This is a genomic window from Pseudomonas sp. LB-090624 (genome assembly GCF_003205205.1).
Classification (GTDB): domain Bacteria; phylum Pseudomonadota; class Gammaproteobacteria; order Pseudomonadales; family Pseudomonadaceae; genus Aquipseudomonas.
Genome location: NZ_QJRL01000032.1, coordinates 1 through 48,198, shown reverse-complemented (window position 1 = coordinate 48,198; position 48,198 = coordinate 1). Strand labels below are relative to the sequence as shown.

The 48,198-nt window shown below is 59.3% G+C and carries 39 protein-coding genes; 19 read left to right on the top strand and 20 right to left on the bottom strand.

All coding sequences use genetic code 11. The features are described from left to right. The first annotated feature begins 247 nt into the window (after window positions 1–247). The 3 genes from mksB to mksF are packed head-to-tail and all read left to right on the top strand — an operon-like array spanning window position 248 to window position 5,062. On the top strand, window positions 248–1,537 hold the full coding sequence (gene mksB / locus DMX11_RS22210; protein ID WP_110746880.1) for an Mks condensin complex protein MksB: 1,290 nt from the start codon (window positions 248–250) through the stop codon (window positions 1,535–1,537). Further along, a complete protein-coding gene (gene mksE / locus DMX11_RS22205) occupies window positions 1,527–2,234 on the top strand; it encodes an Mks condensin complex protein MksE (RefSeq protein ID WP_110746878.1) in 708 nt (235 codons plus the stop codon). Before mksB ends, mksE begins: the two co-directional genes overlap by 11 nt. Next, a complete protein-coding gene (mksF, locus tag DMX11_RS22200; RefSeq protein ID WP_110746876.1) occupies window positions 2,231–5,062 on the top strand; it encodes an Mks condensin complex protein MksF in 2,832 nt (943 codons plus the stop codon). Before mksE ends, mksF begins: the two co-directional genes overlap by 4 nt. A 150-nt stretch (window positions 5,063–5,212) precedes the next feature. Here mksF and DMX11_RS22195 read toward each other — a convergent pair whose 3' ends face one another. The 5 genes from DMX11_RS22195 to rplU all read right to left on the bottom strand — a co-directional run bounded on the left by DMX11_RS22195 (window position 5,213) and on the right by rplU (window position 8,900). Then, window positions 5,213–5,674, bottom strand: a complete 462-nt coding sequence (locus tag DMX11_RS22195; protein WP_110746874.1) for a CreA family protein — start codon at window positions 5,672–5,674, stop codon at window positions 5,213–5,215. Next, the gene (proB, locus tag DMX11_RS22190) at window positions 5,671–6,789 is read right to left on the bottom strand and encodes a glutamate 5-kinase (RefSeq protein ID WP_110746871.1); all 1,119 of its coding nucleotides are present in this window, start codon (window positions 6,787–6,789) and stop codon (window positions 5,671–5,673) included. Before proB ends, DMX11_RS22195 begins: the two co-directional genes overlap by 4 nt. Before the next feature lie 85 nt (window positions 6,790–6,874). Next, complete coding sequence (gene cgtA, locus DMX11_RS22185; protein WP_110746869.1) at window positions 6,875–8,101, bottom strand: Obg family GTPase CgtA; 1,227 nt, start codon at window positions 8,099–8,101, stop codon at window positions 6,875–6,877. Between the two features lie 188 nt (window positions 8,102–8,289). Continuing rightward, entirely contained in the window at window positions 8,290–8,547 is a 258-nt protein-coding gene (gene rpmA / locus DMX11_RS22180; protein ID WP_003247464.1) for a 50S ribosomal protein L27, read from the bottom strand. Between the two features lie 38 nt (window positions 8,548–8,585). Continuing rightward, complete coding sequence (rplU, locus tag DMX11_RS22175; RefSeq protein ID WP_003247466.1) at window positions 8,586–8,900, bottom strand: 50S ribosomal protein L21; 315 nt, start codon at window positions 8,898–8,900, stop codon at window positions 8,586–8,588. A gap of 244 nt (window positions 8,901–9,144) precedes the next feature. On the opposite strand from rplU, the gene DMX11_RS22170 reads away from it, so the two are divergent. From DMX11_RS22170 to DMX11_RS22160, 3 genes are all read left to right on the top strand, one after another. After that, the gene (locus DMX11_RS22170; protein ID WP_010951940.1) at window positions 9,145–10,113 is read left to right on the top strand and encodes a polyprenyl synthetase family protein; all 969 of its coding nucleotides are present in this window, start codon (window positions 9,145–9,147) and stop codon (window positions 10,111–10,113) included. A 159-nt stretch (window positions 10,114–10,272) separates the two neighbouring features. Further along, window positions 10,273–10,614 (top strand): zinc ribbon domain-containing protein YjdM, encoded by a 342-nt coding sequence (locus DMX11_RS22165; RefSeq protein WP_010951939.1) that lies wholly within the window; start codon window positions 10,273–10,275, stop codon window positions 10,612–10,614. 84 nt (window positions 10,615–10,698) lie between these two features. After that, window positions 10,699–10,944 carry a hypothetical protein gene (locus DMX11_RS22160; RefSeq protein WP_003256316.1) on the top strand — a complete coding sequence of 82 codons (246 nt, stop codon included), beginning with the start codon at window positions 10,699–10,701 and terminating at the stop codon, window positions 10,942–10,944. Window positions 10,945–10,970: 26 nt separating this feature from the next. Here DMX11_RS22160 and DMX11_RS22155 read toward each other — a convergent pair whose 3' ends face one another. The 5 genes from DMX11_RS22155 to DMX11_RS22135 all read right to left on the bottom strand — a co-directional run bounded on the left by DMX11_RS22155 (window position 10,971) and on the right by DMX11_RS22135 (window position 15,671). Then, the gene (locus tag DMX11_RS22155) at window positions 10,971–11,588 is read right to left on the bottom strand and encodes an FKBP-type peptidyl-prolyl cis-trans isomerase (RefSeq protein WP_110746867.1); all 618 of its coding nucleotides are present in this window, start codon (window positions 11,586–11,588) and stop codon (window positions 10,971–10,973) included. Between the two features lie 85 nt (window positions 11,589–11,673). After that, a complete protein-coding gene (locus DMX11_RS22150; protein ID WP_110746864.1) occupies window positions 11,674–11,979 on the bottom strand; it encodes a DUF6482 family protein in 306 nt (101 codons plus the stop codon). A gap of 160 nt (window positions 11,980–12,139) precedes the next feature. Beyond that, a complete protein-coding gene (locus tag DMX11_RS22145; RefSeq protein WP_003247486.1) occupies window positions 12,140–12,628 on the bottom strand; it encodes a TIGR00645 family protein in 489 nt (162 codons plus the stop codon). A gap of 103 nt (window positions 12,629–12,731) precedes the next feature. Continuing rightward, the gene (locus DMX11_RS22140; protein ID WP_003247487.1) at window positions 12,732–13,070 is read right to left on the bottom strand and encodes a hypothetical protein; all 339 of its coding nucleotides are present in this window, start codon (window positions 13,068–13,070) and stop codon (window positions 12,732–12,734) included. 162 nt (window positions 13,071–13,232) lie between these two features. Then, entirely contained in the window at window positions 13,233–15,671 is a 2,439-nt protein-coding gene (locus DMX11_RS22135; protein WP_110746862.1) for a Lon protease family protein, read from the bottom strand. Between the two features lie 261 nt (window positions 15,672–15,932). Here DMX11_RS22135 and DMX11_RS22130 point away from each other — a divergent pair, with 261 nt between their 5' ends. The 4 genes from DMX11_RS22130 (at window position 15,933) to DMX11_RS22115 (ending at window position 19,422) form a co-directional block, all read left to right on the top strand. Continuing rightward, window positions 15,933–16,421 carry a DUF3015 domain-containing protein gene (locus DMX11_RS22130; RefSeq protein ID WP_012270426.1) on the top strand — a complete coding sequence of 163 codons (489 nt, stop codon included), beginning with the start codon at window positions 15,933–15,935 and terminating at the stop codon, window positions 16,419–16,421. Between the two features lie 72 nt (window positions 16,422–16,493). After that, window positions 16,494–18,347, top strand: coding sequence for a DUF4105 domain-containing protein (locus DMX11_RS22125; protein ID WP_110746860.1), 1,854 nt, complete (start codon window positions 16,494–16,496; stop codon window positions 18,345–18,347). A 153-nt stretch (window positions 18,348–18,500) separates the two neighbouring features. Then, the gene (locus DMX11_RS22120) at window positions 18,501–18,857 is read left to right on the top strand and encodes a hypothetical protein (RefSeq protein ID WP_110746858.1); all 357 of its coding nucleotides are present in this window, start codon (window positions 18,501–18,503) and stop codon (window positions 18,855–18,857) included. 67 nt (window positions 18,858–18,924) lie between these two features. After that, the gene (locus DMX11_RS22115) at window positions 18,925–19,422 is read left to right on the top strand and encodes a GreA/GreB family elongation factor (RefSeq protein ID WP_110746856.1); all 498 of its coding nucleotides are present in this window, start codon (window positions 18,925–18,927) and stop codon (window positions 19,420–19,422) included. Window positions 19,423–19,452: 30 nt separating this feature from the next. Here DMX11_RS22115 and gdhA read toward each other — a convergent pair whose 3' ends face one another. From gdhA to DMX11_RS22100, 3 genes are all read right to left on the bottom strand, one after another. Beyond that, window positions 19,453–20,793: an NADP-specific glutamate dehydrogenase gene (gene gdhA, locus DMX11_RS22110; protein WP_110746854.1), complete on the bottom strand. Its 1,341-nt coding sequence runs from the start codon at window positions 20,791–20,793 to the stop codon at window positions 19,453–19,455. Window positions 20,794–21,014: 221 nt separating this feature from the next. Beyond that, on the bottom strand, window positions 21,015–22,682 hold the full coding sequence (gene ettA, locus DMX11_RS22105) for an energy-dependent translational throttle protein EttA (protein WP_110746852.1): 1,668 nt from the start codon (window positions 22,680–22,682) through the stop codon (window positions 21,015–21,017). Between the two features lie 238 nt (window positions 22,683–22,920). Continuing rightward, window positions 22,921–23,337 carry a hypothetical protein gene (locus tag DMX11_RS22100; RefSeq protein ID WP_110746850.1) on the bottom strand — a complete coding sequence of 139 codons (417 nt, stop codon included), beginning with the start codon at window positions 23,335–23,337 and terminating at the stop codon, window positions 22,921–22,923. A 248-nt stretch (window positions 23,338–23,585) separates the two neighbouring features. Between DMX11_RS22100 and DMX11_RS22095 the strand changes: the two genes are divergently transcribed. The 3 genes from DMX11_RS22095 to DMX11_RS22085 all read left to right on the top strand — a co-directional run bounded on the left by DMX11_RS22095 (window position 23,586) and on the right by DMX11_RS22085 (window position 29,996). Beyond that, complete coding sequence (locus DMX11_RS22095) at window positions 23,586–27,416, top strand: bifunctional diguanylate cyclase/phosphodiesterase (RefSeq protein WP_110746848.1); 3,831 nt, start codon at window positions 23,586–23,588, stop codon at window positions 27,414–27,416. Window positions 27,417–27,667: 251 nt separating this feature from the next. Continuing rightward, window positions 27,668–28,921 carry a serine hydroxymethyltransferase gene (glyA, locus tag DMX11_RS22090; protein WP_003247505.1) on the top strand — a complete coding sequence of 418 codons (1,254 nt, stop codon included), beginning with the start codon at window positions 27,668–27,670 and terminating at the stop codon, window positions 28,919–28,921. 121 nt (window positions 28,922–29,042) lie between these two features. Then, on the top strand, window positions 29,043–29,996 hold the full coding sequence (locus DMX11_RS22085; protein WP_110746846.1) for an arsenic resistance protein: 954 nt from the start codon (window positions 29,043–29,045) through the stop codon (window positions 29,994–29,996). Between the two features lie 16 nt (window positions 29,997–30,012). On the opposite strand, the gene DMX11_RS22080 is transcribed toward DMX11_RS22085, so the two are convergent. Then, window positions 30,013–30,897 (bottom strand): homocysteine S-methyltransferase family protein, encoded by an 885-nt coding sequence (locus tag DMX11_RS22080; protein ID WP_177410779.1) that lies wholly within the window; start codon window positions 30,895–30,897, stop codon window positions 30,013–30,015. A 118-nt stretch (window positions 30,898–31,015) separates the two neighbouring features. Here DMX11_RS22080 and DMX11_RS22075 point away from each other — a divergent pair, with 118 nt between their 5' ends. Then, complete coding sequence (locus DMX11_RS22075; RefSeq protein WP_110746841.1) at window positions 31,016–31,837, top strand: ABC transporter substrate-binding protein; 822 nt, start codon at window positions 31,016–31,018, stop codon at window positions 31,835–31,837. Then, window positions 31,834–32,655, top strand: coding sequence for an amino acid ABC transporter permease (locus DMX11_RS22070; RefSeq protein ID WP_003247513.1), 822 nt, complete (start codon window positions 31,834–31,836; stop codon window positions 32,653–32,655). The genes DMX11_RS22075 and DMX11_RS22070 overlap by 4 nt, the downstream gene beginning before the upstream one ends. A gap of 105 nt (window positions 32,656–32,760) precedes the next feature. On the opposite strand, the gene DMX11_RS22065 is transcribed toward DMX11_RS22070, so the two are convergent. Continuing rightward, a complete protein-coding gene (locus DMX11_RS22065; RefSeq protein WP_110746838.1) occupies window positions 32,761–33,690 on the bottom strand; it encodes a malate dehydrogenase in 930 nt (309 codons plus the stop codon). Between the two features lie 430 nt (window positions 33,691–34,120). Here DMX11_RS22065 and DMX11_RS22055 point away from each other — a divergent pair, with 430 nt between their 5' ends. Beyond that, the gene (locus tag DMX11_RS22055; protein ID WP_110746835.1) at window positions 34,121–35,506 is read left to right on the top strand and encodes a GntP family permease; all 1,386 of its coding nucleotides are present in this window, start codon (window positions 34,121–34,123) and stop codon (window positions 35,504–35,506) included. A 96-nt stretch (window positions 35,507–35,602) separates the two neighbouring features. Here DMX11_RS22055 and DMX11_RS22050 read toward each other — a convergent pair whose 3' ends face one another. From DMX11_RS22050 to DMX11_RS22040, 3 genes are all read right to left on the bottom strand, one after another. Beyond that, window positions 35,603–36,301, bottom strand: coding sequence for a hypothetical protein (locus DMX11_RS22050; protein WP_110746832.1), 699 nt, complete (start codon window positions 36,299–36,301; stop codon window positions 35,603–35,605). A gap of 228 nt (window positions 36,302–36,529) precedes the next feature. Further along, window positions 36,530–36,742 (bottom strand): hypothetical protein, encoded by a 213-nt coding sequence (locus DMX11_RS22045; RefSeq protein ID WP_014589611.1) that lies wholly within the window; start codon window positions 36,740–36,742, stop codon window positions 36,530–36,532. Window positions 36,743–37,334: 592 nt separating this feature from the next. Then, entirely contained in the window at window positions 37,335–38,183 is an 849-nt protein-coding gene (locus DMX11_RS22040; RefSeq protein WP_110746830.1) for a LysR family transcriptional regulator, read from the bottom strand. Between the two features lie 103 nt (window positions 38,184–38,286). Between DMX11_RS22040 and DMX11_RS22035 the strand changes: the two genes are divergently transcribed. Next, window positions 38,287–38,676, top strand: coding sequence for a tautomerase family protein (locus DMX11_RS22035; RefSeq protein WP_110746827.1), 390 nt, complete (start codon window positions 38,287–38,289; stop codon window positions 38,674–38,676). Between the two features lie 2,672 nt (window positions 38,677–41,348). Here the strand turns inward: DMX11_RS22035 and DMX11_RS25910 are convergent. Both DMX11_RS25910 and DMX11_RS22010 read right to left on the bottom strand, forming a co-directional pair. Continuing rightward, window positions 41,349–42,095: a hypothetical protein gene (locus tag DMX11_RS25910; protein ID WP_146230376.1), complete on the bottom strand. Its 747-nt coding sequence runs from the start codon at window positions 42,093–42,095 to the stop codon at window positions 41,349–41,351. A gap of 522 nt (window positions 42,096–42,617) precedes the next feature. Further along, window positions 42,618–43,892, bottom strand: a complete 1,275-nt coding sequence (locus DMX11_RS22010; RefSeq protein WP_110746821.1) for a PIN-like domain-containing protein — start codon at window positions 43,890–43,892, stop codon at window positions 42,618–42,620. Window positions 43,893–45,301: 1,409 nt separating this feature from the next. Here DMX11_RS22010 and DMX11_RS21995 point away from each other — a divergent pair. Both DMX11_RS21995 and DMX11_RS26275 read left to right on the top strand, forming a co-directional pair. Next, complete coding sequence (locus DMX11_RS21995) at window positions 45,302–46,729, top strand: P-loop NTPase fold protein (protein ID WP_110746884.1); 1,428 nt, start codon at window positions 45,302–45,304, stop codon at window positions 46,727–46,729. A 1,089-nt stretch (window positions 46,730–47,818) separates the two neighbouring features. Further along, a partial coding sequence (locus DMX11_RS26275; RefSeq protein ID WP_256590657.1) for a toll/interleukin-1 receptor domain-containing protein occupies window positions 47,819–48,198 on the top strand: 380 nt, incomplete at its 3' end.

Sequence of the window (48,198 nt, the reverse complement as noted above, 5' to 3'; positions counted from 1 at the left end):
GGTCAGCAAGGGGCGGGGTTCCGAGGGGGTGGAGGCAAATGGGCATTCTAACGTGGACGCCTTGGTTTTTGCATCGCCGATCAGACCGAGCGCCGCGCGGGCGCCGTTCGGTCTCACACCCACCATCTGGACAACGCCCTGCACCTGCACAACCCATGGTTATTTCTCATTACAGACCAAGGGGTGAAAACCTCCCCCCCGGATGCAGTACAATCGCCCCCTTTTTCTTGGCAACGAGTCGAAGCCAATGATCGAACCCAAGCGCGTCCTGCGCGCCCTAGCCGAACACTGGGCCCTGATCGAGCCGCTGTGCGAGCGTTTCGACCAGGGCACCCTGAGCCTGGTCGAACTGCGCCAGCATGTGGCCCGTCAGCAGGTCGAGAGTACCCCGCAGGACATCACCCAGCTGCTCGACGTGTGGATCCGCCTGGATATCCTGGTCCCGGTGGCAAAGAGCCCGAACCGTTTCGAGCTCAACGCGCAGATCCACGACTTCCTCGCCTACCTGCGCCGCGAACACCGCCTGGGCCTGTGCCTGGAGATCGAGGCCTACCTGCGCCACCTGGAGCGCCTTGCCGGGCACATCCAGGATGCCTTCGACAACCGTGACAGTGACGACCTGGCACGCCAGCTGCGCCTGCTCGACATGCGCGTGCGCGATGTGCTGAAAAAGCTCGACAATGACGAACAGGCGCTGGTGGCCGTAGCCGAACGGGCCAAGACCAGCAACCGGCAGATTCCCCTGCGCCAGCGTTATGCCGAAGTACTGGCGACCTGGGACGAATATGTCGAGCCGATGATCCAGCTGGTCAACGCCGACGGGGCCTTCGAGCAAGGCGTGCGCAAGGTCGAGACCGTGCTGCTGAAACTGCTGGGTGAACAGGCGCGCCTGGGCCACCTGGTCGACGACGACATGCTGCTCCGCACCCATGCGCGCATCCTGGAAATGCAGACCAGCGCCCAGCTGACCTTGCGCCACGCCCGCGAACTGCTGCTGCCGCTACGCGAAGAAGCGCGCCGGCACAACGCCGTCACCCGTGGCGCCGCCTTGGCCCTGTCGGTGATCCGGCGCAAGGGCATCGATGCCGTGCCTCAAGCGGCCATGCCGATGTTTACCCGCCCGCAAAGCACTTTCCTCGGCAGCGCCAGCCAGGTCGAAGCCTATGTGTACGCCCTGGCCCGTTTCGAGCCCAAGCCGGCGCGCTTCCCCAAGGCCCACAAGACCCAGTCCGGCGCCCTGCCCCGCGCCCCACGCACCGTCAAGGAAATGGCCGAACGCTGCGAGCAGGCCTTGCCGCTGCCCGACCTGATGGTCTGGCTGCTGGAGCAGGAGCCCGACGGTGCCACCGACGAACTGCTGTACTGGTTCTCGCGCCTGTCGCGAGAAAAGCGCTTCAAGCGCGAACGCCTCGACCGTCGCGAATACACCACCCAGGAACACCTGGTCAGCCTGCGTTCGTTCGCCCTGACCTCCAGCCGCGAAGACGCCGCCAGCGCGCCTACCGAACCCAACGCGAGCCCAGCCCATGCATCTTGATCTTTCCGAACTGTCCCAGCTCGCGCCGATCTTCCGCGAGCTGTTCAAAGGCTTCCACGTCAGCCGCCGCGACCCCGAGCTGTACGCCCAGCTGTCGAACTTCCAGGACCAGTACCGCACCCTGTTCAAGGCCCTGGGCTTCGAACTGGTGTGCGATACCCGTGGCTTCTACTACTTCGTCCCGGACATGACCGCCGCGCAGGTCAACAAGACCGCGCAGCGCCTGTCGCTGTTCACCTTCATCCTGGTCGAGCACCTGGCTGACCAGGGCCGCGACCCGATGGCCGTGCTCGACGGCGGCAGCATCGGCCGCGACGAACTGCCCTCGCTGCTGGACAAGTACCGCGACCTGTTCCTGCAGGCTGAAGTGCAGACCGTGGACGAGCTGGAAGAGAAAATCCTGCGCCGCATGACTCAACTTGGCTTCGCCCATGAAGAAGGCGGCATCTACCGGTTCCTGCCGCCGATGCACCGCTTCCTGGATGTGTGCCTGTCGGTACAGCAGGACCGCGACCTGGCCGCCACCCTGCACAGCGCCTTGCCGCTGCCGACGCCGGTACTGGTCGAGGAAGAAAGCCCCGAAGAACTCAACCGCACCGAAGACCCGCTCGACCTCACGCCTTTCGAGGGCGAGGAAAGCGAAGAGGACGCCCTGGCCCGGGCCATCCGCGAAGAGCAACAGGAGATTGACGCATGAGCCAGGAACGCTACGGCATCCGCCGCTTTGCATTGCTCAACACCGCCGGCTACAGCCTTGGCCTGTTCCCGCTGGAGCACCCGTTGTCAGTGTACGGCGCCAACAACCTGGGTAAATCTGCGTCGATCAACGCGCTACAGTTCCCGATCCTGGCGCGCATGTCGGACATGAGCTTCGGCAAGTACAGCCTCGAGCAGTCGCGCCGCTTCTACTTCGCCAGCGACACCTCTTACATTCTCTGCGAGCTGAGCCTACCCCACGGCCCGCACGTAATCGGCGTGGTCGGCCGCGGGCCGGGCGGTGGTTTCGGCCACCAGTTCTTCGCCTACAAGGGCGAGCTGGACCTGGCCCATTACCAGAAGAACGACACCTGCCTGCGCCAGAAAGAGCTGTTCACCAACCTCGAGCGCCTCGGTATCAAGGCCTATGAGCTGAAGCCGGACGAGCTGCGCCGGTTGCTGGTGGGCGGCCACACTTCGGTGCCGCTGGACCTGACCATGATTCCGCTGCGCTCCACCAGCGAGCAAAGCCTGAAAACCTTCCGCGCGCTGTTCATCAACCTGCTGCACATGCGCGAAATCACCGCGGCCAAGCTGAAGCAGCTGTTCCTCGACGCCTTCGAGCACAGCCTGCGCTCTGGCAGCGTCGACTACATCGCTGCCTGCGAAGAGGCCTTCCGCGACGTGCGCCGCATGGAGCAGGACTACAACGCCCTGGTTGCTGCCGGCCCGCTGGTCGAGGCCCTGGCGGGCGGTGTGGCCCAGCGCGATATCCTGCGCGGCAAGCTGCACCGCATTTCTCCGGTGCTCGACACCCTGCTGGGCACCTGGCAGGAATACGCCATGGCGCGCAAGGAGGAGCTGGTAATCCAGTCCGAGCACTACCGTGGCGAGCAGGACCGGCTGCAGAACGATCAGCGCGGTGGCACTCAGGAGCTGATGCGCCTGGAACGCGAAATCACCGGTATCCAGCGCTGGCTGGGGGAGCTGTCGGTGCTCAAGCACCGCTTTGCCCTGGTCGATGACGTCAAGGTCCTGGAGCAGCAACTGCTGGCCGCCAAGGACGCCCACGACGAACTGGCCGGCGCCCTGGCCCAGTCGCGGCAGTTCAGCGCCGAAGACCTCGACGAGCGCGTGCGCGACCTGGAAAAGCGCCTGAAGCAGGTCAGGCAACAACTCGACCACGCCGACAACAACAGCTACGCCCGTCTGCGCGAAGAGTTCTCCCAACAGGACGTCGACCGCCTGATGCGCCTGTTCAACGGCGCGCTGTTCAGCCTGCCGCTGGGCGATCGTGGCATAGAACTGGACGATAGCGACCTGTGGGTCAAGTCGTTGGAAGCGGTACTGGACGGTTTCAAGGGCGAGCGCTTCGAAGCCCCGGGCCTGGCCATCGACCTGACCAACATCGACCCGCCGGCACTGCAGGCGCTGGCCGACCGCGCGGCCCTGCGCGACCAGAAAGAGCGCCTGGAAAAAGAGCTGAAACAGCTCAAGACCCAGCAGGCCGTAGCCGCTGACCGCTCCGCCTCCAAGGCGCAAACCGAAACCCTGTACCAAGAAGTGCTGGACGCGCAGAAGGCGCTGGAAGACTTCCGCCGCAGCGAAACCCTCGCTGCCGAAGAACCAGAGAAGCTGGAACAGCTGTCGCAGCTGGAGGCCGCCCAGGACGAACTCAAGCGCTCCAGCGATGCCTTCACCGAGCGCGTCCAGCAACTGTCGGCCAAGCTGCAGCTGGTCGGCCGCCAGATCGGCGATCTCGAATCCAAGCAGCGCACCCTGGAAGACGCCCTGCGCCGTCGCCAGCTGCTGCCGGCCGACCTGCCCTACGGTACGCCGTTCATGGAAGCCATCGACGACTCGATGGACAACCTGCTGCCGCTGCTCAACGACTATCAGGACAGCTGGCAGGGCCTGCAACGCGTCGACAACCAGATCGAAGCGCTCTACGCGCAGGTGCGCCTGAAAGGCGTTGCCAAGTTCGACAGCGAAGACGACATGGAGCGCCGCCTGCAACTGCTGGTGAACGCCTATGCCCACCGTACCGACGAAGCCCTGACCCTGGCCAAGGCCCGCCGCGCGGCGGTTACCGACATTGCCCGGACCCTGCGCAACATCCGCAGCGACTACGACAGCCTCGAGCACCAGTTGGCCCTGTTCAACCGCGAGATCAACAAGCGCCAAGTGTCCAACCTGGAAAGCTTCCGCGTGGTGCTGGCGCCGAACAAGGAAGCGCTCAAGCACATCGACCAGATCATCCACAGTGCGGGCCAGTACGAAGAAGGCGAAACCCTGTCGGTGTTCGACCTGACCCAAAGCGCCGAGCAGGACAACAAGAACGAAGAGGCCAAGGAGTACCTGGCGCGGCTGGTGGCGGCCAACCACAACCAGCTGGGCTTGAAGGATCTGTTCGAGTTGGCGTTCGAGATCACCAAGGTCAACGGCCAGCCGATCATCCACGCCGACATCGACGGTGCAGCCTCCAACGGCACCACCATGACCATCAAGGCGCTGACCAACATGTACTTGTTGCTGCACCTGATGGACCGCGATCTGGCTGGGCGCATCCGCCTGCCGTACTACCTGGACGAAGCGGCAGACATTGACGAACGCAACCAGGCGGCACTGCTGGAAACCAGCCTGCAACTGGGCTTCGTGCCGATTCTGGCGAGTGTGAAGCCGCAGGTATCGGCGCGCGTTGCGATCGACCTGGAAGGTGGCAGCGGGCCGAATGGCATCTACATCGACGAGGCGGACTGGAAGTTCATCAGCCGTCTGGATGAGGTCAAGGCGGTTGTACGCGAGGACCAGGCCGAGGAACTGGCCTAATATTGGGTATTGGGGCCGCTTGGCGGCCCATTCGCGGGACAAGCCCGCTCCCACAGGCTCCTCGCAGACCTTGAAGCCTGCATGGTACTTGTGGGCGCGGGCTTGCCCCGCGAATGGAAGCCGCAGGCCTCCCGGCAACCTACCAGGCTATCAATGAGCCCAAGGCAGTATCGGAATTGCGGTTACCGCGTTCTGCGGGCTGCCCTCGATCATGCGGTCGCTGTACACCAGGTACACCAGCGTATTGCGTTTCTTGTCCAGAAAGCGCACCACCTGCATGGTCTTGAACACCAGCGAGGTGCGCTCCTTGAACACCTCCTCGCCATCTTTCAACTCACCCTTGAAATTGATCGGCCCGACCTGACGGCAGGCGATCGAAGCCTCCGCGCGGTCTTCCGCCAAGCCCAAGCCCCCCTTCACGCCGCCGGTCTTGGCACGCGACAGGTAGCAGGTCACGCCCTCGACCTTGGGGTCGTCAAAGGCCTCGACCACAATCCGGTCGTTCGGCCCAAGAAACTTGAACACGGTGGACACCTGGCCGATCTCCTCAGCCCCGGCCAGCATAGGCAGCGCCAACGCCACCACGGCGATCGCGCGCGTGAAGAGGCTCATACCAGCACCAGGTTGTCGCGGTGGACCAGTTCAGGCTCGGCGATATAGCCCAGGGCAGCTTCGATAGCATCCGACGGCTGGCCAATGATCTTCTGCGCCTCCAGGGCGCTGTAGTTAGCCAGCCCACGAGCCACCTCGACACCGTCCGGGCCGACGCACACCACCATCTCGCCACGGCGGAAGCTGCCTTGCACGGTCTTGACGCCAACCGGCAACAGGCTCTTGTTGGCCTGGCGCAGCGCCTGCACGGCACCAGCATCCAGCACCAGGGTGCCACGGGTTTGCAGGTGGCCGGCCAGCCACTGTTTGCGTGCAGCGAGCATGCCGCGCTCGGGCGATAGCAAGGTACCCAGCCGCTCGCCAGCCTTGAGGCGGTCGAGCACGCGCTCGATGCGGCCACCAATGATGATGGTATGGGCACCGGAACGGGCGGCCAGGCGGGCGGCTCGCAGCTTGGTCTGCATGCCGCCACGGCCCAGGGCACCACCGGTACCACCGGCCACGGCATCCAGCGTCGGGTCGTCGGCACGGGCTTCGTAGATCAGCTGGGCTTCGGGGTTGTTGCGCGGGTCGGCGTCGAACATGCCGTCACGGTCGGTAAGGATCACCAGCAAGTCAGCCTCGACCAGGTTGGCCACCAGCGCCGCGAGGGTGTCGTTGTCGCCGAAGCGGATCTCGTCGGTGACCACGGTGTCGTTTTCGTTGATCACCGGCACCACACCCAGGTCGACCAGGGTCCGCAGCGTGCTGCGGGCGTTCAGGTAACGCTTGCGGTCGGACAAGTCGTCATGGGTCAGCAGGATCTGCGCGGTGTGCTTGCCGTGTTCGCCGAAGCTCGATTCCCAGGCCTGTACCAGACGCATCTGGCCGATCGAGGCAGCCGCCTGCAGCTCGTTCATCGCGCTCGGTCGCGAGGTCCAGCCCAGCTGGCTCATGCCGGCAGCCACGGCCCCGGAGGAGACCAGTACCAACTCCACGCCTGCCTCACGCAGCGCGACCATCTGCTCGACCCAAACGGCCATGGCACCGCGGTCGAGGCCCTTGCCATCGGCGGTCAGCAGAGCACTGCCAATCTTCACGACCCAGCGCTTGGCGCCCGTCACCTTGCTTCGCATCTTCTTCCAACCTATGTCGAATCTGTAGATACCGTGGACACAAAAACGCCGCTCCAGAGAGCGGCGTTTAGTGTACTGCAACCGGTCAGTCGCGCACGTAAATGATTTCCGGGCCGTCTTCGTCGTCCTCGAAATCATCGTCCCAACCGTCATCGTCGCCAATGTCGTGCACGCTCTTGACGCCGGTACGGCGCAGGGTACGGGCGTCGTCCAGGGCCTGCAGCTGGGCACGGGCTTCGTCTTCGATACGCTGGTCGAGGTCGGCCAGCTCTTCGGCGTAGGCCGGGTCGTTGGCCAGGCGGTCGGCGCGGTCTTCAAGGTAGCGCATCAGGTCGTGGCTGAGCTTGTCGGTGCCCTGCTTGGAAATAGCCGAGATCACGTAGACCGGGCCTTCCCACTCCAGACGATCGATCACTTCCTGCACACGCTCGTCACGCTCGTCGTCCATGACCATATCGGCCTTGTTCAGCACCAGCCAGCGCTCACGCTCGGCCAGCGACGGGCTGAAGCGGGTCAGCTCGTTGACGATGACTTCGGCGGCATCGGCCGGGCTGCTTTCGTCCAGCGGCGCGATGTCCACCAGGTGCAGCAGCACGCGCGTACGCGCCAGGTGCTTGAGGAAGCGAATACCCAGACCGGCACCTTCAGAGGCGCCTTCGATCAGGCCGGGGATGTCGGCGATGACGAAGCTCTTCCAGCGGTCGACGCTGACCACGCCCAGGTTTGGCACCAGGGTAGTGAACGGGTAGTCGGCGACTTTCGGCTTGGCGGCCGAGACCGAACGGATGAAGGTACTCTTGCCAGCGTTCGGCAAGCCCAGCAGGCCGACGTCGGCCAACACCTTCATTTCCATCTTCAGGTCACGCTGCTCACCCGGTTTGCCTGGGGTGGTCTGGCGCGGTGCACGGTTGGTGCTCGACTTGAAACGGGTGTTGCCCAGCCCGTGCCAGCCACCTTGCGCGACCATCAGCTTCTGGCCGGGGGTAACCAGGTCACCGATCACTTCCTGTGTGGAAGCATCGATCACGGTGGTGCCGACCGGCACGCGCAGGAACAGGTCTTCACCCTTCTTGCCGGTGCAGTCGGTGCTACCGCCGTTGGAGCCGCGCTGGGCTTCGTGGTGACGGGTGTAGCGGTAGTCGACCAGGGTGTTCAGGTTCTCGTCAGCAACCATGTACACCGAGCCGCCGTCACCGCCGTCACCACCGTTAGGGCCACCGTTCTCGATGAACTTCTCGCGACGGAAGCTCATGCAACCGTTGCCGCCGTCACCGGCTTTGACCCGAATCGAAACTTCGTCAACAAACTTCATTAAAACCGCCTCTCGTCGGCAGACGAGCTGAATGACTCAAAAACATGAGGCTCTTGCAAAAATGAGCGCGGCGGCCCCGTACGACCGTAGAAACCAACGCCGGCAACCCAGACAAACAGCTTTGCAAGAGGCTCACCACAAACGAAAAAGCCCCGTCGCATGACGGGGCTTCTGGAGCGACGTCGCGATTAAGCGGCGACGATGCTCACGTAACGGCGCATGAACTCGCCTTTCTTCTCGAACTTGATCACGCCTTCGATCTTGGCGAACAAGGTGTGGTCCTTGCCCATGCCAACGCCGTAGCCAGCGTGGAATTCGGTGCCGCGCTGACGGACGATGATGTTGCCTGGCTTGATAACCTGGCCGCCATACATCTTCACGCCAAGGCGTTTAGATTCTGAGTCGCGACCGTTACGAGTACTACCACCAGCCTTCTTGTGAGCCATGGTTCAATTCTCCAAATAAATTCAGGGGATCTAGGGGATTAAGCCTGGATGCCGGTGATTTTGATCTCGGTGAACCACTGGCGGTGGCCCATACGCTTCATGTGGTGCTTACGACGACGGAACTTGATGATGCGAACCTTGTCGTGGCGGCCTTGCGAAACGACTTCGGCCACTACTTTAGCGCCAGCAACAACTGGAGCACCGATGGTGACTTCTTCACCGTTGGCGACCAGCAGAACGCGATCGAAGGTCACGGATTCGCCAGTGGCGACTTCCAGTTTTTCGATCTTGAGGAATTCACCTTCAGCGACTTTGTACTGCTTGCCGCCGGTAACGATTACTGCGTAAGACATGGTATTTCTCCGATAATCCTGCTCACCCAGCGCTTTATATGATGAGTATTGGCTGGCATGGCTGCACAGGGCTGGAACGGCCCGGTGCAATTGCGTAAGGCAGGTGCTGCCCAGGAAGTTAGGGTGCGCGATTGTACGCAACCGCGGTTTTGCTTGCAAGTACCGCCCCCGGCCAGCTGGCACCGCGCCTTGACACACCGGGACCTGCGACCTAGCATGCCGCGCAACCTCACTGGAGCAGCCGATGCAACCCCAAACCTTCTACCGTGCGGTGGCTGATGATTTCAGCGCCGTCGACGAGATCATCAAGAAGCAGCTGACCTCGCGCGTGCCGCTGGTATCGAAGATCGGCGACTATATCACGTCTGCCGGTGGCAAGCGCCTGCGTCCCCTGCTGGTACTGCTGTGTGGCAAGGCCCTGGGCCGCGAAGGCGACGACCTGCGCCTGCTGGCCGCCACCATCGAATTCCTGCACACCGCCACCCTGCTGCACGATGACGTGGTCGACATGTCCGGCATGCGCCGTGGCCGCTCCACCGCCAATGCCTTGTGGGGCAACGCGCCAAGCGTACTGGTGGGCGACTTCCTTTATTCGCGCTCGTTCGAAATGATGGTCGAACTGGGCTCGATGCCGGTCATGCAGATCCTGTCAAAGGCCACCCGGGTGATTGCCGAAGGTGAAGTGCTGCAGCTGTCGCGGGTACGCGACGCCAGCACCACCGAGGAAGTCTACATGGAGGTCATTCGCGGCAAGACCGCCATGCTGTTCGAGGCCTCCACCCACAGCGCCGCGGCGCTGGCCCAAGCCACCGACGAGCAGCGCGAAGCCCTGCGTACCTTCGGCGACCACCTGGGCGTGGCTTTCCAGCTGGTGGACGACCTGCTGGACTACAAGGGCGACTCGCAGACCCTGGGCAAGAACGTCGGTGACGACCTGGCCGAGGGCAAGCCTACCCTGCCGCTGATCTACACCATGCGCGAAGGCACTGCCGAGCAGGCTGCACTGGTGCGCCAGGCAATCCAGAAGGGTGGCCTGGAAGACCTGGAGCAGATTCGTGTAGCGGTCGAGGAATCAGGTGCGCTGAAGTACACCGCTGAACTGGCGCGCGACTACGTGAAACGTGCCATTGCCTGCCTCGAAGTGCTGCCCGCCAGTGAATACCGGGATGCGCTGGTTGAACTGAGCGAGTTCGCGGTCGCACGCACTCACTGACAGACTGGGCCATCTTCCTTCGCGGGCAAGCCCGCTCCTGCGCCATCGGCGGGGAGCAGGCTTGCCCGCGATGTTTTTGTCCGGACATAATCCCTTCCAGAAAAATACCTTTTACAATGCAGGCCTTTAACCGCCCGTCTGTTTGTTTGAGGAACCGAAGTGAGCACTCTGCCACCCTGCCCGAAATGCAACTCCGAATACACCTATGAGGATGGCACTCAGCTGATCTGCCCTGAATGTGCCCACGAGTGGTCGGCCAGCGGCGACGCCGAGGCGGCCAGCGACGATGTGGTGAAGAAAGATTCGGTCGGCAACATCCTGCAGGACGGCGATACCGTCACCGTGATCAAGGACCTGAAGGTCAAGGGTTCGTCCCTGGTGGTCAAGGTCGGCACCAAGGTCAAGAACATCCGCCTGTGCGACGGCGACCACGATATCGACTGCAAGATCGATGGCATCGGCGCCATGAAGCTGAAGTCCGAGTTCGTCCGCAAAGTCTGATCAGGCAAAAAACCGCCAATTGGCGCTTGCTATTTTGATAATAAGAATTATTCTCATTGGAACTGCTATCCAAGGAGAATAGCCATGACTTATCTGATCGACGCCTGGCTGGACCGCCCTCACCCCTACCTGCGCATTCTTCATCGAGAAACCGGCGAAGTGTGCGCGGTGCTTGAAGAAGAAGCCCTCGACGAACTGCGTGACCAGGGAGACCTGGACATGAGCGGGCTGAATTCGAGCGAACCGGGGGTGCTCAAGGAACTGGTGCGGAATCTGTTTCTGTTCTGCTATGCGCGGGCATTGCGCCCGGGGGGGACAGACTGGAATTGAGGCCGGCACTGCCGGCCTCAAGGCGCTTACAGAACGTCGAGCAGCTCGACGTCGAACACCAGTACGCTGTGCGGCGGGATGCTGCCAACGCCTTGGGCGCCGTAAGCCAGCTCGCTCGGCACATACAGGCGCCATTTGCTGCCAGCGTTCATCAGCTGCAAGGCTTCGGTCCAGCCAGCGATCACGCCGCCTACCGGGAATTCAGCCGGTTGGCCACGCTCGTAGGAGCTGTCGAACACGGTGCCGTCGATCAGGGTGCCGTGATAGTGCGTGCGCACGTTGTCTTCACGGCTTGGCTTGGCGCCTTCACCTGCGGTCAGTACTTCGAACTGCAGGCCCGAAGCCAGGGTAGTGATGCCGTCACGCTTGGCGTTCTCGACCAAAAATTCTTTGCCAGCGGCAGCAGCGGCTTCGGCCTTGGCAGCAGCCTCGGCTTGCATCACCTCGCGGATGACCTTGAAGCTGGCCGACAGGTCGGCTTCGCTGACGCGGCTGTCAGCGCCATTGAAGGCGTCGGTCAGGCCGGCCAGGATGGCTTCCAGGCTAACGCCTGGTGGCGGGTTGTCGCGCAGCTGGCCGCCCAGCTGACGGCCGATGCCGTAGCTAACGCGGGTTTCGTCGGTGGACAGGTTGAGTTCGGACATTGTCGTGCTCCACTGCAGGGCGCAGTGCAGCCGCGCCCTTGATGAAAAGGGCGAGCAGCCTAGCACACTGGGGCCCGGCGAGCAGCTACCAGGCCGAACGCTGGGAAATCGGTACCTTCAGGTCTTCTTGCGGGTGGGTGCCCATGCCGCACATCTCATCCTGCACCGACCAGTGCACCAGGTTCATCGAGACCATGGGAACGGTTTGCAGCAATTGACGGGCGTCCTCCACCGAGCGCACGCGCAAGCGTTCACCACGAGAGTCGGACAAAGGATGGGCACGACCTTTAACGCGCGCTTCGAGCAGGTAGTCACCGCCCTCGATGGCGATCAGGTTCAGTTCGTCGACATGGCCAGCCCTGGCCTCGGTATTGAGCTGATGCAGGTTCATGAAAGCACCTCGCTGGTGGAACCACGCATGAGTGCTCATTTTTTGTACAGGAAAGAAGAATACACAAGTCAAGACTGACGCCGCTCGTCAGTTGGGCCTCGATCTCTGAGGGAGCGGGCATGCCCGCCCCCACAGAAATTGCAGTGAGGCCTGGCAGGACTCAGTGCTTGGTCAGCTTGTCCAGGTAGCCCATGCAGAATGCCGAGACTACGAAGGTCATGTGGATGATCACGTACCACATCAGGTAGTCAGTGGAGATGTTCTGCGCATCCATGAATACCCGCAGCAGGTGGATGGAGGAAATTGCCACGATCGACGCGGCCACCTTCATCTTCAGCGACGAAGAGTCCATCTTGCCCAGCCAGTTGAGCTTTTCCTTGCTTTCGTCGATGTCCAGTTGCGAGACGAAGTTCTCGTAGCCGGAAATCATCACCATCACCAGCAGGCCGCCCACCAGCGACATGTCGATCAGCGACAGGATCACCAGGATCAAGTCGGCTTCGCTGAGGGCAAAGACGTTGGGCAGGACGTGGACCACTTCCTGGAAGAATTTCAGCGCCAGGGCCAGCAGGCCGAGGGACAGGCCGAAGTAGATCGGGGCGAGCAGCCAGCGCGAGGCGTACATCGCGTTTTCGAGGATACGTTCCATGGAGGGTTTTGAGACTCGTCAGGTGACTGAAAAACGACGGCGAGTATAGCCAGCCACCTGTTACAGCAAAAGCCCGGGGGCTGCGGAGCAGCCCCGGCAATCTTCAGGTCTCAGGGTGAAACTGGTAATCCCCCAGGTTGCGACACCGCTCGCCATTGATCCGCCGCAACTGCGCCTGCAAATGCAAACACCAGATCTGCGGGTCCTCGGCGACCTGGTACCCATGCAGGGTCAGGCTGTCGACAATGGCATTGAGCACCGACTCAGCCACCAGCGGCCCATGAAACGGCCCCTGTGCCTTGATCGCGGAGGGTTGTTCACCGGCCATGCCGGCGGCGAACAGCAACGTCCACATGCCGTTGTCTCCGGCCAGCGGGCGGATGCTGCATTCGATACGGGTCACCAGGCCCAGGCACTGGCGTGTGAGGCTGAGGTTGCGCATGGCCGCGTCCCCTCCAATGAGCCTTGTTCAGCCCGAAACCCTCAGGCTGTTTCCATCCTGAACGCTGTACTGTCCTTAAGTTCCAGCATAGAAGAACAGGACAGAAAGATGGAAAACCGGCGCTGAACGGTAGCACATCGCCGCCAGCGCCGGTTTATTGACTCAAGCCGGTTTGGCCTGGGCAATCATGTCTTCAAGGCGCTCCTTTTCCGCCTTCTCGATGTCTTCCTCACTGATCATTTCGGCGATTTCACGCAGCCGCTCCACCACCCGGGCGTTGACGCTGCCCTCGGCGAACTGGCCCTTGTCATCCAGCCCCCCGGCCTCCTCGCCCACCAGCAGGCTCAGGGCCTCGTCGGCCTGGCTGACCGCGTAGACGTGGAACATGCCGTTCTCCACCGCTTGCAGTACGCGTTCGTCGAGCATCAAGGTGGCGACGTTGGCACGCGGGATGATCACCCCCTGCTCGCCAGTCAGGCCACGCGCCTCGCACAGGCGGAAGAAGCCTTCGATCTTCTCGTTGACCCCACCCACCGCCTGCACTTCACCAAACTGGTTGATCGAGCCCGTGATGGCAAAGCACTGTTTGAGGGGCGTGCGCGACAGTGCCGAGATCAGCGTGCAGGCTTCACCCAGCGAGGCGCTGTCGCCGTCCACGTAGCCGTAGGACTGTTCCAGGGCAATGCTCGCGGAAATGGCCAGCGGGAACTCCTGTGCGTAGCGGCTGCCCAGGTAACCGGTGAGGATCATCACCCCCTTGGAGTGGATCGGCTGGCCAAGGTTGACCTCGCGCTCGATGTCGACGATGCCGCTGCCGCCCGGGTATACGGTGGCCGATATCCGCGCGGGCATGCCGAATGCCGAATCACCCACCTCCAGCACGGTCAGGCCGTTGCACTTACCAATCGCAGCCCCTTCTGTGTCGATCAGGATGATGCCGGCGAGCATGTCGTCCAGCACCCGCTGGGACACCCGCCCGGTGCGGGTGGCCTTGGCCTTCAGCGCACGCTCGATGTGGCCGGCGTCGGTCATTTCGTCACTGGCCAGTTGGCGGATGAAATCGGCTTCGCTGACCAACTGGAACAGGTCGCCGATGCGCGCCGACAACCGCGACTGGTTTTCGGCCAGGCGCGCGCTGAAGGTCGCCAGGCGTGCAACCGCATCGCTGGTCAGCGGCGCCATGCCCTCCTCGTTGGTACGGGTGCGCAACAATTGGGCGAACTGCTCGAGGTTTTCGTCCACCATCGGCATGTCTTCGTCGAAGTCGACCAGCACGCGGAACATCTCCTGGAAGTCCGAGTCATGGTCCTGCAGTGCGTAGTACAGCTGGCGCGAGCCGATGATCACCAGTTTGACGTTGAGCGGGATCATCTGCGGCTGCAGGCTGACGGTGGCGACCCGGCCCAGCTCACCGATCGGCGACTCCATCTTCAGCTTGCGCGACTGCAACGCACGCTTGAGCGCATCCCATACGAACGGCTCGCCCAGCATCTTCTCGGCTTCAAGAATCAGGAAGCCGCCATTGGCCCGGTGCAGCGCGCCCGGGCGCAGCTGACGATACGAGGTGTACAGCGCGCCTTGGTCGGTGCTGTATTCGATACGGCCGAACAGGTTGTCGTAGGTCGGGTGCGGCTCGAACACCACCGGTGCGCCGCCATCCGCGTGATGGCCGACTACCAGGCTGGGGGCGTACTGCTCTTCGAGCAACTTGCGCGCGACGGCGTCAGTCTTGCTGTCATCGACCAGTTGTTCGACCACGGTGCGCAGCAAGTTCAGTTGCAGCGATTGCAGGTAGGCGCAGACTGCCGCGTTTTCGGCGTACTTCTCCGACAACGGCGCCAGCAGCGGCTGCAGGGCCAGGGTAATGGTTTCTTCGTTGAGCTGGCGCAGCTGGTTGTTCGATTCGCGCTTCCATTGCGGCAGGCTGGCCAGTTCTTCGTTCAACTGCTCCTCAAGCTGGGCGATGTCCTCGTGGAACTGCTCGCGCACCTCTTCCGGCAACTGGGCGAACTCGGCCTCATCCAGCGCCTTACCGTCGGCCATCGGGGTGAAGGCGACGTTGCTGGAGTCGCGGTACAACGCCACGTCCTTCTCGAGCGACGCACGCTCGATCACATCCAGGGCGCGGTCGTAGCGCTGGTTGAAGGCGCGATCGATAGCGCCCTTCTTCTGCTGGTAGGAGGGGTGCTCGAACACCGCCGGGAAGGTCGACAGCAGGTTGTCGATCAAGCCCCCCATGTCGGTGATGAACTCGGCGGCGCTGCCCGAAGGCAATTCCAGTGCACGCGGTTCGCGCGTGTCGTCGAAGTGGTTGACGTAGACCCAGTCGGCCGGGGTCTGCTGACGCTTGCCCTCGGCCTTGAGGTACCGTTTGACGAACGAGAAGCGGCCGGTGCCGGGCTCGCCCATCACATACACGTTGTAACCGGGGCGCGGCATTGCCACGCCGAACTGCAGGGCCTCGACAGCACGTTCTTGGCCCAGGACTCCGCGAAACGGCTCCAGATCGTCGGTATTGGTAAAGGCAAACTGCTCGGGCGAGAAACGCCGGGTCAGGGCTTCAGGCGCGAGACGCAGGCGCGCAGCGACAGGATCGGGCATTGGGTTTCCTTACTTCGGCGGGGCAGATACGCAGCATTCTGGCGCTGCCCGCGCGCGCCTTGCAAGGCTCCACGGGACTTTATATCGCAGCAGGTCGCAGCCAACGCAGGTGATGTCACAGCAAATTTTTCGCAATCAACAACGCAACCTTTAGATCGTGCCTAAACTCCAAGCTGCGCGGGTGGGTGAAATGCTTTCCCGACCTGGCAACCGAGTTGCCAGAAACCCTGACCCTTGGTTAAGACAAAGAGAACAAATGCTATGAAACGGATTCTTCTGGGTACTCTGTTCACCGTAGTCTCGCTCAACGCCATGGCTGAAGCGCCAGGCGGCCCGAACTGCGGCTGGGGCAACATGCTGTTCGAAGGCCAGCGCGGCACGCCGGCACACTTCCTGGCTTCCACCACCAACGGCACCTCTGGTAACGCCACCTTCGGCATGACCTCCGGCACCAACGGCTGCTCGACCAAGGCTTCGCTGACCTACGGCGGCAAGTCCTGGTTCGCCATGAATGGCATGATGAACGAACTGTCCGAAGACATGGCCATGGGCCAGGGCGAAGCACTGACCACCTATGCCGTGGTCCTCGGCGTAGCTCCGGAAGACCGTGGTTACTTCAACTCGGTCACCCACCAGCACTTCAACCAGATCTTCAGCAGTGCCGACGTCACTGCCGAAACTGTCCACAGCAACACCCTGGCCGTTCTGAAGAGCGACCCACGCCTGGCCAAATACGCTACCGAGGCCTAAGCACTGCTGCTCCCGCCCCACCACGGGGCGGGTTTCGCCTTTTTCGGCATCGTTTAGAAGTAGTTGCCCGATATGCTCAAACGCCTCGCTGCCCTGGCGCTGTGTGCCTGCGCCCCTGTTCATGCCGCACCCGTGCTGGATCAAGGCCGTCTCCAGCAACTGGCCAACACCCCCTACTGGATCGCCCTGGGCCATTACGAAACCGCCAAGCTCGGCGGCTGGCGCAGCTATGTGGACGATGACGCGTTCTTCCTGGCCGAAGATGGCGCCCACCACCCCGACCAGGAGCTGCAAGCGACGGTCGATGCGCTGTATGCCCCAGCCAGCCTCGGCGACAAGCATGCCCAATGCGTATTCCCGGCGCGCACCCGCTGGCTGCGCGAGCAGTTGAACCTGCAAGGCTTGCCGCAACCGGACTGCCAGGAGTTCAAGACCTGGTACAAGTCGATCGACCCGCACAGCGCCGCGTTGATCTTCCCGGCGGCCTACCTGAACAGCCCATCGTCGATGTTCGGCCACACCCTGCTGCGCATCGACCAGTCCAACACCCGTAGCGACGACACCACGCTACTGAGCTACGCAATCAACTTCGGTGCCTACATCGAAGGCAGCGACAACAGCATCCTGTATGCCTGGAAGGGCCTGATGGGCGGCTATCCAGGGCTGTTCGCGCTGATGCCCTACCAGGAAAAACTCTCCGAATACCGCAGCCTGGAAAACCGCGACCTGTGGGAATACCAGCTGGACCTGACCCCGGCAGAAACCGGGCGCATGGTCGAACACGTGTGGGAGCTGAAGCAGATCCAGTTCGACTACTTCTTTTTCGACGAAAACTGCTCGTACCGCCTGCTGGAGCTGCTGCAGGTCGCCCGGCCGAGCCTGGACCTGACCTCGCAGTTCCCGCTGACCGCCATCCCAACCGATACGGTGAAAGCCGTGAAACAGTCCGGCATGGTCGCCAGCGAAACCTACCGCCCCTCGCGCGAACGTGAACTGCTGGCCCGCGCCGAGCCACTCGACCATGACGAAAAGCGCCAGGTGCTGGCCGTCAGCGCCGACACCACGCAATTGCAAAGCCCCGACTTCAAAGCCTTGCCCCGCGAACGCCAGGCGCTGGTACAGGATGCTGCGTATCGCCTGGAGCGCTACCGTGCCAATGGCCAGGAACGCGACCCCGGGCAAGCCAAGCGCAGCTTCGAGCTGCTGCGGGCGATCAACAGCAACCCGCCGCCGCCGCTGCAGATAGAGCGCCCCGGCCTGCCTGAGGACGGCCATGATTCGCGCACCTGGCAGCTGGGCGTGGGCACCCGTGAAGACCGTGCCTACGCCGAGTACGGCCTGCGCATGGCCTACCACGACCTGAACGACAATGCCTATGGCTTCCCGCTGGGCGCGCAGATCGAAATCCTGCAGTTGAAGGTGCGCCAATACGAAGGCAACGACTGGCAGATACAACGCCTGGATTTAGCCACCATCCGTTCACTGACACCCCGTAACGAGCTGCTCAAGCCGTGGTCCTGGCAAGTGGCTGGCGGTCTGGAGCGGGTGCCGGGCAAGCATGATGACGAAGTCCTGGTAAGCCATGTGAATGGCGGCGCCGGGGGTACTTGGCAACTGGCCGATGGCTTGCTGGGCTTTGCCTTGGGCACGGTGCGGGTCGAGCACCACAACGACTTCGCCGAGTTCATTGCCCCGGCGGCGGGGTTCAATGGCGGGCTGCTGTGGCGCAACGGGCTGGGCAACATGACGCTGGAGGCCAAGGGCGACTATTTCACCAACGGCGAGGTGCGGCGCAGTGTGAGCCTGAACCAGCAGTGGGAGATCAGCCAGAACCTGGGGTTGCGGCTGAGTGCCTCGCGGGAATTCAGCCACCTGGCTACGGCGCAAAACGAGGTGATGCTGGAGCTGAAGTGGTATCACTACTGAGGCCGCTTTGGGGCCTTTCGCGGGCAAGCCCGCGAATTGGCCAGCCAGGCTGGCAAAGCAGTGTGACTGAACCAACTCTTTGACACTGTTTTGACACCTATCCGACAAATCGCCACCTAGACTTTCCACCATCAACTGGAGGGCTTTGTGGCTATGTCGCGGTACTGGTTCGGCGTGTGCATTGCGGTGTTGCTGTCAGGTTGCGAAACCACCCACGAGCAGATGGTCAACAACGGTTACCCGCCTGCCTATGCGGATGGCTTCCAGGACGGCTGCAGCAGTGGCCGCCAGGCGGCCGGGCTGATGGTGGGCAACTTTCGCAAAAACGTACCGCGCTACCTGCACGAGCGCCAGTACGAAACCGGCTGGGACGATGGCTTCCGCCAGTGCCAGGCCATGCAGAACAGCGAAGAACAGCGCCAGTACCACGAGCGCTTCTGGGACCAGCGCGACCGCGACTGGGAACAGGAAAAGGACCGTGGCGCGGCCAAGGCTTATCGCCACAACTGAGTCGCAAACGGACATTCCTTTAAACCAGTGGCCTGCCATGATGGTCCCTTGCACAAGGAGGCCCTGCATGAGCCGAGCATTCGTCAACGAAGACCAGGCCGCCGCCCAGGCCGACCAACCGGTCGAGCGGCGCGTCAGTGACCAACCCAACTATGTGACGGCCAGCGGCCTGCGCCAGCTGCAAACCCGTGTGGCCGAGCTGAATGCCTTGCGCAGCGAACTGCAGGCGCAGGGCGAACGGGGTGACAAGCAACGGCTGGCCGATACCGAGCGGGATCTGCGCTACTTCAACGCGCGGGTGCAAAGCGCTCAAGTGGTACCGGCAGCGACTTCGCATAGCAAGGTACAGATTGGTAGCCGGGTGCGGTTTGCCGATGCCCATGACCAGGAGCAGGTGGTGCGGCTGGTGGGCGAGGATGAGGCGGATGCCGGGCAGGGGTTGATCAACTGGGGTTCGCCATTGGGGCGGGCGTTGCTTGGGGCCGCGCCGGGGGATGAGGTGCTCTGGCGGCGACCGCTAGGCGAACAGGTGATAGAGGTGGTTGAGATTTTGGGTGAGGGTTGAGGGCCGCAAAGCGGCCCTCAAGGTCTAAAATCAGACCACGCCCTGAGCCAGCATCGCGTCAGCCACTTTCACGAAGCCAGCGATGTTCGCACCCTTGACGTAGTTGACGCGGCCATCGGCCTCTTCACCGTAGTGCACGCAGGCATGGTGAATCGACTGCATGATGTTGTGCAGCTTGCTGTCCACTTCACCGGCAGTCCACAGCAGGCGCATGGCGTTCTGCGACATCTCCAGGCCCGATACGGCCACGCCACCAGCGTTGGAGGCTTTACCCGGCGCGTACAGGATGCCGGCGTCCAGGAAGATGTCCACGGCTTCCAGGGTAGTCGGCATGTTGGCGCCTTCGGCCACGCAGATGCAGCCGTTACGCAGCAAGGTGCGGGCGTCTTCGGCGCCCAACTCGTTCTGCGTGGCGCAAGGCAGTGCGATATCGCACGGCAAGCTCCACGGAGTCTGGCCCTTGCGGAACTCCAGGCCGAACTGCTCGGCCAGCTCGCTGATACGCCCACGCTTGACGTTCTTCAGCTCCATCAGCGCGTCCCACTGGGCGTCGGTCAAGCCAGCTTCGGCGTACAGGGTGCCTTCGGAATCGGACAGCGAGATCACCTTGCCCCCCAGGTCCATGACCTTGCGCGCCGCATACTGGGCAACGTTGCCCGAGCCCGACACCGCCACACGGCGGCCATCGATACGCTTGTCATGGCGCTTGAGCATTTCTTCGGCGAAGTACACGCAGCCGTAACCGGTTGCTTCCGGGCGGATCAGGCTGCCACCGTAGGTCATGCCCTTGCCGGTCAGTACCGAAGTGAACTGGTTGGCCAGGCGCTTGTACTGGCCGAACATGAAGCCGATTTCGCGCGCACCCACGCCAATGTCACCGGCCGGCACGTCGCAGTCGGCGCCGATATGGCGGTACAGCTCGCTCATGAACGCCTGGCAGAAGCGCATCACTTCGGCGTCGCTCTTGCCTTTCGGGTCGAAGTCCGAGCCGCCTTTGCCGCCGCCCATGGGCAGCGAAGTCAGGGAGTTCTTGAACACCTGCTCGAAGGCCAGGAACTTCAGCACGCTGAGGTTCACCGACGGATGGAAGCGCAGGCCGCCCTTGTAGGGGCCAATGGCGCTGTTCATCTGGATGCGGTACCCGCGGTTGACCTGCACCTTGCCCTGGTCATCGACCCAGGACACACGGAACAGCAGCGCGCGCTCTGGCTCGACCATGCGTTCGAGAATGCCGGACTGCAGGTAACGAGGGTTGGCTTCAAGGAATGGCCACAGGGTACGCAACACCTCTTCCACCGCCTGGTGGAATTCGGGTTGGCCTGGATCGCGCTGTTGCAGACGCGCAAGGAAATGGTCGACAGATTCGATCATGGTAGACATCTCACCGAAGGGTTTGGACTTATTGGTTTTTTCGGGAATGTACCAAGAAGCAATCGCACTGGAATAGGGCGAGATGTCGTTTTTTTGAAATTATTTGGTGCGTTTTATATAAGTGTATACAAATACAGCGCCTGATCCTTAGGGTTTATGGGTTAGCCAAGCACAAAAATGGGGCCGCATAGGGCCCCATTCTTGTGCATCACAAAGCCAGCTTACTGGGCCAGCTTCTTGTGCCGTACCCGGTGCGGCTGGGCAGCAGCATCGCCCAGGCGCTTCTTGCGGTCGGCCTCGTATTCGGTGTAGTTGCCTTCGAAGAACACCACGTTGGAGTCGTCTTCGTACGCCAGGATGTGGGTCGCTACACGGTCCAGGAACCAACGGTCGTGGGAAATCACGATCGCGGCGCCCGGGAAGTCCAGCAAGGCTTCTTCCAGCGAACGCAGGGTTTCGACGTCGAGGTCGTTGGACGGTTCGTCGAGCAGCAGGACGTTACCGCCCTCCTTCAGGGTCAGGGCCAGGTGCAGGCGGCCACGCTCACCACCGGACAGGTCCTTGACGAACTTCTGCTGGTCACCACCCTTGAAGTTGAAACGGCCAACGTAGGTACGCGACGGGATCTCATAGTTGCCGATGCGGATCATGTCGGAACCGTCGGAAACCTGCTGGAACACGGTCTTGCCACCGTCCAGGTCCTCGCGACTCTGGTCGACGCAGGCCAGTTGCACGGTTTCACCGATCTCGATGCTGCCCGAATCCGGCTGCTCCTTGCCCATCAGCATGCGGAACAGGGTCGACTTACCGGCACCGTTACCGCCGATCACGCCTACGATGGCGCCTTTCGGCATGGCGAACGACAGGTTGTCGATCAGCACGCGGTCACCGTAGCCCTTGGTGACGTTCTTGAACTCGATGACCTTGTCGCCCAGGCGCGGACCGGCCGGGATGTAGATCTCGTTGGTTTCGCTGCGTTTCTGGAATTCCTGCGACTGCATTTCTTCAAAGCGCTGCAGACGGGCCTTGGATTTGGACTGGCGGGCCTTGGCGCCTTTGCGCACCCACTCCAGCTCCTCTTTCATGGCCTTTTCGTGGGCGCTCTGCTGCTTGGATTCCTGCGCCAGACGGTCCGACTTGGCTTCCAGCCAGCCCGAGTAGTTGCCTTCGTACGGGATGCCGGCGCCGCGGTCCAGTTCCAGGATCCAGCCAGCGACGTTGTCGAGGAAGTAACGGTCGTGGGTAATCGCTACCACGGTGCCCGGGAAGTCGTGCAGGAAGCGCTCCAGCCAGGCCACCGAGTCGGCGTCCAGGTGGTTGGTCGGTTCGTCGAGCAGCAGCATGTCGGGGGCCGACAGCAGCAGGCGGCACAGGGCCACACGGCGCTTCTCACCACCAGACAGGTGTTCGATGCGTGCATCCCAGGCCGGCAGGCGCAGGGCGTCGGCGGCCACGTCCAGCTGGCGTTCCAGGTTGTGACCGTCGGCGGCCTGCAGGATGGCTTCCAGCTTGGCCTGTTCGGCGGCCAGCTTGTCGAAGTCGGCATCCGGTTCGGCGTAGGCCGCGTACACCTCGTCCAGGCGGGCTTGGGCGTCCTTGATGACGCTGACCGCTTCCTCGACCACTTCACGGACCGACTTGGTCGGGTCCAGTTGCGGTTCCTGTGGCAGGTAGCCAACGTTGATGTCGGGCATCGGACGGGCTTCGCCGTCGAATTCCTTGTCGACGCCCGCCATGATCCGCAGCAGGGTCGATTTACCCGCGCCGTTCAGGCCGAGCACGCCAATCTTGGCGCCCGGGAAGAACGACAGGGAAATGTTCTTGAGAATTTCCCGCTTCGGCGGCACGACCTTGCTCAGCCGATGCATGGTGTAGACGTATTGAGCCAAAACCAAGCCCTCTAATCAGATAGGTAAAGACATCGACGATCGCCCCGGCAGCGGGGCCAGGTGGATGTGTGTTCGAGTGCCATTGGACAAAGACGACCATTCTACGCCAACGCACGGCGTTGCATAGGAGGGGTCGAGAGTGGGGTGGGACCGGTGCTGTCCCTTGGGGATTTTGTTGCCTGCGCCGGCCTCTTCGCGGCTTTAGCCGCGAAAGGGCTGGCACAGCAGCCGAAATGGCTCAGACGTGGCGCTGTTTGGCCTTGCCCCGCGGCAACCGGCAACGGTCGCCCTGCCCGGCCAGGCGCGCGGCCCAGGCGGACTTCACGCTGAAGCCGCCGCTGCGGGCAGGCTGCTGCTCGGCCACCGGCGCCGGCCTGGCGGCCATAGGCGCCGTACTGACAACTTTGCCAGCCGGCTTGCCAGCAGCCACTGCCTCAGCCACGGCAACGACCGGCTCTGCTGCCGCCTTGGCGGTCTTGCGCAGTTCAGCCAGCGATGGGGCCTTGGGTTTGGCGGTAGCAGCCGCCTCGGGTTTGCTCAGCGAACGCTGGCAAGACTTGCAGGATACGTCCTCGGTCACGGCAGTGCTGACAAGGGTCTGACTGCTGCGCCCACAGGCGGAATCGAGGCCATTGGAGGAAAAGTGAGTAACCAAAAGCGAACATCTCCGATGCGTTGTCATGTATAGCGGGCGCTATTCTCGCACAGCTTGCAGGGGCTTGCCGAACCACCCGGCAGGCACCATCGGTCAACATGGCTGGCACTTTGCCATAATCCTAGGCATGCTAGCCGGTTTCGGGTGTCCGGCCTTATAGTGCGCCACCGCGGTGCGGCAGGCAGACAACGGCACACACCCTGCATGCTCCGTCCCTGCCATCGCCAGCCCAATCGCAGGATCAACGCTTGACCAATCTTACTCATCCGTCGCCACTGCGTTCCGCGCCACAAGCGCCCGCCTCTACCTTGCGCGGGTCGATCAAGGGTGCGCTGGCGATGCTGGCCCTGATCCTGCTGGGCCTGCTGCTGTGGCAGCTGCTCGCCCAGTTCAACCACACCCAGGCCGACCTGCGTCGACAAAGCCTGGACGCGACCGCGGAGCTGGCTGACCACCTGAGCCTGAACATGGCGTTCAAGGCCCAGCAAGCGGTAAATGTGGTGCAGCCCTACGTCAATGCGCCGACGCCGGCCGCCCTGCCCAGCCTGCTGGTTACCCTGCGCGAGCGGCTGCCCGCCCTGCAAAGCCTGGCCTGGCTGAATAGCAGCGGGCAACTGCGCGCCGACAGCCTGGCAAACAGCCCCGACCGCCAGTTGCTTGACGATTTGCTCACGCTGAACCAGGGCCGTGCGTACTTCTTTACCAATTCAGCCGACAACCGCACCCTGTACCTGCTGCTGCGCCAGGCCGCTGAACAGGACCGCGGCTACTGGTTGCTGCGCCTGTCACCCGACTACTACCGCGAACTCACCACCCACCTGGACGGCGACGGGCACCCGCTGTGGTTGCTGGAAAACAGCCGCAGCGGCGAGGTGCTGCAGCACCACGCGCCAACCGATACCAGCAACGAACCACTGCAAAGCGTGCTGCTGGCCTTTATCGACAACAGCACCTGGCAGCTGCGCGGCCTGTTCGATGCGAAGCTGGCCCAGCAAAAGCTGCTGCCGGCGCTGATCGGCAAATGCATGCTGGTGCTGTTCTGCGCCTTGCTGCCGGTGCTGGCGCTGATCAACATGCGCCGCCGCCAGCGCGCGTTGCAGGAAGACCGCCGGCGCTACCAGGAAATCTTCGAAGGCACTGGCGTGGCCCTGTGCGTGCTCGACCTTTCCAGCCTGCCCGGCCAACTCGACCGTTACCACCTGCGCAACCGCGCCGCGCTCAAGCAGAGCCTAGCGCTGGACACCAACCTGCGCCGCTCGCTGCTGCTGGAGCTGAAGATCACCGAGGTCAACCAGGTGGCGCGCCAACTGCTCAACATCGACAGCCATGAAGGTGCCTGGCATCGGCTTATCGACGGCACTGGCGACGGCCGCGAAAGCATCGGCATGCAACTGATCGACGCCCTGATCGAGCAACGCCAGCTGCTGGAGCTGGAAGTACGCCTGCCGGCGCCACTGGGCGGCGAGCTGCACCTGTGGCTGATGGCACGCCTGCCGCAGCAGCGACGTGACTACCAGGCGGTGATCCTCAGCATCAGCGACATCACCAGCCGCAAGCAGGTAGAGCTATCCCTGCTGGAGCGCGAAAGCTTCTGGTCGGACGTGGTCCGCACCGTCCCCGACCAGTTGTACGTGCAGGACGTGCTGAGCCAGCGGATGATCTTCAGCAACCGCCACCTCGGCCAGACCCTGGGCTACGACCGTACCGAACTGGCACAAATGGGCGACCGCTTCTGGGAGCTGCTGCTGCACCCTGAAGATGCCGCGCACTACCAGGCCCTGCGCCAGCAACAGCGCGACGAAGGCCATGACCAACCGCTGCACTGCCAACTGCGTTTCCGCCACCATGATGGCGGCTGGCGCTGCTACGACATCCGCGAGCAGGTGCTGACCCGCGACGCCGAGGGCCTGGTTACACGCATCATCGGGGTGGGCAAGGATGTGACGGTGCAGATCGAGGCCAGCCAGTCCCTGCGCGACAGCGAGCAGCGCTACCGCATGCTCGCCGAAAGCATCAGCGACGTGATCTTCTCTACCGACAGCCTGCTCAAGCTCAACTATGTCAGCCCGTCGGTGCAGAGCGTGCTGGGCTACCAGGCAGACTGGATCTTCGCTAACGGCTGGCAGTCGATCATCGCCAACCCGGCCCAGCTCACCGGCATCTACAGCCTGATGGAGCGGGTCAGCAACGCGATGAGCGATCCGGCCCAACTGGCGCAACTGCGCAGCCAGTTGCCCACCCAGCTGTTCCTGTTCGACTGCCTGCGCGCCGATGGGCGCAAGATCCCGATCGAGCTGCGCCTGGTGCTGGTGTGGGACGACGACCAACGGTTTGAAGGCGTGCTCGGGGTGGGCCGTGACATCAGCCAGCAACGCCGCGCGGAAAAAGACCTGCGCATGGCCGCGACGGTATTCGAGCACTCCACCTCGGCGATTCTCATCACCGACCCGGCCGGCTATATCGTCCAGGCCAACGAGGCGTTCAGCCGCGTCAGTGGCTATGCCGTCAGCGACGTCCTCGACCAGTTGCCGGGCATGCTCACCGTCGATGAACAGCAGGAGAGCCACCTGCGCTATGTGGTCAAGCAACTGCACCAACGTGGCAGCTGGGAGGGCGAAGTGTGGCTGAAGCGCCGTGACGGCGACCACTACCCGGCCTGGGTCGGTATTACCGCGGTACTGGACGACGAAGGCGACTTGGCCAGCTACGTGTGCTTCTTCACCGACATCAGTGAACGCAAGGCCAGCGAACAGCGCATTCACCGCCTGGCCTACTACGACGCCCTCACCCACCTGCCTAACCGCACGCTGTTCCAGGACCGCCTGTACAACGCCCTGCAGCAGGCGGAACGGCAGAAGGCCTGGGTGGTGCTGATGTTCCTCGACCTCGACCGCTTCAAGCCGATCAACGACTCCCTTGGGCATGCCGCCGGCGACCGCATGCTCAAGGACATGGCCCTGCGCCTGCTGGCCTGCGTGGACGATGACGAAACCGTGGCGCGCATGGGCGGTGACGAGTTCACCTTGCTGCTGCAACCACGCCCCACCCGCGAAATGGCCTTGAACCGCGCCATTCATGTGGCCGAAAACATCCTTGGCAGCCTGGTGCGGCCGTTCGTGCTGGAAAACCGCGAGTTCTTCGTCACCGCCAGTATCGGCATTGCCCTGAGCCCGCAGGATGGCAGCGAGCTGAGCCAGCTGATGAAGAACGCCGACACCGCCATGTATCACGCCAAGGAGCGCGGCAAGAACAACTTCCAGTTCTACCAGGCCGAGATGAACGCCAGTGCCCTGGAGCGCCTGGAACTGGAAAGCGACCTGCGCCACGCCATGGAGCAGAACGAGTTCATTCTCTACTACCAGCCGCAGTTCAGCGGCGACGGCAAGCGCCTGACCGGTGCCGAAGCGTTGCTGCGCTGGCGCCACCCGACCCGCGGCCTGGTGCCGCCGGGCGATTTCATCCCGGTGATCGAAGAGCTGGGCCTGGTGGTAGAAGTCGGCGACTGGGTGCTGCGCGAGGCCAGCCGCCAGCTCAAGGCCTGGCACAAGGCCAAGGTGCGGGTACCGAAGGTATCGGTGAATATCTCGGCGCGGCAGTTCTCCGACGGCCAGCTGGGTACACGGATTGCCACCATCCTTGAAGAAAGCGGCTTGCCACCCGCGTGCCTGGAGCTGGAGCTCACCGAAAGTATCCTGATGCGCGAGGTGAACGAGGCGCTGCAAATTCTGGCCAGCCTGAAAAACCTCGGGCTGAGCATTGCGGTCGATGACTTCGGCACTGGCTACTCGTCGCTCAACTACCTCAAGCAGTTCCCCATCGACGTGCTGAAGATCGACCGTACCTTCGTCGACGGCCTGCCCGAAGGCGAACAGGACGCGCAGATTGCCCGGGCGATCATCGCCATGGCCCACAGCCTCAACCTGGCGGTGATCGCTGAAGGCGTCGAAACCCACGAGCAGCTGGAGTTTCTGCGTGAGCACGGTTGCGACGAGGTACAGGGCTACCTGTTCGGGCGACCGATGCCGGCGCATCAGTTCGAGGCGCAATTCTCCAACGAGACCTTGTTCATGTTCCATTGACCCCGCACTCTGCCTGCTTGCAAGGTCCCCTTAGTCGCGGGTGAACCCGCGCCTGCACATACGCTGCTGCGGCTGAATTGCGCCTGAAAAAACGGACCTTCGAGTCAACTCCTGCCCCCGCCCAGCCCAGACACGGCGCGGGATGCAACATGAAGCCCATTGGTCCGCGACTTGACGCCACTTCATATGCCAGCCGCGAATCAATCGGTTAGAATGCCCGCCTAACTCACCCCCGATCCTTGAGGACCGCCATGTTCAGCCGTGATTTGACCATTGCCAAGTACGACGCCGAGCTCTTCGAAGCCATGCAGCAAGAAGCCCTGCGCCAGGAAGAGCATATCGAGCTGATCGCTTCGGAAAACTACACCAGCCCGGCAGTCATGGAAGCCCAAGGCTCGGTGCTGACCAACAAGTACGCCGAAGGTTATCCGGGCAAGCGCTACTACGGTGGTTGCGAGTACGTCGACGTCGTCGAGCAACTGGCCATCGACCGCGCCAAGGAGCTGTTCGGCGCCGACTACGCCAACGTCCAGCCGCACGCTGGCTCCCAGGCCAACGCCGCCGTCTACCTGGCCCTGCTGTCGGCCGGTGACACCATTCTGGGCATGAGCCTGGCCCACGGCGGCCACCTGACCCACGGTGCTTCGGTCAGCTCCTCGGGCAAGCTGTACAACGCCATCCAGTACGGCATCGACGGCAACGGCCTGATCGACTACGACGAAGTCGAGCGCCTGGCGGTAGAGCACAAGCCGAAGATGATCGTTGCCGGCTTCTCGGCCTACTCGCAGGTGCTGGACTTCGCCCGCTTCCGCGCCATCGCCGACAAGGTCGGTGCCTACCTGTTCGTCGACATGGCCCACGTTGCCGGCCTGGTTGCCGCTGGCGTCTACCCGAACCCGGTGCCGTTCGCCGACGTGGTCACCACCACCACCCACAAGACCCTGCGCGGCCCGCGCGGCGGCCTGATCCTGGCCCGTGCCAACGCCGACATCGAGAAGAAGCTGAACTCCGCTGTCTTCCCAGGCGCCCAGGGCGGCCCGCTGGAGCACGTCATCGCCGCCAAGGCCATCTGCTTCAAGGAAGCCCTGCAGCCTGAGTTCAAGGCTTACCAGCAGCAGGTCGTGAAAAACGCCCAGGCCATGGCCAGCGTGTTCATCGAGCGTGGTTTCGACGTGGTTTCCGGCGGTACCCAGAACCACCTGTTCCTGCTGTCGCTGATCAAGCAGGAAATCTCCGGTAAGGACGCTGACGCCGCACTGGGCAAAGCCTTCATCACCGTGAACAAGAACTCGGTACCGAACGACCCACGTTCGCCGTTCGTCACCTCGGGCCTGCGTTTCGGCACCCCAGCCGTGACCACCCGTGGTTTCAAGGAAGCCGAATGCAAGGAACTGGCCGGCTGGATCTGCGACATCCTGGCAGACCTGAACAACGAAGCGGTGATCGACGCCGTCCGTGAGAAGGTCAAGGCCATCTGCAAGAAGCTGCCGGTTTACGGCAACTGATTGGCGCTTGCCTGAAGTGAAAAAGCCCGGCCCAGTGCCGGGCTTTTTCGTTCTATAAAGACGCACCGCTACCGGCACAAAGACTGCGCCCCCAATACCTCCAATTTGCACAGGCCGCACCTTGACCAGAGAGCAACTCGAAACCCGGCAGATCCCCATCTACTTCGCCGCCGTACTGGCCGCTATCGTCTTCGGCCTGCTGGCCAGCGACACTGCGCGCCATCTTGAAGCCCTGATCACCCCGGCCATCGCCGTGCTGATGTACGCGATGTTCCTGCAAATACCCTTCCTCGACCTGCGCCAGGGCCTGGGTAACCGCCGCTTCATCACTGCCCTGCTACTGGCCAATTTCCTGCTCGTTCCGCTGCTTGTCTGGGCCATCACCCGCGGGCTGGTGGAACACCCGGCGATCCTCATCGGTACCTTGCTGGTGCTGCTCACGCCCTGCATCGACTACGTGGTGGTGTTCACCCACATTGGCAAAGGCGACTCACGCCTGACCTTGGCCGCAACCCCCCTGTTATTGCTGGCGCAACTGGTGCTGCTGCCGGTGTACCTAGCCCTGATGCTGGGTGGCAGCAGCCAGGTGACAATCTCCATCACCCCGTTCGTGGAAGCCTTCGTGCTGTTGATCGTGTTGCCGATGGCCCTCGCGGTGCTCACCAGCGCCGGTGCCCGGCGCTCGCGCGCAGTCGCGACCTGGAACGACGCCTGGGCGTGGTTGCCGGTGCCGGCGATGGCCTTGGTGCTGATGGTGGTGATCGCTTCGCAGATTGTCGTGGTGCTGCGTGATTTCGACCGTTTGCTGCCGGTGGTTCCGGTATACATCGGCTTCATGCTGCTGGCGCCGGTACTCGGCTTCGCCTCGGCACGGCTGCTGCGCCTGCCGGCCACCAAGGCACGCTCGGTAACCTTCAGCGCAGCCACGCGTAACTCGCTGGTGGTGCTGCCGCTGGCGCTGGCGTTGCCAGAAGAGATGCGCGGGTTGGCGGCAGCCGCGGTGATCACACAAACCTTGGTAGAGCTGGTGAGTGAACTGATTTACGTGCGGGCGATACCACGGCTTGTACGTTGACCCATCACGTGGGCGCTTAGGCCAGGTTGCGCTTCAGCTCGGCGATATGCTCCGGGCCGATGCCACAGCAACCGCCGACCATGCTGGCACCACGCGCACGCCAGTCCTTGGCCCATGCCAGGTAACCCGGCGGGTCGAGGTCTTCGCGCAGTTCGTCCAGGCCATCGTTGGCAGTGGCTTCTTTGGGCTGCGGCGGGAAGGCGTTGGCATAGGCACCGATGGCAATCTCGGCGTTGTGTCGTTCGATGACCGAGCGCGCGACATCAATGGCGGCGCCGATCACTTCCGGCTGGCTGCAGTTGAACAACACCGCAGCCGCCCCCAGGCTGACTGCGGCTTCGATGGCTTCGGCCACCGGTTCACCGGAACGCAGGCGCGGAACCTCGTCGACGTCCTCGTCCTGCAGGGTGAATGACACCCAGAACGGCCTGCCGTCTGCCGGCAAATGGCTATGAATGGCCCGCACTTCGGCCACGGAACTCTGGGTTTCGGCCAGCCACAGGTCAACATGCGGGGCCAGGCCCTGGAGCAGCGGGGTCAGCACCTCTGCCACACGCTCGGGCTGGAACAGGTCGGGGCGGTAGGACCCGAACAGCGGCGGCAGCGAACCGGCCACTCTGACCGGGTGCGCGCCGCTATCTGCCGCGTGCCGCGCAAGCTGGCCTGCGATATGCGCCAGCTGTCGCCCTTCGGCGGCAAAGCGTTCTTCACCGATGTGGAACGGCACTACCGCATAGCTGTTGCTGGTGATGACCTGCGCACCCGCATCGATGAAGGCTGCATGCACGCCCACGACCGCCTCTGGCGCCTCGCTCAGCGCCAGCGCCGACCACTCGGGCTGGCGAAACGGTGCACCACTGCGTTGCAGCTCTCGGCCCATGCCACCGTCCAGAATTACCATCGTTCGCTCTGCCATATAACTTCTCTGAAGGTTCTTATAAATAAAATTCATTATGGGGATTGGGGTTATAACTATTAAATACCCTATCACCCATTTGCCCAACATATCAGGTATGTACATGCGATTTTCTTCTCTGCTGGGTGCGGGCCTTGTACTGCTCGCAACTGCCACCCAAGCCTTAGCTGGCGCCACGTTGGAGCGGGTTGAATCGCGCAAGGAAATGGTCAACGTACTGATGGAAAGCTACCCGCCGTTTTCCTTCCTCAATGACCACAACCAACTCGACGGTTACGACGTGGACGTGGCCAAGGCAGTGGCCGACAAGCTCGGCGTCAAACTGCGCCTGGAAACACCGTCCTGGGACGTAATTGCCGCGGGCCGCTGGAGCGGGCGCTACGACATCTGCATTTGCTCGATGACCCCGAGCAAGGCGCGCGCCGAGGTGTTCGACTTCCCCGTGGAGTACTACGCATCGCCCGCCGTGATCGTGGTCAATGCCTCGGATGAGCGCATCCATGGCGCCAAAGACCTGGAAGGCCGCAAGGTGGGTTCGATCAGTGCCTCGAGCTACGAAAGCTACCTGAACAAGAACCTGGTCATTGAAGGCAAGGAAGACCAGAAGATCGATTACCCGTTCGACTTCGTGCAGGCTGCGCCCTACGACACTGAAAACGTCGCCTTCCAGGACCTGGGCCTGGGCACTGGCGTGCGCCTGGACGCCATCATTACCAACCTGGTGACCGCGCAGCCGCGCCTGCAGCAAGACAAGCGCTTCAAGCTGGCCGGTGCGCCGCTGTATGAAGAGCCCAACGCGGTAGCCATCGAAAAAGGCGACCCGGAGTGGGATGCCAAGGTACGCCAGGTGTTCGCCGAGCTGAAGGCTGATGGCACCCTGGCCAAGCTGTCGCAGAAATGGATTGGCGCCGACATCAGCAAATGAGCACCTTCCCCCCCTCCCCCAAGCCTGTGGCGAAGCCTGCGGGCGCCGGCCTGTTCGGCTTTCGCACCCGGTTACTGCTGACCTGGCTGGCGCTGTTCGGGCTGTTTGTCGCCTTCTTCCTCAGCTTTGACCTGAAGTTCGCCATCATTCTGGAGAAGTTTCCCAACCTGGCCGGTTTCAAGCTGGGGCCCAACGGTTTTCTGCAAGGCGCCGCACTGACCCTGTTCCTGTGCCTGTGCTCGATGGTGGTATCCGTGCTGCTCGGCTTTGCCGCCGCGCTGGCACGGTTATCCAACAGCGCGGTGCTGGTGGGTGTGGCCAGCTTCTACACCTCGTTCTTCCGTGGCACGCCGCTGCTGATCCAGATTCTGCTGATCTACCTGGGGCTGCCGCAGGTGGGCCTGGTACCCGGCGCCATCAGCGCCGGCATCATTGCCTTGTCGCTGAACTACGGGGCCTACCTGAGCGAGATCTTCCGCGCCGGCATCCTCGGCGTGGCCCGTGGGCAACGTGAAGCAGCATTGGCGCTGGGCATGCGCACGCCGCAGATCTTCTGCCACATCATCCTGCCCCAGGCCATGCGGGTGATCATTCCGCCCACCGCCAACCAGTTCATTTCGATGCTCAAGGACTCGTCGCTGATTTCCGTGATGGGGGTTTGGGAGGTGATGTTTCTGGCGCAGTCGTATGGGCGTTCGAGCTATCGCTACCTGGAGATGCTGACCACCGCCGCCGTGATCTACTGGGTGCTGTCGATACTGCTGGAGCTGCTGCAGGCGCGGCTGGAGCGGCATTTTGGCAAGGCTTATCAGCGCTGAGGGCTGCGCACGGCCACTGCGAAATCATCTACCCAGGCACGACGCGCAGGAGCGCCACCAAGGGCGCTCCTGCATCTACCGCGTCAACTGAAGCCGCTTTGCCGCTCACAAAGCTTTCATCTCGGCGATATCCCGCGCCACCTGGTCTGCAGAGTGGTCGAACATCGCCTGTTCCTGCGCATCCAGCGGCAACTCGATCACCCGCGCAAGCCCCTTCTCTGCCAATACACAGGGCACACCCATGGCGATATCCGTTCGCCCATACTCGCCCTCGAGAATCGCCACCGCCGGCAAAATACGGTTCCGCCCATTGGCGATCGCATCGACCATCTGCGCAATGGCCACGCCCGGTGCATCGCAGGCGCTCCCCATCTTCTTCAACCCCAGAATTTCACCGCCGCCCTTACGGGTGCGCTCGACAATCTGCTCGATCTGCTCATCGGACAAAAAGTGCGACAGCGGCACCGAGCCGATCTGGCAGTAGCGCATCAGCGGCACCATGCTGTCGCCATGCCCGCCCAGCACCAGCGCCGTGATATCCCGTGCAGAAAACCCGGTTTGCTCGGCGATGAAGCACTTCATGCGCGCGGTATCCAGCACCCCCGCCTGCCCGAACACCTTGTCGCGCCCTAGCCCGCTGACGCGCCAGGCGCGGTAGGTGAGCACATCGACCGGGTTGGACACCACCAGCACCGTCGCAGTCGGCGCGTGGTGCTTGATATCCGCCATGATGCTGTCGAGGATTGGCAGGTTGGTACTCAATACATCCTGGCGCGACTGACCGGGCTTGCGCGGCACGCCCGCCGTGATCACCACCAGCTCGGAACCCTCCAGCATCTCGGCTTTGGCCCCGCCGTGAACATGGGTATCGGAACCTGAATCCACAGCCGCCTGCCAAACGTCCAGCGCCTTGCCCTGCGCCAGTTCACCCTGCACGTCCATCAACACCAGCTCACGGCACAACTCATCCCGGGCGATGATCTGCGCCGCCGCCTCGCCGACCAGGCCGGCACCCACAATCGTTAATTTGTTCACCAGACACCTCCCAGCGGCGCGCGCCACCAGGAACACGCCTGCGTATAGAGAGAAGTATTGCCTGCCGGGGCTAAATGGCCACCCAAGACGATGCGACTACCTTCACTTGACAGTATTCCATGGCAGCGCAAATACTTTGGCTGGATTCATATAGATGACCATACAATAAGGTGAATCAATCAATGAACATGCTGCCCAAGCGCCCCGTCGCCACACCACCGCCCACCGGCCCCAGCGCCACGCCTCCCTGCTGCCCATCTTCGGTTACCAGGCGCCCGCCTGTGAGCGGCAGCTAGCGCAACGCCGCGTTCCCTTCCTCGCAACCGTAGCAGCCACAACGGCAGCCACCTGGGCATGCCCCGTGGAAACGCCCGTCACGCCTTCAAACCCTGAGTGCAGCCCGAGCGCCAGCCCAACCGAGACTCCTTGAATGACCCCCTTAGATATACAGCTATTACTGACAGCCTTGGCCAGTGTTCTGGTGCTGGTGGCGCTCATCGTATCGCGCCTGAAAATGCACCCGCTGCTGGCCTTGCTGGTGGTGTCCATTGGTGTGGGCTTCGCGACGCATATGGCGCCAGGCAGCATCGTCTCCCACCTGCTCACCGGCGCCGGCAAGACGCTGGGCGCAGTGGGGGTGGTGATCGCGCTGGGTGCGATGCTCGGCAAGATCCTGGCTGACGCTGGCGTCACGGAACAGGTCGCGGATGTCATCCTCAAGCGCACCTCCGACCGCATGATCCCTTGGGCCATGATGCTGGTTGCCTTCGTCATTGGCATCCCGATGTTTTTCGAAGTGGGCCTGGTGATCATGCTGCCGCTGATCTTCAGCGTGGCGCGGAAGCTGGAAGGCAAAGCCCGCTTCAAGGGCTCTGCCTATGTGTATGTAGGTGTGCCGGTGATTTCCGCGCTTGCCGCCATGCACGGCATGGTACCGCCCCACCCAGGCCCCCTGACCGCCATCGCCGTGCTCAAGACCGCGGTGGGGCCCACCATGCTGTATGGCTTCCTGGCCGCCATTCCGGCAATGATCCTGGGCGGCCCGCTGTACGGCATGTTCATTTCACCGCGCATGAACACGCGGCCCGATCAGGCATTGCTGGACCAGTTCACACTGGCTGAAAAAGCCGATGGCCAACCCCGCCCCGGGGTAATGGTCGGCATGCTGGCCGCATTGCTGCCGGCCATCCTGATGCTGGTGCATGCCGTCGCCGAGATGCTGCTGCCCAAAGGCAATGCGCTGCTGGAACTGGCCAGTTTCCTGGGCAACCCGCTGATCGCCATGCTGCTGGGCGTGCTGTTCGCCGGCGCCAGCCTGGTGCTTGCGCGCGGCGGCGACGCCGAACAGCTGCGCGATGCGCTGGGCAAAAGCCTCAAGCCGATTGCCTCGATCATCATGATCATTGCCGGTGGCGGTGCCTTCCAGGAGATGCTGACCAGCGCCAAGGTTGGCGATGCCATTGTGCACCTCACCCAGCAATCTGCCTTCCCTCCCCTGATTCTGGGGTGGCTGATCGCGATGCTGCTCTCGGTGTCTACCGGTTCCGCCACGGTCGGTATCGTAGGGGCTGCCGGCTTGCTGGCACCGCTGGCAGGTGCAGACCCCAGCCTCAACCTGCCTTTGCTGGCCCTGTCCATCGGCTGCGGTTCGCTGTTCTTCAACTATGCGAACCATGCAGGCTTCTGGATGGTGAAGGAGTCGTTTGGCATGACCATGGGCGAAGCCACCAAGACCATCTCGGTGGTGCAGTCCATTGTGGCGGTGGTTGGCTTGATCGTGGTGTTGCTGCTGAACACGGCGATTGCTGTGAGCTGAAGCAGCTTGCAACAACTGCCCTAGATCGTCCCAAGGTCTGCACGGACGGTGCGGACCTTGGGTCGCGATGGGCTGCAAAGCAGGTTCACGCCGACGTCAGTACTGGGTTTTGTTCAGCTGCTCGGCCAAGGGCGGATAGTAGATCTGGCCGATCTCATCCGATGACCACCACGCCCAGTGCAGCAGGTACAGGGCGACGATGGTCAGTAGCGCATAGCCCTTCCAGCCAAACCAAAAGGTGACATAAGCCATCAACCCGGGCAGCTGGAAATGAGCACTTACCCCAGCATTTGCAATTGCCATCAGCACCAGGCCGAACACCAGTACTCCGGCTTGGAATCGCTGTTGCCGCCACTCCTCCCGCTGCATGGTCAAGCGTTTCCAATAGTTGTAGAGGAATTCGTTGCCTTCACGAAGGCTGTGCTCTCGCAGTGCACTGAAGGTCACGTAGTTGGGAAACAGCGAATAATCTCGCGGGCCCTGAAGCCGGTGCCACGGAATGAAGCTGCCCATGATCGCCGCCACCCGCGCCAGCACCGGGATTACCACCGACACCACCAGGCAGAACACCATGATGCCCACGAAGATACGCCCGACATTTTCCCAGACGATCGCCATGTCCCCCGAGAAACCCAGCAAGGTTGTACCCAGTGAGTGCATGAGCGCGATATCGATGAACAAGCCTACATAGGCCAGCTTCAATGCCCAGCGTACTTCCCACGCCTTTTCGAACACCGCACCCGGCAGCCCGGCGATAGGGTTGGTGGTTTTCAGGCTGTCTCTGTTTTGATCCATGCAGAATCCTCGGTAGTTGGCAAATGGTCAGGGCAAAGCGCTTTACGTGCGCTTTGCCTGATTACCATGCACTACAGAGGCGCGAGCGTTCTACTCAACTTGAGGTAGTTACTATCATCCCCGCAGAAGGGGCTGCTTTTGTGTTGCATGTCCAAGGGCTGCAAAGCAGCCGTTCATGCATCCACATTCGAGTGCCCTCTTCCGCGGTGCCCACTAATCAGCTGAGTCCTACCCACCCTGCTCCATCACCTTTCCACACTGCTCACTGGCCAATCGGCTGATGATCCGGATCGCCTGGTGGATACCGGCCGTGTTGCGAAAGCTCAGACGCGGGTTGTGTTCGCATTCCAGCATTTCGTCGTGCTGGACCAGGGCCTCGCCTAGCAGTTCCAGGGTCCAGGCGTAGCTTTGGATGGTAGAGAGGCGTTCTTGGTCAGACATGGCGGGCCTCCGGTTGGAAGGAGGTGAAACGGGGATTGCTGGAGGTGAAATCCATGAGGGCCGTTGAAAAACGACGGAGGAGAACGGATGCGAGGATCCTGGATGGACTTGAGATGAGCATGCATGCGGCCCTTTTCGATTGAAGCACCACGCTGACCGTCGCCAAACGATTAGGGTGGCAGCTGTACGCAGGTTGGCGAACCGAGGAAAAGGAACTCGGCAGACCCGAAGGTCTCCCACGCACAGCCGCCATTACACGAAACTGCGGACGCAAAAAAAGCGCCTGCAATCGTGATCGGGGGCGCCGATGCGCCTTTTTCGTTCGGGTCGCCAAACCCGGTCGCGGAATTGGCCGCGACTGGAACACGGTATCGCTGTGGGGGCGCTAAAGCAAGGTTGTCCGTTGTATGAATCGTCGCAGAAAACTGTAGGCAATGTTGGCCATTAGACCTGATTCTCGCGGGACTGGAATTTGGTGGAATTTTTGATGTACCTCGTAGGTTATCCATACAAGTTCGGTGATGAACTGCGTAAAAACGACTCGGTAATGTGCAAACAACCAAAAACGTACGCTCGGGATGTCGACGGGGCCCTACGCGAGATACCCCTGCAACAACCGACGCACATTTTCCACTAGTGAAGACTCCCCCTTGCGCGGTGGAAGCAGCAGGAACCTGGCATGCGCCAATGCCGGCAACCCACCTCGGTAGGGCTCCACGCCATGCGGTACAGCACTTGCGTTAAGACACGCGATTCCAAGCCCTGCCCTCAATGCCGATTGCAGCCCCGCCACCCCTGACGTCGAGTAAACGATCTCGTATTCGACATGGGCGCGTTCCAGCACCTGGCAGCTGTACTCCGACAATCCGCATCCGCATCCGCTGATCGCCAGCAGTGGTAGCGGCTGCCCAGGCTCTGGCACCCAGCCGGCCGCGGCGACCCATTGCAGGGGTTCCTGCCTCACCTCAAAGGTGTTGGATGTGGACGCGCGCTCGTTAAAACGCATGGCCAAGCCAATGTCCAGGTATTCACTTGCCTGATCAATTTCCAGGCTCTTTTTCATCACTACATGTAGTCGAAGCCGTGGGTGCCATTCACGTAGTTTTTTCAGGAGCCCTGCAATGTCGTCGGGGCGAAAGTAATCAGTGATCGCCAAGCGTATCTCGCCTTCGAATTGTTCGCCTCGAACATCGGACAGCGCTCGTTCGCCCATGGTGAGGATCTGCCTGGCGTGGCGCAAAAGTCGTTCACCTGCCGGGGTGGGACGAACGCCTTGCTTGCCTCGGATGAGCAACTCGACGCCAATGGCATCTTCCAGCTTACGCAGCTGTTCGCTGATGGCGGAGGTCGAGCGAAACAGGGCTGGAGCGGCTGCAGAGATACTGCCTGCGTCACAGACCGCGAGGTAGACGTGGAGCTGGGCAAGGTCAAAGTGGTACATGCAGGTTCCGGATAAACAGGAAGATAAGCGCTGATTTTCCCGCTTTTTAGGATCACGTTCAAAGGCTAAGTTACAGGCTCAATCACTCACGAGGATTAACGAAATGCCTGGTATCACCCTTACCTTATCCGGCGCACCAGATGCTGCGTTGGCGTCCCGTCTCAGCCATGAGCTGACTGAACTGACTGCTCGCGTACTGGACAAGCAGCCATCCCAAACGATGGTTATCGTTCGGTTCGTCGATTCTGGTTTGTGGTTCATCGACAGTGAATCGCTTGAGAGTTTGGGGCGAAATAGCTTTCGCCTGGAGGTGACGATCACCGACGAGACGACGACAGTGGAGCAGAAACGGCGGTATCAGCGTGAGTCGTATGATTTGCTTTCGGGGCGCATCGGGAATGTGCACCCTCATTCGAACGTACACATCATAGATGTGCGCGCTACGGCCTATGGCTATGGCGGGGTTCCGCAAGCGGCGAAGCTATGGGGCTGAAATAGGAAAACAAGGGACGGATGCTTTGATCGATAGTTAACCGGCAAGGCATTGGGCAGCAGGCGCCTTCTGCAGGATATTGGTCTCAATATGGAATGCCACGTCCCCCCCGCCACGCGAAAAATGCTGCAGCGGTTAACCCCATGGTTCTAGCCGCTCTGCGGGAGTCAAAGGTACAGGACTACCCGCCTGAGGTGCCCCAGCATGCCCTCAATTATTAACTCAAACCCAACGGCCAAACTTAGGTAAAACCAATCTTGCAACCATCTAAAAGCACGCGCCATTTGAGTGCAAGTAATTTATTTATTACTCACTTCCATTATCATGCTTCAAAATAAGCCTCCTAATCCACATAGCTGACTGCGAGAGCAGTGATCTCCAAATGCACAAGCTGACGCCTTGCCTCCCCTACGCCTGTAGGGTATCCAAACATTAAGATTTAGTAGTATCGTGCCTCGCTATTACACACGCAATCCAAACAAATGTACGATGCCTACTGGCTCGCATTCGCAATCGAGCACTAGCAGACAGTTGTTATATTGGATCGCATCTCTACGCCACTGGGGGTTGATACCTGGACTCAATTAGGCGCCGGTAGTGAGCGACAGATCTTCTCGGCCAAGCATCAGACAGAGGCATGACAGCGCCATTCAATCGCAAATCTTTCAACCGGGAATATTTGATCGTTAGCTGTATCTAAGAAAGGAGAGACTCATGCGTGAACTGACAGAACAAGATTTACTGATGGTATCAGGTGCAGACCGGGGTGACGCAGCAATAGCTGTAGGCTCACTTGGGGCCGCGGCAGGAGGAAGAGCAGGGGCCTTGGTTGGTGCAGAGCTTGGAGCAACATTTGGAGCTGCCGGAGGGCCACCCGGAGTTCTGATTGGTGGCGCGGTCGGAGGGCTCGCAGGACTAGCCATTGGAAGCGAAATAGGAGCGGGGATTTATGATTACTTTCAGAGTGGTACTGGCGCTTGATAGGTGCACAATAACTCATAAGAAGCACTAGCATTGACTGATGCGCATTATCTTGACACCATTCCTAAATCGCATCATCAATTACAGCCGTGCAGCTAGGACTTAGCACTATGCCTAAAATTAAGTCTCTTTTATTTCCATATTGCTTAGCCGTGATGGCAATACAACTCATGATCCCTGACAGAAATATTGAAATTTCATACAGGTTCTTTTTTATTTACATAGCAGCACAGCTCGCCGTTTGCGGTCTCCTCTACCTTTCAGCCATTAAAAAAACAAACACCCCTCCCCTCTTATTTTTATTTTTCTCTGCACTTTTCGCAATTGGGCTGCCGATAATCAAAGTCATCTACACTCAGGACAACTGAGGGTTTTCCGCCGCAAGACAAACGCCAGGTTGGCGACATGGGGGGCACGAACCCGTGCGACAGGCACTGGTCCGGGCTGGCCCAGCACAAGCGTCAGAGTGCGTACTTGGCTGCGTACCGCAGCGCGTTGCGCTTGACGATATCCTCTGCGAGCTGGGCGCGCTCTTCAGGCTGTGGTTGTTTCATCGCAGTCCCCACTCCACCAGTCGTTTATCCAGGTTATTCACGGGTAGAGAGGCGGCATTGCGCATCGATTCGGGCGCATCGGTCAGCAGATCATGATGGAGGTGTTGCAGCCGTGGTTATCGGTGTTCCCTAGAATGCGGTTCAGCAGATCGCGATGATGTAGGCGTCGTAGGCGACAAGGCACATTCCATCAGCAACACGCTCGGGGTTCTCAACCGTGAGTGTCGCTGCATCGCACCATGCACCCATGCACCACCGGATAAAGCCTGGATCGTGAGCCTGAGCGGCATCGCGACACTATTAATCAGCATTTGAATGCTGATTAACATCGTGCGCACGGCAGAAACCGGCAATATTTTTCCGATTGAAAGCTTCAGCACGGTAAAACCGGCATCACACTACCGATTATGCATTCACAGCGTGCGGGAAGGTGCTAGAGGTCGTTGCTGCGCCTGGGAAGCAGGAACTGCCAGTGATTCGGCCTATGGGTTATAGGACCATGTTTATTTGCGTTGGGTAGGTGGTGGATGGCACGGGCTTCGCCCTTGATCGCGGGTAAACCCGCTCCAACAGGGGTTGGAACGGCCAAGTCCGAGGTTCGCAGGCCTGCTGAGAAAAGATAGGCACAAGAAAGCCCGCACTAGGCGGGCTTAAATTGATGGACCGATCACCATCGGCCACACTGTCTGGCGCGGAGACAGGAATCGTATCGATGCTCAACCGAATGAATTAAATCAATATTATTCTTCAGGTTAGAAGTCTCTATCTCTAAAATTATCCTCAGCGGATTTCCGGGGGTGAGACCACCATGAAAAAGCCCTGACGAGATGATGGAAGGAGCTGAAGGATTCTGCGACCCATGCCCGAATTCCAACCTTAGTCGCTTCTCGCGGATGGCAGCTATCGACCCAGGCTGTGTGAAACCTCCCGACCTATGTGGCTGTTCAAAAACAACCCAAAAATCGCGCTCCTACGCGAAATCTGGGTCTGCTTAACAGCCAACACTTTTCAGATTTCACGTAGTAGCGCGATCTTCGAAAAGTGGTGAGGTTTTTCACACTGCCTGGACCCAAAGCAGTCACTATCAAACATACGGGAGCCAGAGGTTTATGGCTAGCATTCTGTCAAACTTGTGCCTCAAGCTTTTTTCTTTTTCTTCTCTTTGGGCGGGATAAGTGGCGGCCTGGAGTAAAGCTCATTGAGATTGTAAGTTCTGTCCATCAAAAACATCGGCATGTCAGATGGCATAGTCCACGGATCAGAAAAATCATAAGGGGGCGGCTGCAAGCGCATTGGAGTTCTTCGATCATAGACCTTAATTGCAGAATCGCTACCCTTCGCCAAAAACAGAACTTTATCGAACGGATAATTACTTTGGCTCGCGTGATAATTCGACCACTCCAGAAGCCCTCTTTTAATGAATGCACTATCTGAATTCAAAATATCCGTATAACAAAGCAGTATGATCTCACCATAAGACCCACTAAACTTGTATGCCTCGTGCGCTTCAGCCTTACCCTTTATGCCATCATAAATAAAAGTATCGAGAATCGGTACTTTCATGTATTTATTTATTCTTTCTGGATCAACACCATCTTTCAGAGAAGCTTCGAACTGAGCATTCACCAGGTCTTGGCCAAACCTCTTATCATTAAAATAAGCGAGATATTCTTTCGGATCTACCGTAGTGATTTCTATTCCAACTTTTATTGGCTTTCGATCACGACCAAATCGCTTGTGGGGGCGTGCAACATTGATTGCAGCATCTGGCCGATCCTTTTGGCTCTCATCAACTGAGTAGGCTCCATACAGCCTTAGAAGCAGTGAGTGAGCTCTTTCCAAAACCGCCTGCTCGAGTTTAATTTTTTCAGGTTCGTTGTTCATATTGTCTCCATGACTTCTCGCACCGTTACAGCTTGATCGACAACCGGGCAGTATTAGCAATCGGTAGAACTGCGGTCGCAACCTGACAGCCCCACAGGAAGCAGGAGTTTGCTGGCCCAGGATAGTGTCTGCACCTTCACACGCCAGAGAGAATGCCAGAATCACCTCTGAATTTATAGAGCTTTGGGTATTACCGATGGCCAATTTCCACCGGTCACGATGGCGGAGTTCGCTGATCTAGTCGGACATAAATCAAAGGCCATACTGCGTCAATTCGTTAGATCGGGGTAAAGGTACGGCAGAGGTGCATCACCAGGCGAGGCCATTTAAACTGCTAAAGCACTCGTAAGCACGAAGCTCACGAACACGCACAGCGGCCTCGAATTTGCCCTAGTCCAAAAGACATCGATTGGTGCCTCACCACCTTTCTACTGAGCTTTTCCGCTGAATATTCTGTGCAGTACTGATGGTTAATATGAATCAATCACGCCACACGTCAAAAGCCATGTTTATTAAATAGCATTATAAATCGTATCTAGCGATTGCCTTTTGCAGCTCACTCACGCGCTCTTTATAACCCTGATAAGTTCTACGAAATTTCTCCAGATTAGCACCAACATCCTCTATCTCTTTATCCAAGTTACTCAATACATGTAATTGGGCAGTCGAGACTGCCACTCCCTCGGGGTCGACGAACCTCAACGAATCATTATAACTATTAAAACTTGCCTTGCGATTAGCGGTAATCGCCTTCAAGTAATTATCCAATTGATCCATATGCGGCAAAACCACGTCCATTTTACCAAAAACCACTTCCAGCTCCGTACGAAGAGCCTGTACACCCTCACTATCTGCAACCTTGGCAATTAAAGCATCAGCCTTCAATCTCTGACTTATTAATGCAGCGTCTTCCGAAATTCCTTCTTCACGCGCATCAACAATTTCATCTACGGCGCTTTGTGAAGTCGCTCTATCCAAATACGCATTTGCTTTTTCCATGAACTGCTCCGGCAAATACATATAAAAACCTTGACCAACCTCCCGTACAAACTCTTCGATCAGTTTAGGATGAGGTCCTAGTATCCTGCCACTGTAAATGGTCCACCAATCCTCCTTACTATCCCCAGTAACAAACACTACAGGCAAACCATCTGCTTTAGCCTTCGCGAGTGTCTGCCGCCATACAATGTAGTCTGCTAGCGGCCTTAACTTATCAGTCGTAACTTCTGAGTTGGCACTCATCTTTCCTACATCCTGGTAACCAGGTGGTATCCGCTGCGCATATCGAGCTGGCCCAACAACCAGTACTTCCGCCACATCAGAATTTGATAGCGGCTCGCCCACACGTCCGTCCAATAGATTGGAAAGCTGGGATTTCACGTCATCTTCATCAACCTTGCATAAAAACTCGTTTTTATACGCCTCCAAATCCTCCACAACTTTATCAAAAATAGCGGTAGATTCTCGCAGAGTTTCTTCTTTCAAAAACGGATGTTGCTTAGGGTTTAAAAAAGACCGCTTCAATTCCGTAGTGCTTTTTATTGCCTGCTCGTAAATTTTAACTTGATTGGAGATTACCAAAACTCTATTTACCAGATATTCACTTGCCACTTGATGCGGTATCCACAAGCGCTCGTTAAGACCTTTGAATATCTCAAACAATTCTGTGCGAGTCTCCTCTGAATATCGATAAAAACTTAGGAGCACACTCGCATCCAAAACAAAAATACACTTACCCCAAAGATCTCTCAAGATTTCTGAATCATCTGCAAAGTACCCTGGAAACGCCTTTTTCATTTCTTTTCCTTTTGATAATTATTCTCCGCGCCCGGGCCATAAGAATCTACCCCATCAAGCCGTCGACGGCACAAAAAAGTTTACACAGTAACGGACGAATCGTTCATTTCGTAAAGCCCTAAGCCTTTGGCACAATTTTGGCACGCCGTCAATCCGATTGGTCCTCGGTCACCCGCATAATGCGTTGAGCAAGCGCTGGGTCAAGTCGGGCGCACACTCCTCCATGAACCACGCCTCCGGCGACGGTGGAGACAGGCACCGAACAGCCATCGGTGGCCTCGAGTAGAACTGACAGCCACAAATCAGTAGTGGCAAGACGATTGTGCAACGGAATTCGGTCGGTTTGAGCATCGCTCAGCTCCTCAGCGTGGGATGTTCGCTGGCCGACAGGTGCTGCTGAAGCACTTGACGTTTGTCCTGAGTGACGCAACCGGGTAACGGCTGTCTAGCTAATAGAGCTCAGATAATCAGCACAAAGTCGTGCTTGATTAGCTAACTGTTGGCCGAAGCTGCTCGCTTGCCAGCGTCAGGCAATAGCCCCACTGCCGAGCATGAGTAACGCGACCAAAACCGAAGCGCTGAGAGTTCGCCACACCAGCGGTACTCAGCACATCCAGCAGCCAAGAGTCATCGTTTGCTTCGCTCCCAAGGCCCAGCTGGTGGCTTCGACATGGTATTCGCGTACTAACGCGTGGCGCTCCCGGTGGGATCGGGCACCTTGCCTGTCATCTCTTGATAAGCGCCGATCTGCGCCTGGGCAAATTCACGGATAGGGATCACTCTCACGCCACTCGGGAAAGCGTAGTTTGGATCGCTTTTGTTCCAGTAACTGAACTAGTCCGACTTCCGGCACATTCCGACACAGCCCTCGCCCTACCTTGAATTGGCTTCGCCTTCGTTGATGAGGTTGCGGATGGTCGAGGCCACGGCGATTTGGCCTTCAAAGCTTTCACCACGAGCCTCCCTACTGAGTTCGTGTAAGGAGGTTACGATTTACATTTATAACGGTCATAAGTCATCTCCAGCGCAGGCATTTAAAAATGCTGCTTTAAAGTCAGCTTCCTTTTCAACCGCTATTCAATTGCATAAAACATCAAAAATGTTAGCTCAAGTATTCGGCCCTCTCGACGCACAGGCACGAAAGATAAAAATTATTGAAACATCTAAAAGCCGACCACGTTTTTTGTCTTCCCCGGCACAGATCTTCTCCATTTTCAGGTGCGGGTGAGCGCACCTTAGATTGCCGGATAAATTGTTCTCTTCAAAAATTAACCATAAGAGCAAGCAATTATTAACGACTGATTAAAAATAACTTATGCGGCGATTCCACCTCCCAAAAAAACCTGCTAAAGTCCATGCTCGGACTTGAATAATTTTAACCATAAATCTTTCCATGGAGACAGTTGGAATTGAGCATTTATATTGAAGGTGAGCCATGGGCATTGGATCAAATGAACAGAAAAGGAGTTGCAAAATTCCTCACTCAATATCTGGACAAAACACCAAAGACAAACGTTTTGAACGTAAACTCAGCTTGGGGGACAGGAAAAACATTTTTCCTTAAGAACTGGGTGGCGGAGCAACATACTGAAAGAGCTTGCGTATATTTCAATGCTTGGGAAACTGATTTTTCAGGTGATGCTTTTGTATCTTTAGTCGCATCAATAAAAGATCAGTTGCACGACGTCATCGGACCATTACAAGACGCAGAAAACCTAATCAAGAAATTCACCACTAAAGCTTCGAAAACTTTGATTGCCGCAACACCAGCGCTAGCGAAGGGTGTTATTAAAAAATTCACTGGGGTAGATGTTGGCTTATTGTCGGAAATCGCTGATGGCGACGCCTTAGCCGAAGCCGCTGAAAAAGCAGTCGAAAAGCTGATTGAGACCAACAAGGAAACACTTGCAATAGTTAACGACTTTAAAAAGGTCTTCAACGAACTAATTGTTCTTTCCTCTCTCCAGCGTGCTGCAGGCGGCACCGCAAAACCAGTATATATATTCATAGATGAATTGGATCGTTGCCGCCCTACTTTCGCGATTGAATTACTTGAGCGCATAAAACATTTATTCGAGGTCCCTGGATGCAAATTTATTATTGCAACGGATACGCTACAGCTTAGCCATTCGATTAGGGCGGTTTATGGATCAGGTTTTGCCTCGGATAAATACTTGAAACGCTTTTTTGATGCTGAATTCACATTAGACAATACTGATATAGGGGCGTGGATAAAAGCTAACTTTTCTGACATATCAGATGAAACATTGGTTGGCCTTGAAAACACAGTCGAGCTCGGGCGAAATTTTTCACACTTTGATTCTGAACCCGTAAAACCGGATAGAGAGGCCATTCTCGCGGGCCCACATAAACTTAATCAACATCAAGCAGCGATTTTGGCATTAGCTTTGACTTTCAAGTCTAAACTACGAGAGCTCGAAAAAATCTCTATGCAAATTAGTGCGGTGCGTACAAATTGCAAATCTCAAGGTTTCCACTTTTTTTGGGCCGCCTACTTAGTTTTTCTAAAAGATGAAGCACCGGATCTATATGAAATGGCTATAAGAGGTGACTATCTAAACGCGATGAAACAGATTAAAAGCCGATACGACGGTAAAAATCTTTATTTTTTAATTTCGAACATATCCGTTCATGAAATTTTTTTGCATTACCTGACTCGACTCCGAGAGGGCAAAGAAGGTGCTCGACAAAGCATGAACAGGAGCTCGGGAAGCGAATTGGGATACATCGAGCGCACCAACATAGCTTTTTACAATGAATTTGACAAAATGAAAAACTACACAACACTAGTTGAACTCGCACACAGCATCGAGTAATCCTGGGCAATCCAATCCAATCGGAACGACTACTCATGCAACACTTGATAGCCTTCTCCGATTCCCGGCCACTTCCCCCACAAGCTACTCCGCTTAGGCAAGCTGACGAAGATTGTAACCACCGCTCACAAATGAGATGAAAAAGGGCCTCGGAGGGCCCTTTTGGACTCAAAAGAAAATCTTTTGGTCGACCAGACTGAACGTTCGTTTAGCCGTGTTCTGCTTTACATCTGGCGGCTCAAGAAAAGGCTAGAGTTGGAGGTTGCGCCCGATGAGGACATGCATGAGACTCACTTGGAACTCAGGGAATGGGCTTGTCAGTAAGACGATCCAGACGTCTCTGGACACAACCGGACATGGCACGAGTGATGGTTATCAGGACAGCCGTCTCCAGTCCTGCAAATTGAGGGGACGATCAGCACTGAAAACATGATGTCGGTAGTCTACAAATTGTCGTCACTAGTACGCTCAATCGAGATGTTAGTGGTTTAATGTCCGCTTTGGGTCGAAGGCTGTCAGTCGCGATCGGCCGCTAGCGACCCATATGTGATGTTCGTCGATTGAACAACGGCATCGATGACAGGGCCGTTGAACGTAAGAGATGCTTGGGTGGAGAGCTACCCACGTTGATAGATAGGTCTAAACCATGGCGGTATTAGCAACGGAAGCTGGTAACGAACTTTCACGCTATACTTGCTAGCGGAATTCGCGCGGTTGGCTATCATTTGTGCTGTCATATTGGAGTCACGATCTGAAGCGAAAGTGATTTCAAGTTAATAAGAATGGGCTACGGTGTTATCAAAAAGCTAGGCTCGGTACAGCCGCTGCTTAATCATCTGGGCGAGCAGCTTCCTACGGAAGGTTTACGACATGTCTAGATGTACAGCACCGGTACATGGTCATCGTTCGGCAAGCGCAAGAGCAGCATGTCCCGCATGTGGCGGCGGATATAGCGGTTACGGATCGCGATCGTATTCATCCTCGTTCTACACACCATCCTATTCGTCCCCGTCTCATGGCGGGAGTAGTCGCACTATCGGCGGCTCATCTAGCAGCGCAAAGCCGCGTTGGTCGAAACCCGGATCCTCTTTGGCCTACACGTCCGCCGAGGTACGAACCCTCACACCGGTACGCGAAAATGTAGAGAGGGGTGCGTCAGCACCTGATCTACGTAACATCTTTCTTTGTCACGCTTGGGACGACCGAAAAGGATCCGCGAAGGAGCTTCATGATGTACTCGAGTCGCTCGGTGTTTCCGTTTGGCTCAGCGAGAAGGATGTACTTCTAGGATCTTCGTTACTACTTGAAATTGATAAGGGATTGGCGAAGTCTCGGGTAGGAATGGGCCTGCCCCGTGACAACGGACGCCAAGAAGCGATACTTACATCGCTATCTTGGAGGTTGTCATGTACCCAACCACTCGCCGCAATTACACCGATGAGTTCAAGATTCAGGCCGTTGCGCTGGCT

Excerpts from the sequence above, each read along its gene's own strand:
- DMX11_RS22075 (WP_110746841.1), top strand. The coding sequence starts at position 31,016 with ATGCGATTTTCTTCTCTGCTGGGTGCGGGCCTTGTACTGCTCGCAACT.
- DMX11_RS22040 (WP_110746830.1), bottom strand. The coding sequence starts at position 38,183 with ATGTACCACTTTGACCTTGCCCAGCTCCACGTCTACCTCGCGGTCTGT.
- DMX11_RS22070 (WP_003247513.1), top strand. The coding sequence starts at position 31,834 with ATGAGCACCTTCCCCCCCTCCCCCAAGCCTGTGGCGAAGCCTGCGGGC.
- mksB (WP_110746880.1), top strand. The coding sequence starts at position 248 with ATGATCGAACCCAAGCGCGTCCTGCGCGCCCTAGCCGAACACTGGGCC.
- DMX11_RS22135 (WP_110746862.1), bottom strand. The coding sequence starts at position 15,671 with ATGCCCGATCCTGTCGCTGCGCGCCTGCGTCTCGCGCCTGAAGCCCTG.
- DMX11_RS22125 (WP_110746860.1), top strand. The coding sequence starts at position 16,494 with ATGCTCAAACGCCTCGCTGCCCTGGCGCTGTGTGCCTGCGCCCCTGTT.
- cgtA (WP_110746869.1), bottom strand. The coding sequence starts at position 8,101 with ATGAAGTTTGTTGACGAAGTTTCGATTCGGGTCAAAGCCGGTGACGGC.
- DMX11_RS22045 (WP_014589611.1), bottom strand. The coding sequence starts at position 36,742 with ATGTCTGACCAAGAACGCCTCTCTACCATCCAAAGCTACGCCTGGACC.
- proB (WP_110746871.1), bottom strand. The coding sequence starts at position 6,789 with ATGCGAAGCAAGGTGACGGGCGCCAAGCGCTGGGTCGTGAAGATTGGC.
- DMX11_RS22055 (WP_110746835.1), top strand. The coding sequence starts at position 34,121 with ATGACCCCCTTAGATATACAGCTATTACTGACAGCCTTGGCCAGTGTT.
- DMX11_RS22035 (WP_110746827.1), top strand. The coding sequence starts at position 38,287 with ATGCCTGGTATCACCCTTACCTTATCCGGCGCACCAGATGCTGCGTTG.
- DMX11_RS22150 (WP_110746864.1), bottom strand. The coding sequence starts at position 11,979 with ATGAACCTGCATCAGCTCAATACCGAGGCCAGGGCTGGCCATGTCGAC.
- mksE (WP_110746878.1), top strand. The coding sequence starts at position 1,527 with ATGCATCTTGATCTTTCCGAACTGTCCCAGCTCGCGCCGATCTTCCGC.
- DMX11_RS22160 (WP_003256316.1), top strand. The coding sequence starts at position 10,699 with ATGACTTATCTGATCGACGCCTGGCTGGACCGCCCTCACCCCTACCTG.
- DMX11_RS22195 (WP_110746874.1), bottom strand. The coding sequence starts at position 5,674 with ATGAGCCTCTTCACGCGCGCGATCGCCGTGGTGGCGTTGGCGCTGCCT.
- DMX11_RS22155 (WP_110746867.1), bottom strand. The coding sequence starts at position 11,588 with ATGTCCGAACTCAACCTGTCCACCGACGAAACCCGCGTTAGCTACGGC.
- DMX11_RS22170 (WP_010951940.1), top strand. The coding sequence starts at position 9,145 with ATGCAACCCCAAACCTTCTACCGTGCGGTGGCTGATGATTTCAGCGCC.
- mksF (WP_110746876.1), top strand. The coding sequence starts at position 2,231 with ATGAGCCAGGAACGCTACGGCATCCGCCGCTTTGCATTGCTCAACACC.
- DMX11_RS22080 (WP_177410779.1), bottom strand. The coding sequence starts at position 30,897 with ATGGTAATTCTGGACGGTGGCATGGGCCGAGAGCTGCAACGCAGTGGT.
- rpmA (WP_003247464.1), bottom strand. The coding sequence starts at position 8,547 with ATGGCTCACAAGAAGGCTGGTGGTAGTACTCGTAACGGTCGCGACTCA.
- DMX11_RS22115 (WP_110746856.1), top strand. The coding sequence starts at position 18,925 with ATGAGCCGAGCATTCGTCAACGAAGACCAGGCCGCCGCCCAGGCCGAC.
- gdhA (WP_110746854.1), bottom strand. The coding sequence starts at position 20,793 with ATGATCGAATCTGTCGACCATTTCCTTGCGCGTCTGCAACAGCGCGAT.
- DMX11_RS22010 (WP_110746821.1), bottom strand. The coding sequence starts at position 43,892 with ATGAAAAAGGCGTTTCCAGGGTACTTTGCAGATGATTCAGAAATCTTG.
- DMX11_RS25910 (WP_146230376.1), bottom strand. The coding sequence starts at position 42,095 with ATGAACAACGAACCTGAAAAAATTAAACTCGAGCAGGCGGTTTTGGAA.
- rplU (WP_003247466.1), bottom strand. The coding sequence starts at position 8,900 with ATGTCTTACGCAGTAATCGTTACCGGCGGCAAGCAGTACAAAGTCGCT.
- DMX11_RS22145 (WP_003247486.1), bottom strand. The coding sequence starts at position 12,628 with ATGGAACGTATCCTCGAAAACGCGATGTACGCCTCGCGCTGGCTGCTC.
- DMX11_RS22050 (WP_110746832.1), bottom strand. The coding sequence starts at position 36,301 with ATGGATCAAAACAGAGACAGCCTGAAAACCACCAACCCTATCGCCGGG.
- DMX11_RS22120 (WP_110746858.1), top strand. The coding sequence starts at position 18,501 with ATGTCGCGGTACTGGTTCGGCGTGTGCATTGCGGTGTTGCTGTCAGGT.
- glyA (WP_003247505.1), top strand. The coding sequence starts at position 27,668 with ATGTTCAGCCGTGATTTGACCATTGCCAAGTACGACGCCGAGCTCTTC.
- DMX11_RS22130 (WP_012270426.1), top strand. The coding sequence starts at position 15,933 with ATGAAACGGATTCTTCTGGGTACTCTGTTCACCGTAGTCTCGCTCAAC.
- DMX11_RS22140 (WP_003247487.1), bottom strand. The coding sequence starts at position 13,070 with ATGCGCAACCTCAGCCTCACACGCCAGTGCCTGGGCCTGGTGACCCGT.